At 46.2% G+C, this 51,957-nt stretch carries 49 protein-coding genes and 2 tRNA genes (1 of these 51 cut by a window edge); 9 read left to right on the top strand and 42 right to left on the bottom strand.

The genetic code is table 11. The features are described from left to right. Positions 1 to 205: 205 nt before the first annotated feature. On the top strand, positions 206 to 1,513 hold the full coding sequence (locus HNP76_RS07895; protein ID WP_184659234.1) for an HD domain-containing phosphohydrolase: 1,308 nt from the start codon (positions 206 to 208) through the stop codon (positions 1,511 to 1,513). A gap of 32 nt (positions 1,514 to 1,545) precedes the next feature. Here HNP76_RS07895 and HNP76_RS07890 read toward each other — a convergent pair whose 3' ends face one another. The 8 genes from HNP76_RS07890 to HNP76_RS07855 form a co-directional block, all read right to left on the bottom strand. Next, complete coding sequence (locus HNP76_RS07890; protein WP_184659232.1) at positions 1,546 to 2,028, bottom strand: DUF188 domain-containing protein; 483 nt, start codon at positions 2,026 to 2,028, stop codon at positions 1,546 to 1,548. Next, the gene (locus HNP76_RS07885; RefSeq protein WP_184659230.1) at positions 2,029 to 2,358 is read right to left on the bottom strand and encodes a cell division protein ZapA; all 330 of its coding nucleotides are present in this window, start codon (positions 2,356 to 2,358) and stop codon (positions 2,029 to 2,031) included. 3 nt (positions 2,359 to 2,361) lie between these two features. Next, positions 2,362 to 3,072, bottom strand: a complete 711-nt coding sequence (locus HNP76_RS07880; protein WP_184659227.1) for a cell division protein ZapB — start codon at positions 3,070 to 3,072, stop codon at positions 2,362 to 2,364. A gap of 56 nt (positions 3,073 to 3,128) precedes the next feature. Next, positions 3,129 to 3,488, bottom strand: a complete 360-nt coding sequence (gene rplT / locus HNP76_RS07875) for a 50S ribosomal protein L20 (RefSeq protein WP_184659225.1) — start codon at positions 3,486 to 3,488, stop codon at positions 3,129 to 3,131. A 25-nt stretch (positions 3,489 to 3,513) separates the two neighbouring features. After that, positions 3,514 to 3,717 (bottom strand): 50S ribosomal protein L35, encoded by a 204-nt coding sequence (gene rpmI / locus HNP76_RS07870; protein ID WP_184659223.1) that lies wholly within the window; start codon positions 3,715 to 3,717, stop codon positions 3,514 to 3,516. 57 nt (positions 3,718 to 3,774) lie between these two features. Beyond that, positions 3,775 to 4,296: a translation initiation factor IF-3 gene (infC, locus tag HNP76_RS07865; protein WP_184659259.1), complete on the bottom strand. Its 522-nt coding sequence runs from the start codon at positions 4,294 to 4,296 to the stop codon at positions 3,775 to 3,777. A gap of 75 nt (positions 4,297 to 4,371) precedes the next feature. Next, entirely contained in the window at positions 4,372 to 5,208 is an 837-nt protein-coding gene (locus HNP76_RS07860) for an SAM-dependent methyltransferase (RefSeq protein WP_184659221.1), read from the bottom strand. 36 nt (positions 5,209 to 5,244) lie between these two features. Further along, the gene (locus HNP76_RS07855; RefSeq protein WP_184659219.1) at positions 5,245 to 6,564 is read right to left on the bottom strand and encodes a glycoside hydrolase family 3 N-terminal domain-containing protein; all 1,320 of its coding nucleotides are present in this window, start codon (positions 6,562 to 6,564) and stop codon (positions 5,245 to 5,247) included. 138 nt (positions 6,565 to 6,702) lie between these two features. Between HNP76_RS07855 and HNP76_RS07850 the strand changes: the two genes are divergently transcribed. Together HNP76_RS07850 and HNP76_RS07845 are read left to right on the top strand one after the other, a co-directional pair. Then, a complete protein-coding gene (locus HNP76_RS07850) occupies positions 6,703 to 7,503 on the top strand; it encodes an SDR family NAD(P)-dependent oxidoreductase (RefSeq protein WP_184659217.1) in 801 nt (266 codons plus the stop codon). Between the two features lie 82 nt (positions 7,504 to 7,585). Continuing rightward, the gene (locus HNP76_RS07845; protein ID WP_184659258.1) at positions 7,586 to 9,025 is read left to right on the top strand and encodes a nicotinate phosphoribosyltransferase; all 1,440 of its coding nucleotides are present in this window, start codon (positions 7,586 to 7,588) and stop codon (positions 9,023 to 9,025) included. 68 nt (positions 9,026 to 9,093) lie between these two features. On the opposite strand, the gene HNP76_RS07840 is transcribed toward HNP76_RS07845, so the two are convergent. The 7 genes from HNP76_RS07840 to HNP76_RS07810 form a co-directional block, all read right to left on the bottom strand. Then, on the bottom strand, positions 9,094 to 9,549 hold the full coding sequence (locus HNP76_RS07840; RefSeq protein ID WP_184659215.1) for a helix-turn-helix domain-containing protein: 456 nt from the start codon (positions 9,547 to 9,549) through the stop codon (positions 9,094 to 9,096). A gap of 531 nt (positions 9,550 to 10,080) precedes the next feature. Continuing rightward, the gene (locus HNP76_RS07835; protein ID WP_184659213.1) at positions 10,081 to 13,371 is read right to left on the bottom strand and encodes an LPS-assembly protein LptD; all 3,291 of its coding nucleotides are present in this window, start codon (positions 13,369 to 13,371) and stop codon (positions 10,081 to 10,083) included. Between the two features lie 47 nt (positions 13,372 to 13,418). Next, positions 13,419 to 16,322, bottom strand: coding sequence for an excinuclease ABC subunit UvrA (uvrA, locus tag HNP76_RS07830; protein ID WP_371733675.1), 2,904 nt, complete (start codon positions 16,320 to 16,322; stop codon positions 13,419 to 13,421). A gap of 16 nt (positions 16,323 to 16,338) precedes the next feature. Continuing rightward, positions 16,339 to 16,653 (bottom strand): branched-chain amino acid transport AzlD family protein, encoded by a 315-nt coding sequence (locus tag HNP76_RS07825; RefSeq protein ID WP_184659211.1) that lies wholly within the window; start codon positions 16,651 to 16,653, stop codon positions 16,339 to 16,341. Positions 16,654 to 16,657: 4 nt separating this feature from the next. Beyond that, positions 16,658 to 17,362, bottom strand: a complete 705-nt coding sequence (locus HNP76_RS07820; protein ID WP_184659209.1) for an AzlC family ABC transporter permease — start codon at positions 17,360 to 17,362, stop codon at positions 16,658 to 16,660. A 153-nt stretch (positions 17,363 to 17,515) separates the two neighbouring features. Then, positions 17,516 to 17,588, bottom strand: a tRNA-Glu gene (locus tag HNP76_RS07815). Between the two features lie 45 nt (positions 17,589 to 17,633). Then, positions 17,634 to 17,704, bottom strand: a tRNA-Gln gene (locus tag HNP76_RS07810). A gap of 138 nt (positions 17,705 to 17,842) precedes the next feature. On the opposite strand from HNP76_RS07810, the gene rsgA reads away from it, so the two are divergent. Together rsgA and HNP76_RS07800 are read left to right on the top strand one after the other, a co-directional pair. Next, complete coding sequence (gene rsgA / locus HNP76_RS07805) at positions 17,843 to 18,832, top strand: ribosome small subunit-dependent GTPase A (protein ID WP_184659207.1); 990 nt, start codon at positions 17,843 to 17,845, stop codon at positions 18,830 to 18,832. A 32-nt stretch (positions 18,833 to 18,864) separates the two neighbouring features. Continuing rightward, positions 18,865 to 21,450, top strand: a complete 2,586-nt coding sequence (locus tag HNP76_RS07800) for an endonuclease MutS2 (protein WP_184659205.1) — start codon at positions 18,865 to 18,867, stop codon at positions 21,448 to 21,450. Here the strand turns inward: HNP76_RS07800 and HNP76_RS07795 are convergent. The 22 genes from HNP76_RS07795 to rpsD form a co-directional block, all read right to left on the bottom strand. Continuing rightward, on the bottom strand, positions 21,447 to 23,114 hold the full coding sequence (locus HNP76_RS07795) for a nucleoside kinase (RefSeq protein ID WP_184659203.1): 1,668 nt from the start codon (positions 23,112 to 23,114) through the stop codon (positions 21,447 to 21,449). The two genes, HNP76_RS07800 and HNP76_RS07795, sit on opposite strands and share 4 nt — an antisense overlap. A gap of 63 nt (positions 23,115 to 23,177) precedes the next feature. Beyond that, the gene (locus tag HNP76_RS07790; protein WP_184659201.1) at positions 23,178 to 23,654 is read right to left on the bottom strand and encodes an arginine repressor; all 477 of its coding nucleotides are present in this window, start codon (positions 23,652 to 23,654) and stop codon (positions 23,178 to 23,180) included. A gap of 54 nt (positions 23,655 to 23,708) precedes the next feature. Continuing rightward, positions 23,709 to 24,131 (bottom strand): flagellar export protein FliJ, encoded by a 423-nt coding sequence (gene fliJ / locus HNP76_RS07785; RefSeq protein WP_184659199.1) that lies wholly within the window; start codon positions 24,129 to 24,131, stop codon positions 23,709 to 23,711. A 3-nt stretch (positions 24,132 to 24,134) separates the two neighbouring features. Then, positions 24,135 to 25,625 (bottom strand): FliI/YscN family ATPase, encoded by a 1,491-nt coding sequence (locus tag HNP76_RS07780; protein ID WP_184659197.1) that lies wholly within the window; start codon positions 25,623 to 25,625, stop codon positions 24,135 to 24,137. 23 nt (positions 25,626 to 25,648) lie between these two features. Then, a complete protein-coding gene (gene fliH / locus HNP76_RS07775) occupies positions 25,649 to 26,602 on the bottom strand; it encodes a flagellar assembly protein FliH (RefSeq protein ID WP_184659195.1) in 954 nt (317 codons plus the stop codon). Positions 26,603 to 26,617: 15 nt separating this feature from the next. Continuing rightward, on the bottom strand, positions 26,618 to 27,673 hold the full coding sequence (gene fliG / locus HNP76_RS07770; protein WP_184659193.1) for a flagellar motor switch protein FliG: 1,056 nt from the start codon (positions 27,671 to 27,673) through the stop codon (positions 26,618 to 26,620). Between the two features lie 3 nt (positions 27,674 to 27,676). Then, positions 27,677 to 29,458 (bottom strand): flagellar basal-body MS-ring/collar protein FliF, encoded by a 1,782-nt coding sequence (gene fliF, locus HNP76_RS07765; protein ID WP_184659191.1) that lies wholly within the window; start codon positions 29,456 to 29,458, stop codon positions 27,677 to 27,679. Positions 29,459 to 29,568: 110 nt separating this feature from the next. Continuing rightward, positions 29,569 to 29,922: a flagellar hook-basal body complex protein FliE gene (gene fliE, locus HNP76_RS07760; protein WP_184659189.1), complete on the bottom strand. Its 354-nt coding sequence runs from the start codon at positions 29,920 to 29,922 to the stop codon at positions 29,569 to 29,571. 52 nt (positions 29,923 to 29,974) lie between these two features. After that, positions 29,975 to 30,436 (bottom strand): flagellar basal body rod protein FlgC, encoded by a 462-nt coding sequence (flgC, locus tag HNP76_RS07755; protein ID WP_184659188.1) that lies wholly within the window; start codon positions 30,434 to 30,436, stop codon positions 29,975 to 29,977. Positions 30,437 to 30,446: 10 nt separating this feature from the next. After that, positions 30,447 to 30,863: a flagellar basal body rod protein FlgB gene (gene flgB, locus HNP76_RS07750; RefSeq protein WP_184659186.1), complete on the bottom strand. Its 417-nt coding sequence runs from the start codon at positions 30,861 to 30,863 to the stop codon at positions 30,447 to 30,449. Between the two features lie 75 nt (positions 30,864 to 30,938). Further along, complete coding sequence (locus HNP76_RS07745; RefSeq protein WP_184659184.1) at positions 30,939 to 31,733, bottom strand: amino acid ABC transporter ATP-binding protein; 795 nt, start codon at positions 31,731 to 31,733, stop codon at positions 30,939 to 30,941. A 1-nt stretch (position 31,734) separates the two neighbouring features. Continuing rightward, a complete protein-coding gene (locus HNP76_RS07740; protein WP_184659182.1) occupies positions 31,735 to 32,370 on the bottom strand; it encodes an amino acid ABC transporter permease in 636 nt (211 codons plus the stop codon). Between the two features lie 30 nt (positions 32,371 to 32,400). After that, positions 32,401 to 33,174 (bottom strand): amino acid ABC transporter substrate-binding protein, encoded by a 774-nt coding sequence (locus tag HNP76_RS07735; RefSeq protein WP_184659180.1) that lies wholly within the window; start codon positions 33,172 to 33,174, stop codon positions 32,401 to 32,403. 36 nt (positions 33,175 to 33,210) lie between these two features. Then, positions 33,211 to 34,632, bottom strand: a complete 1,422-nt coding sequence (gene argH / locus HNP76_RS07730) for an argininosuccinate lyase (protein ID WP_184659178.1) — start codon at positions 34,630 to 34,632, stop codon at positions 33,211 to 33,213. Positions 34,633 to 34,855: 223 nt separating this feature from the next. Continuing rightward, entirely contained in the window at positions 34,856 to 36,289 is a 1,434-nt protein-coding gene (gene mtaB, locus HNP76_RS07725) for a tRNA (N(6)-L-threonylcarbamoyladenosine(37)-C(2))-methylthiotransferase MtaB (protein WP_246462626.1), read from the bottom strand. A 37-nt stretch (positions 36,290 to 36,326) separates the two neighbouring features. After that, a complete protein-coding gene (locus HNP76_RS07720; RefSeq protein WP_184659176.1) occupies positions 36,327 to 36,947 on the bottom strand; it encodes a tetratricopeptide repeat protein in 621 nt (206 codons plus the stop codon). 4 nt (positions 36,948 to 36,951) lie between these two features. Further along, the gene (locus HNP76_RS07715) at positions 36,952 to 37,314 is read right to left on the bottom strand and encodes a bactofilin family protein (RefSeq protein ID WP_184659174.1); all 363 of its coding nucleotides are present in this window, start codon (positions 37,312 to 37,314) and stop codon (positions 36,952 to 36,954) included. Between the two features lie 52 nt (positions 37,315 to 37,366). Further along, entirely contained in the window at positions 37,367 to 37,852 is a 486-nt protein-coding gene (locus HNP76_RS07710) for a hypothetical protein (protein WP_184659172.1), read from the bottom strand. Between the two features lie 59 nt (positions 37,853 to 37,911). Continuing rightward, the gene (locus tag HNP76_RS07705; RefSeq protein WP_184659170.1) at positions 37,912 to 38,445 is read right to left on the bottom strand and encodes a hypothetical protein; all 534 of its coding nucleotides are present in this window, start codon (positions 38,443 to 38,445) and stop codon (positions 37,912 to 37,914) included. 84 nt (positions 38,446 to 38,529) lie between these two features. Further along, on the bottom strand, positions 38,530 to 38,808 hold the full coding sequence (locus HNP76_RS07700) for a TRL domain-containing protein (protein WP_184659168.1): 279 nt from the start codon (positions 38,806 to 38,808) through the stop codon (positions 38,530 to 38,532). A gap of 83 nt (positions 38,809 to 38,891) precedes the next feature. After that, positions 38,892 to 41,486: an ATP-dependent chaperone ClpB gene (gene clpB, locus HNP76_RS07695; RefSeq protein WP_184659166.1), complete on the bottom strand. Its 2,595-nt coding sequence runs from the start codon at positions 41,484 to 41,486 to the stop codon at positions 38,892 to 38,894. A 150-nt stretch (positions 41,487 to 41,636) separates the two neighbouring features. Further along, positions 41,637 to 42,230 carry a 30S ribosomal protein S4 gene (gene rpsD / locus HNP76_RS07690; RefSeq protein ID WP_184659164.1) on the bottom strand — a complete coding sequence of 198 codons (594 nt, stop codon included), beginning with the start codon at positions 42,228 to 42,230 and terminating at the stop codon, positions 41,637 to 41,639. A gap of 270 nt (positions 42,231 to 42,500) precedes the next feature. Here rpsD and HNP76_RS07685 point away from each other — a divergent pair, with 270 nt between their 5' ends. Further along, positions 42,501 to 43,523: a TRAP transporter substrate-binding protein gene (locus HNP76_RS07685; RefSeq protein ID WP_184659162.1), complete on the top strand. Its 1,023-nt coding sequence runs from the start codon at positions 42,501 to 42,503 to the stop codon at positions 43,521 to 43,523. Here the strand turns inward: HNP76_RS07685 and HNP76_RS07680 are convergent, their stop codons facing one another. The 4 genes from HNP76_RS07680 to HNP76_RS07665 all read right to left on the bottom strand — a co-directional run bounded on the left by HNP76_RS07680 (position 43,524) and on the right by HNP76_RS07665 (position 49,062). Then, complete coding sequence (locus HNP76_RS07680) at positions 43,524 to 44,111, bottom strand: 3'-5' exonuclease (protein ID WP_184659160.1); 588 nt, start codon at positions 44,109 to 44,111, stop codon at positions 43,524 to 43,526. It abuts the gene before it with no gap. 281 nt (positions 44,112 to 44,392) lie between these two features. Then, a complete protein-coding gene (locus tag HNP76_RS07675) occupies positions 44,393 to 46,171 on the bottom strand; it encodes a phospho-sugar mutase (RefSeq protein WP_184659158.1) in 1,779 nt (592 codons plus the stop codon). A gap of 9 nt (positions 46,172 to 46,180) precedes the next feature. Then, complete coding sequence (locus HNP76_RS07670; RefSeq protein WP_246462628.1) at positions 46,181 to 48,013, bottom strand: phosphoglucomutase; 1,833 nt, start codon at positions 48,011 to 48,013, stop codon at positions 46,181 to 46,183. A 35-nt stretch (positions 48,014 to 48,048) separates the two neighbouring features. Next, complete coding sequence (locus tag HNP76_RS07665; RefSeq protein ID WP_184659156.1) at positions 48,049 to 49,062, bottom strand: AEC family transporter; 1,014 nt, start codon at positions 49,060 to 49,062, stop codon at positions 48,049 to 48,051. A 119-nt stretch (positions 49,063 to 49,181) separates the two neighbouring features. Here HNP76_RS07665 and argS point away from each other — a divergent pair, with 119 nt between their 5' ends. From argS to HNP76_RS07650, 3 genes are read left to right on the top strand one after another with little or no spacing between them, the layout of a single operon-like run. After that, on the top strand, positions 49,182 to 51,011 hold the full coding sequence (gene argS / locus HNP76_RS07660) for an arginine--tRNA ligase (protein WP_184659154.1): 1,830 nt from the start codon (positions 49,182 to 49,184) through the stop codon (positions 51,009 to 51,011). Between the two features lie 49 nt (positions 51,012 to 51,060). Further along, positions 51,061 to 51,651 (top strand): phosphodiesterase, encoded by a 591-nt coding sequence (gene yfcE / locus HNP76_RS07655; RefSeq protein WP_184659152.1) that lies wholly within the window; start codon positions 51,061 to 51,063, stop codon positions 51,649 to 51,651. A gap of 24 nt (positions 51,652 to 51,675) precedes the next feature. Further along, positions 51,676 to 51,816 (top strand): hypothetical protein, encoded by a 141-nt coding sequence (locus HNP76_RS07650; RefSeq protein ID WP_184659150.1) that lies wholly within the window; start codon positions 51,676 to 51,678, stop codon positions 51,814 to 51,816. Positions 51,817 to 51,944: 128 nt separating this feature from the next. Here HNP76_RS07650 and HNP76_RS07645 read toward each other — a convergent pair whose 3' ends face one another. Then, positions 51,945 to 51,957, bottom strand: the final stretch of a protein-coding gene (locus HNP76_RS07645) for a GTP pyrophosphokinase (protein WP_246462629.1). It continues 689 nt past the right edge of the window; the window shows 13 of its 702 coding nt (coding positions 690-702); its start codon lies beyond the right edge, outside the window — the gene reads right to left on this strand; it ends in the stop codon at positions 51,945 to 51,947.

Raw genomic sequence — 51,957 nt, 5'->3', positions numbered from 1 at the left:
CCGCTTGTTGTCAGCGGGTGAGAATGAATATATCACGCACTACTTTTTCTGTCAACACTTTTTTGAATTTTTTTTCACTTTTTTTTCTGTTTTTTCATCAATTTTTTTACCCCATGCAGCACCAGGATTTACGTCTTTAAAAGAATTGAATTTTCTAGACTAAATAGAACAATTCAACTATAATTCTCTATTAGGGTCTAAAAAGATGTCACTTGAATTAAATGCAGAAAAACTGAAAAAGGTTTTTGAAACTGAAAAACTCCTCAACGAGATTCGCGATACCGACGTTTTGTTGGAACGCATCCTGACAGAAGCGAGGGCAATCGCCAACGCAGACGCAGGTTCTATTTACGTAATTGAAGACAAACAGCCGTCTGGAGTACCGGCAACAAGCTACGCCGATGAAGAAAACGCATTTAAAGACAAACTTCTCCGAATTAAATATTCTCAGACTGATACACTTCAGAAAACAGAACACGCAAAAGCAAAATATCCATACGTCTACTTCACTGTACCTATAACAAAAACTTCAATTTCAGGTTATTGCGCCTGCACAGGTACAACACTCAATATCCCGGACGCCTACAATATCGATAAAAACACACCGTATAAATTCAACAGCGCTCCGGACATATCAACCGGCTACAAAACAGTTTCCATGCTCACAGTTCCACTGATTACGAGCAGCGGACACACTTTGGGCGTACTTCAGATTATCAACGCAAAGGATGAGAACGAAAAAGTAGTTCCTTTCAGCGAAGAATCAGTAGAATTCATAAAGCAGTTCGCTTCGAGCGTAACACAGGCTCTTGAGCACACATATCTCACCAGCAACATGATCAAACGCATGCAGCGAATGGCCGAATTCAGGGATCCGAAAGAGACCGGCACCCATGTAGAGCGGGTTTCAGACTTTTCTCTTGAAATTTACGACCAGTGGGCCGTCAATCACAATGTTCCAAAAGAAGAGCGCATGAAATATCGCGACGCCCTCAAAATCGCAGCAAAATGCCACGATCTGGGCAAAGTAGGTATTTCCGACGTAATTTTGAAAAAACCGGGTCCTGGAAGATTCACTCCGGAAGAGCGTTCAATCATGATGGGCCACACCTGCGTTGGCGCCCAGCTCTTCACAGAGCCAGAGTCAGAAATCGATGAAATGTCACGCGACGTAGCCCTTCATCATCACGAATGGTGGGACGGAAGCGAAAAAGGCTATCCTGGAAAAATTGATTACATCAGCTACGAAATCGGCAAGCCGATCGGCGAAATCACGCCAATAAAAGGCGAGGAAATTCCACTTTCAGCACGAATTGTCGCAATCGCAGACGTATTCGACGCACTTTCACACGCCCGCGTATACAAGGAAGCATGGTCAATCGACGACGCTTTCATCGAAATTCAGAACCTTTCGGGCAAACAGTTCGACCCTTCTCTAGTTCTGGCCTTCCTCGAGGTAAAAGACCGAATCATCTCGATTAACGCCGCATACGAAAGAATGGGTAAAAAATAAAAGTTTTCAGGATTTTAAAAGAGGTGCGTAAATCACCGGCGTTTTACATTGTAAATATCGGCGATTATGTGCTTTTGAAGTTCCGTCTCAAAAAGAGTGGCAAATTTCTTAAATTCCTTGTCTCCGTAATAGTTTCCCTTATTACCGCCAAGGCCAATCTGAGCCATATTCAGGCTGAATTCACGCTCACGGAGCTTATCTTCAATATTGTCTTTTGAAAAAAGCACTCCCCTGTCATTCATTACGGAAATATTTTTTTCAACAAGGCGGGCCGCAAAGAGAATATCCCGGGTTACGATAATGTCATTTTCAGCGGCGTTTTCAAAAATGTAATCGTCAGCAGCATTATGCTCTTTTTGACAGATTACCATTTTAACTCTTGGATCCGGGGATTTTATTTCGTGATTTGCGACAAAATTAACGGAGACTTCTTTGGAAAGAGCATGAGATACAAGAAAATCGCGGGCTTTGGCCGGAAAAGAATCTGCATCAACCCAGACGGAAAATTTTAACATCTAGGATTCCAGAGCCTTATCGATTCGCTCAATCATCATTTTGGCGAGACGTTCAGCTTCATTGCTTTCTTCGGAATCAGCAAGAAGACCGGAAGCATCCCCACCATCGCCTTTTGAAAGCTGGGCTTTTGATTTTTCTTTATAAAGCTCATCGCAAAGCATAATGCCTGCGAGTGCTGAAATTTGAACTGGATTTTTTAATGCACCGTTACGTTCGATGCGCTCAAGGATTTTTTTATAGTACCAGAGAAGTTTTTGGAGATACTCATCATCTTCGTTCACCTGAATTACAAAAGGCGAATTGAAGACGTCAATCTGAAGGGCTCCCATAGACTAGAAAATATCAAACATTGGCTGTGAAGGTGGATTCTGAGCCTCTAAAGGCTTCTGGAAAGCACCCTGATCTGCTGAGTTAAGCTGAGGCTCGGCAGAGGAATCTGTTTCACCGAATTCAAAACCGACTTCCGGAGTTATTGACTCTGGTACAGGAACTGGCTCTGAAAGCTGCTGAGACATAACCTGAGGTTGAACCTGAGGGCTCTGAGAAACAGGAACTTCGATTTCTTCTGGAATTGGAAGAGGATTTTCGACAGGTTCTTCTACCCTTTCAGAAAGAGGTTCTGAAGGCTTCATGCTGTCAAATGACGGCTCAGAATTTTGCACTTGAACCGAATTCTGCGGCTGAGCTGCCACAGGACTTTCTTCTACAGCTGCCGGGGCTGCTACAGGCGCTGCCTGCTGAACAGGAGCTGTCTCTGAAGAATTTTGTGATGAAGGCTGGGAAATACTTTGAGCCGCCCCGCTGGCCTGAAGAACGACATTCTCCACGGCATTGAGACGGCTCAAAGCCTTAAGGATTCCTTCTTCGATCTTGCTCTGGTCAGACTGGAAAGATGAGAACTGCTCCGATTTTGCGTTAAGCGCGTTTGAAAGCTCTGCAACTTTTGCCCGCAAAGCAGCGTTTTCCGCATTAAGCTGTTCGATTTTCTTAACAGCGCTCTCAACTCTTTCTTCTAACAACAGAACTTGATCGAATGAAATCATATTGTACTCCGATTAGATATGCCAAACTCAGGATATACCCAAATCCGGCATGTCATTTATGCTTCGAGAGCTTTTTTTGCAGCCTCTACGACTGCTTTGAAAGCTGCTGGGTCTTCGATAGCGAGGTTTGACAAAGCCTTGCGGTTGAGTGAAATACCTGCTTTTGTGAGACCGTTGATGAAGCGTGAGTATGAAAGACCTTCCTCACGAACTGCAGCGTTGATACGTGCAATCCACAACTGGCGGAAGTCGCCTTTGCGGTCGCGGCGGTCAACGTATGCATGGCGGAGAGCCTTTACAACTGCGTCTTTTGCTGCCTTATAGTTTGTTCCACGGCGTCCTGTGAAACCGCTTGCAAGCTTGAGGATTTTTGCACGGCGGTTATTGCGTTTTGTTCCATCTATTGCTCTAGACATTCTTTACTCCTTATAACCTTTAAAATTAATTACCGTACGGAAGCAGCTGGCTGCGGATAACTTTTGAAGAATCCTCAGAAAGGATACCTGCGTGGCGAAGATGCATCTTGCGTTTTGCTGATTTCTTAGTCAAAATATGACGAAGGTTCATCTTCTTGTACTTAACTTTGCCTGTTGCAGTAAAAGAGAATCTTTTAGCTGCGGCTTTCTTTGTCTTCATTTTTGGCATTTTTGCCACCTCTTTAATTAACTAAAGTACTCCACCTGGGAGATTTTGGACTTTAGGTTATTTGGCCTTGGCATTTAATGTCATTGACATAAATCGCCCTTCCATTGCGGCAGGCTTCTCGATGGTGTATGAACCTTCGGTCAACCTTTTCAATACTTCGTTCAGAACGTCATAGCCGAGTTCGGTATGGGCAAGCTCACGACCGCGGAAGCGGATTGTAACCTTAACCTTATCGCCTTCGTCCAAGAATTCCTGAACATGTTTTGCCTTAGTATCAAGATCGCCTGAACCAATTTTTGGCTGCATGCGGATTTCCTTGAGCTTAAGGGCTTTCTGGGCCTTGCGGGAATCTCGGAGCCTTTTTTCCTGCTCGAACCGATACTTACCGTAGTTAAGAATTTTACAAACCGGCGGATTTGCGTTTGGCGAAACTTCTACAAGGTCAAGATCGCGTTCTTTTGCAAGTTCAAGAGCCTCCCGAGTGGGAACAATCCCGTTCTTTCCGCCCTCTTCGTCAACAAGCCTGACCTCTCGTACACGAATCTGTTCGTTGATTCGTAAACCTTTTGTATCTGCCAACATTCCTCCTTGTGTTCATAAAAAACACTACTGCAAATATGTCTTTAGAGTATATCAAAATATTTAAGAGTATGTCTAGTGACTCAAAGGGATTTTCTGCAACAAAGAAAAATAGAGGGGACCGGCGCCAGCAGCCTTATCGGGAAGGACATGAGCTCCGAATTCTGTCTTTTCGTATTCAGGAAGATCAGATTCAGTGAAGTTCTTGTAGTTCAAGGAAATCTTCGGCTTCAGGACCTTAGCGTCATCAAATTTTTTCAGTAATTTTGCCACGACATTGTCGTTTTCGTCCGGGGAAAGGGCGCAGGTGGAATATAGAAGATAACCATTTGGTCTGAGCATGCGCCATGCAGAAGAAAGAAGGGCCCACTGAGCCATTGAAAGAGTTTTGATTCGGGAAGGAGACCATTCAGAAAGATACTTGGGGTCAGCAAGAACATGACGCTCAGAAGAACAGGGGGCATCGAGCAAAATCGCATCGAATTTTTCTTCGTTCTTGAGGCACATCTGGGCACCGTCCTTGCAGATTACGGTCACCCTCTCCTGAATTTCCAGGGGCAGGCAATCTTTTACGGTATTTGCCAGACGGTTTTTGCGTTCCGGAGAACGTTCGTTTGAAAGAAGATTCGCATCCGGGGACATGTTTGAGGCAAGGACAAGGGTTTTTCCGCCGGGAGCCGCACAGAGGTCAAGGATGTCCACGGCATTTTCCAAAGGAAGGGAAACTGCGGCCCGGACTGAACCTGAGTCGAGGAAGTAAGATTTTTCTCCGCCGGCCTTCCATTCGGCATAATCGCTTTCGAGGGCAAAGGCTTCCTTTATTGACTGCCAGCGCTGGCCGAAGAGATTTGAATAGTAGGCCTCAAAGCCCTCGCTGCCAGCAAGTTTTTTATTTCTGTCCTTCTGTTTCATATTTTCCTCATATTCTGATAAATCGCAGCGGATTCTTTACTGATTGTATGCATCCATACCGGCTTTGTAATCTTCGTCGAATTTCTTTAAGTCAAATTCCTTATAATCAGGATTTATTTTAACGGAGAAAGACGGAACTGTCATTTGGTCAGCCTCCACTGCCCCCTCATTTTCTTCCATGACAAGAATTCCGGCCTTGATTTTATAGCGGATTACGTTTTTTACGGCTCGGTCCAGTTCCCTTGCAAAATTTTCGTCTTCCTTTGACTTTTCCAGCAAGATTTCTGCGACATGACCGAATCGTTTTTCGGAAAGCATGATGACATCAACTCCGGCGGCAATTGCTTTTACGGCAGCTTCATGGGGCGGATAGCCGTTTTTTGCAAGGGCCCCCATGAAAATGTCATCTGAAAAGACCAGTCCCTTAAAAGCGAAGTCACCGCGGACACAGTCAGAAATCCAGTATTTTGAAAAGCAGGCCGGCATATCGTATTTTTCAGGATTTTCCGCATTTTTTTGCTTCATAATCGCATGGCTCATCAAAAGTGCAGACGAATCAACAAGGAGTTCCTCAAAAGGCTTGAAATAAGAGTCGCGCTCGCTTTGGTCGAAAGTGATTTTCGGAAGTCCGACATGGGGATCAACGCTTGAATTGCCCGGGAAATGCTTTAATACGACGGCAATTCCGTTTTTTTCGTAAGAATCGACCGCAATTCTTCCATATAAAAGGACATTTTCAAGATTTCCGAAAGTGCGGGTGTCCAGAAAATCCCTGTTTGATTCATTTTCGACTTCGACAACCGGAGCAAGATTCAAATGAAAGCCGAGGTTGCGCATCTGCCGGGCCTGGGCTGAATAAAGGGAAGCCGCTCCCTGCGGTGAAAAAGACTGGGCGACTTTTTTCTGCCCCCAGAGGACGCTTGTAAGGCCACGCAATCGGTTGACGTCCCCGCCCTCCTGATCAACGGCGACAAAAGGAGGAGGATTTTGGTTTTCAATGTAAAAATCCCGGATAGACTTGATGAATTCGTAAGTTTCCAGCGGATCTTTTGAAATGTTGTAAGAAAAAAGCAGGACTCCGCCCGGCACAAGGGCTTTTCCGCCTGAAGTTTTTTCGACTGAATGATATTTTTGATTTCCCTCGATATTCACAAGAAAAAGCTGGGAGATTTTAACGTCGTCAGAAAGGGATGAGGCATATTCTGAAAGGGCATTTTCCTTAGCCAGCTCGATTTTCTGGAGGCGCTGCTCTTCGGCAAGTTTTTTCTGAGCCTCAATCTCCTGAGGGCTGGGCTTTTTAGTGCAGGAAACAAGAAAAAGACAGATTACACAGATGACAGAGATTGATTTCTTCATAGCTTGATTTTAATAGAAAATTAACGCGCTGGATAGTAGCCGCGGCGAAGCCGTTCACCGGCAGTTATGACGGTGAATGAAACGGCGGATAGCCAGGAGTAAGTTGATTCGCGCAAAAATTATGTTATAATCTTTTTTATGCGAAAAATTACGATTATTACAGGGGCAAGTTCCGGAATGGGAGCAGAATTTGCCCGACAGATTGCAAATGACACAGAAAGCTCTGAAATCTGGCTTTTTGCACGAAATAAAGAAAAACTCGATTCCGTAAAGGAAGAAATTGATAAAAAGGCCGGGCTGCCGCAAATTAAATGCGTGCCCATGAACCTGTCCGGAAAAGAGGGAGTCGCACTTTTCAAGACTTTCCTTGCGACCGAAAAGATTTCCGGCGCATTTGAGATTGACCTGCTCGTAAACAACGCGGGCTTCGGCACTTACGGAGAATTTGCGACAACTCCGCTTGAAAAAGAACTTGAAATGATCGATCTCAACTGCACTTCCCTCACAGGCCTTTGCGGTGCGGCCCTGCCTTATCTGCACAAAAATTCTTCTATTATTAACGTGGCTTCTCTGGCGGCTTTTCTGCCTCTGGGAAATTTTGCGGTTTACGCTGCGACCAAGGCTTATGTACTTTCTTTCTCCGTGGCACTTGCGGCTGAACTCAAGGACAAAGGCATCAAGGTCAGCGCCCTCTGCCCGGGCTCGGTTTCCACGGATTTTGCAAACGTGGCATCAAACGGAGCCAGGAAAGAAGTCTTGCACGGAAAAGATCCTGTTGCGGTTGTAGCCCACTGCCTCAAAAAAGCAAAAAAGGGCAAGAGAATCATTTTGTGGGCAAAAAAATGGAAATTCACGGCCTTCATGTCCCGCTTTATCGGAAGATACCTCGGTGCAAGGTACACATACAAATACAACAAAAGGCCCAGCGAGTGGAGCTAGCAAATGGAGCTGGCCGCTGACAAGTGGAAGTAATTTATAAAATTCGTTACAATTTTAGTGGAGTTACGATATGAAAAATCCAATCATAAACAATGCACTTTTTACTGACTTTTATGAACTGACAATGGCTCAGGGCTACTGGAAGAACAACATGAATCACGCAGTCGTTTTCGACATGTTTTTCCGCAGACAGCCTTTTAACGGAGGATTTTCAGTTTTTGCAGGCCTTGAAAATCTTATTGACGCAATTACAGACTTCTCATTTGGAGAGGATGACATTGAATACCTTCGCTCACAGAAAATTTTTGAGGAAGGATTTTTGGAATTCCTCAAGGATTTCCGCTTTAACGGCGACATGTACGCTTTTGAGGAAGGCTCAATCATCTTCCCTCAGGAACCGATTGTAAGGATTCACGCAAACTTGATCGAGGCTCAGATTGTCGAGGCCCTTATCCTCAACATCATCAACTTCCAGAGCCTTATCGCCACAAAAACAGCCAGAGTCTGGCTGGCAAGCAAAAAAGGCGGAATCATGGAATTCGGCCTCAGGCGGGCACAGGGACCTGACGGCGGCATGAGCGCTACAAGGGCAAGCTTTATCGGCGGAGCAGCCGGAACGAGCAACACACTGGCCGGCAAAATCTACGGCATTCCCGTCATGGGAACTATGGCCCACTCATGGATCATGGCTTTTCCGAGCGAGCTTGAGGCTTTCCGGGCTTACGCAAAAATCTATCCGACCAACGCAGTCTTCCTGATTGACACTTACGACACCCTCAAATCAGGCGTCAAAAATGCCATTATCGCAGGACGTGAGCTTGTTGAAAAAGGCTATAACTTCGGAGTCAGGCTTGATTCAGGAGACATTTCTTATCTGACCCGCGAAGTCCGCAGGGAACTTGATAAGGCCGGCTTCCCCCAGGCAAAAATCTGCGTTTCAAACGAGCTCACCGAAGAAATCATCGAGACTCTGGTTCAGCAGAACACTCCGATTGACTCATGGGGCGTCGGAACCCACATGGTAACTGGCGGCAACGAGGCAAGCTTTACCGGCGTTTACAAGCTGGGAGCAAGACACGACGAAAAAACTGACCAGATGCAGCCTGCCATGAAGTTCAGCGACAATCCTGAAAAGAACACAAATCCTGGAATCAAAAACGTATTCCGCCTTTACGACGCAGAAGGCAACGCAAAGGCAGACATCATTGCCCGCAAAGATGAAGTCATCGAAGAAGGCAAGGAATACCGCTACTATCACCCGATGATTGATTACAGGCAGTTTGTTTTCAACGCGGCTAAAGTCGAGCCAATGCTCAAAAAAGTCGTCGAGGGCGGAAAGCGAATCGGCGAAAAGAAGAGCGAGGCTGAAACCTTGCGCAAGGCACGCGAGACAATGCAGAAGCAGCTGGAAAGTTTCGACGGCTCATACAAGCGAATCCTCAACCCCCACATCTACAAGGTCTCACTGACAGAGGCAATGAAAGAACTCAAGATGGAGTTCATCAAAGCCAGAATCAAGTAGGTTTCGGCTGCTAATCAAGAGGATGCCCTTTTATCAGAAGGGCATTTTTTTTTGAGCCCAGACTTTCCTCACTGCACGACCAGCTTATAGTAGCCCCTTCTCGTCCGGAGAACTTCAAGCGAACATCTTGGATTGCCGTCGATGCACTTTCTCAGCTTTGCTATATAAGCATAAACGGCATTTTTCCGTGACTTTTCATCACTGCCATTTATGTTCATATATCTTGCGATTTCATCGACAGAAACCTCATGGCAACGTCGCTTGAAGAGGAAAGCAAGAAGATTGTAAATTGACGGCGGTAAATTGGCGTCCTTTCTGAAAGGTTCCAGGACATTCTTTCTTGCCGTCTTTACGGGAGGTGATAATTCCATTGAAGGAATATCGCCGCTCTTTTCAGTTTCAAAAATCAACTTTTTAATTTCTGTACATTCCAGCGCTTCCGTAATTTTTTTGAATAAAGGTGTCATCAGGTGTAAAGTCTGAATGTCATACTGAAATTCATTAATGGCGAGCCAAAAATTCATTCTTTCCGAACATTTTCTTTTTGGATCGCCGATCAGAATTATCGGTATCTTCAGATTTTTTGATCTGAGGATATCATAAATGACATCCGTAAACCCTTTGTACAAGTCGTAGTCCATGAAAATTATAGAAATCTCATTCTTTTCGTTAAGGACCTCTCGAATAAGACTCAGACCATCTTCGAAGAAACTAAACTTGTCACCTCCGTTATAAACTCTCCGATATAACATTTCAAAAACTTTTTTACATTTACCAGAACATAGGAAATGCAATTTTTTTACTCCAATTTTTTTTAATAGGCTTAAATAACCGGTCCTTAAGATTATTTAAGGTATTTTTATAATCGGATTAAAAAACCGTCAACTTTATGCACTATACCGTCATTTTTATTAATTTTTAATTATCGTAATCATTTTTAGTGAACTTTAAATTTATTTCACTCATTTAAAAGAAGTGTCATTCAATGTAAAATTAAGGATTTAATTTCCATTCACCCGAACCGCCTGCGGCTCGTTAGTGAATGAAAACTGAACCTACGGGTTAAGTTTCCATTCTCCGTACTCATCGACGATCTGTGTCTTCATGCTGGCAAGAGGCCGCCATGCAACACTGATTGAAAAATATGGGCTGAAATCGTAGTAAGAAGTATTTCCGTCTCCGGCATAGCCTGTCGAGCTTGGAGTCAAGAGACGAGGCTTAATGCTGAATGAGCAGTTCAAATCCCAGTCATCCAGGTCGTGGGTTACATCAATTTTTAGAGTCTGCAATTTAAAGGCACTTTCCCTGCGCTTTTGCTCATCATCAAAGCGGAAGGAATCAAGAATATCCTGCATGATGCTGCGTTCACCGCGGCCGCCATAATATTTCTGGAAATCATCATCAGAACAGAAATAACGGTAAATAATGCTGTTTTTCGTCTCTGCGCTGAATTTAATATCAAGGAAATTATTAACCTTAAATGTGAGTGCCGGAGTAAATTTAAAATAGCTGTTGGTCGGACGAACGAAATCATAAACTGCGCTTGTCGACAGGGATGGAGACCAGGAAATACGGTCGCCCAGGTGCTTGAAGGTCTTTGAGCTGCTCGAATATGAAAGGGTAAACTGATAAGGCTGGAATTCCTTTTCGCCGTTATTATTTATAACCCAGCCCTTTCCGGACTTGAAATCATAGCCTGAGACATAGGAAGCCGTGTAGGCAGCCTGGGCCCCGAAACCAGACAGGGAGAATTTCAAGGATTCGCTCTCAGATTCCTCAAAATCATAGACATAGTTTTCTGAAAGCTTTAACTTGCTGGAAAATAAATCAAGGGTCAGGGACTGACTCAAATCATCTTTTACCCAAGTGTCATCATCCTTGCTTTTCTGCTTTACGCCGCTTCCAACCGTAAAAACCGTGTAAGGGAAGCCCAGAGTCAGGGTTCCGCTGTAAGAATCAACCTGGGGCGGCAGGGTCGTAGTCAGAGAAAGGGTCTGATAGACTCTCTTGTCCAGCTCCTTGGCACCAAGAACCAGATTCAGGTTATGAACAGTGAGACAGTCTTCATCAGTCAAATCAGCAGTCTTATAATCCCACTCAGGATCATCTGCAGTTCCGGTAAAATCCGTGCGGATCATTTTAATCGTCGTGTTCCAGGTAAGGGATGTGTCAGCAAAATGCTCCGTATAGCCAAAAGGACGGAAAGAAAGGGCATTCACATCAGTCAAATCCATTTTTCGCGCCGTATAGTCAGATTTTTCGACCGACTTTGCAGAATCACTGGTATAGCCGCCTTCCGAAGAAGTCTGCGTGATTTTCAAATATGGGTGCGACTGATAGACAGGGCTGAAGGTAAAGGTATCAGTAAGGGAAATAAAGTTGTCCCGGTAGCCGATTTTATTGGTAAGAACCGTCGGAGACTTTACCTGAATATAAGTCGACTGCATGTCATTCCAGTCAAAATCTTCCGGGGTCTTAAGAATTACGGAAGAATATGAAAACTGCGACGTAAAATCAGGAGAAATAGAATAGCCCAAAGAATAAGAGATTCCATTCATCGTTTTAACTGAAAAAGAAGGAACGTCAAGCGAAGGAAGATAGCTTTCAGAGAAAATCGTCTCTTCAGTTTCGCTCTCTTCGCTATTTTTGGCATCTTTGGAATCAGAAGACTCCTTTTCATCGGCCGTTTTTTCCGAGTCATCCAGTTCTCCTGGCGGAGTAAGGCTCACGGAAGCGGCCGTAGATTTTTTAGTTTTTGTATTGGGAACCTGAACAAGAGTTCCCGCCAGTCTTCCGCTGACTTTAAATGGAGTAATTTGCGACGGATAATAGAATTTTCGCTCAGGAGTGTAGCTTGTCCATGACGAATCTTTCTGGGCCCTCTCATCCTCCTTGAGCTTTTCATGAGCCTTTGACGAATAGACAATCGAAGAACTGAAACTTGAAAGGGAAAGCGTTGAAATATAAGGATTCAGCCAGTCAGGCACCTTTACTGAATAAGAGCCGTTGATGCCCCAGGTAAAGGACGAGGTCTCGCTGACTGTCAGTTCGTCTTTTGATGATGAAGCACCGCCGCCGCTCATGGCGAAGTCAATCCAGTCCATGGTCTCGGCCCGGGTGTTAAAATCGTAGTTAAAATAAGGATCCGAATAAATCGGCATGCTGAAAGTGAGTGAAAATGGCTTGGCAATCGTGAACTTCAAATTGGCCTGATAGCGGAAAGGAAATTCCTGGCCCATGAAATTTGATTTATCCTCGATGATTTCACCGCCAGCATTTTTGGGAAGATAAATCGAATTGTTCCTGAAAATTGTGTTCGAAAAACCGATTTCAAAATTGGTTGCAAGGCTTGTGACAACCGTGCCGGGAGCAAAAACGCCGTCAAAACCGACCATGGTACCCATATTTGCGTAATAGTCGGCCATAACTTTGAAATATTTTGACGTGTCTCCTGAATAATCATCATCAAGATTGTGAAGGACAAGACCTTCCCGCCTCTGCTCCTTCATGGCACCAGTATTCATGAAGCTGAAGAAGTTGATTTTATCGTCCTCAGAAGAAGAACTTGAAGAGGAAGAGTTGAGCTTGGAATTAATGTCGGCTGAACTGAGCACGTCAGAGCCCTTTCTTCCATAAAGGTAAGTCGTTGTATTGATGTAATAGCCTTCGCGCTGACGGAAGCCAAAAGTCGGGTTAAAAAGAAGCTCGTCCTTAGGGTAGTAAAAGGCCGGAAGATACAGAAGGGGGACATGACCGACGAAAAGCCTTGCATTGAGGAAGGCAAATTCACCGCCGGGCAAGAGCCAGATTCTGGTAGCCTTGATGCGCCAGTGAGGATTTTCGTCATCACAGAAAGTAAGTTCGCCTGATTTGAAGGAAATCGTTCCGCCCGAGTCACGGCCAAAAACTTCCGAAGCAACGATAAGGGTTGAGCCCGAAGGAAGGTTGATTGCATCGCTCGATGTCTGAACAGCCCGGCCGTTGTCAAAAACGCCCTCAAGAGTCGCCGTGTTAAAAAGCAGGCTGGAAGCGGTAATTGTCTCGCCGCCAGCAGAACCGCCGGTCTGAGCAAGGGAAACATCACCCTCCGCGAAAAGCATTTCGGTGACACGATTATAATTGATTTTTTCCGCGCTGATTGTTGTTTTCGTGCTGCCGCGTGTCACGGAAATTTTGACGTTTCCAGTAAGGACAATGCAGTCGTCACCGCTCACGGCATCTTTTGTATTCTCAACTTTCTGCGCCTGGTCAATTGAAATGACGGATTTTTCGCCGTCTGCCGCAAAAAGCGGTAATGAAGCAAAAAGTGAGAAAATCAAAACTGCAAGCAAAAAAACTTTTTTCATATATTAACTAACCACAGATGACACAGCTGTGAAATTCTGCGGTCTTATTATTCTTCCCTGTGACCGTGCTTCAAGGTGTCCTCGATGAACTTGCCTGTGTAGCTGCCGGTCTCCTGCCATCTCTTGGCAACTTCTTCCGGGGTGCCGGTGTCTACGATTGTGCCGCCCTTGTTTCCGCCGTCCGGGCCCAAGTCGATTATGTAGTCAGCCTGGGCAATAACGTCAAGGTTGTGCTCAATCATCACCACGCTGTTTCCTTTGTCTACGAGCCGCTGGATTACTTCCATGAGGACTTTAACGTCCGCAAAGTGAAGGCCGGTGGTCGGTTCATCCAAAATATAGAGAGTTTTGCCAGTTGAAGGACGGGCAAGTTCCGTCGCCAGTTTGACACGCTGAGCCTCGCCGCCAGAAAGCGTAAGGGCTGACTGGCCGAGCTGAATGTAGCCAAGACCTACGCTCTTTAAAGTCTCAAGCTTTCGTGAGATATGAGGAATCGCGTTGAAAAAGTCTGCCGCCTCTTCAATTGTCATGTTGAGTACGTCTGAAATGTTCTTTCCCTTGTAGCGAACGTCCAGGGTCTCCTGATTAAAGCGGTGTCCGTGACAGACATCACACTGAATGAAAACGTCCGGCAAAAAGTTCATTTCGATTGTGATTGTACCCGCACCCTGACAGTTTTCGCAGCGACCGCCCTTCACGTTAAAACTGAAGCGGCCTGACTTGTAGCCGCGAGCCTTTGAGTCTGGAAGAGAAGCATAAAGTTCCCGGATTGAGTCAAAAACGCCGACATAAGTGACCGGATTACTTCGCGGAGTGCGTCCGATCGGAGACTGGTCTATGTTGATTACCTTGTCGATATTTTCGATTCCTTCGATTGAATCATGCTCGCCTGCCTTATAGTCAGTTTTCATCAGGGTGTTTGAAACGACCGGATAGAAAACATCGCTGAGCAGGGTGGATTTTCCGCTGCCTGAAACGCCCGTGATACAGGTAAAGGTTCCGAGAGGAATGTCTACGCTCACGTTCTTTAAGTTATGCTCGCGGACACCCTTAATTGAAATGAATTTTCCGTTACCCTTCCGCCTTTCTTTCGGGATCGGCATGAAAAGAGTGCCCTTGAGGTACTGACCTGTAAGGCTTTCAGAAACTTCCATGACCTGAGCCGGAGTGCCAGAAGCGATTACGTTTCCGCCGTGAACGCCTGCCCCGGGACCGATGTCAACGAGCCAGTCGGCAGTCCGCAAAGTCTGCTCGTCATGCTCAACAACGATTACAGTGTTTTTAAGGTCGCGGAGGTATGTGAGTGTGTCGATGAGTCTTTCGTTATCCCTCTGATGAAGTCCGATTGAAGGCTCGTCAAGAATGTACATTACGCCGGTCAAGCCAGAGCCAATCTGTGTTGCAAGACGGATTCGCTGAGCCTCGCCGCCAGACAAAGTGCCGGCAGACCGCTCCAAAGTGAGGTAGTCAAGGCCGACATTCTTTAGGAAAGTGAGGCGGGCTTTAATTTCCTTTATAATCTGAACTGAAATGAGCTTTTCAGTTTCGGTAAGTTCAAGTTTTTCGATAAAATCAAGGCTTTCGATTACGCTGAGAGCGCAAAGGTCGATAATGTTCTTTCCACCGACAGTAACGCCGAGTGACTCAGGACGCAGCCTCTTTCCGTGACAGCAGGTACACTCAGAAACCGACATAAAACGCTCTTCCATACGGACCCGCTGGCTTTCGCCCCAGGCCTCGTTGTGACGTCTTTTCATGTCAGCCCAGATTCCAATCCAGGGTCTCTTGTACTCAGAAAAGCCCTCCCCGCTCTGCTTGCGGTAAATCCAGTGCATGATTTTTGTGTCGTCACCCTTCCACAAGAATTCGCGCTGACTTTCGCTCAAATCTTTAAGAGGAGTGTCGAGGGTAAATCCGCCTGTCTCGGCTACAGCGCCAAAAAGAGACTTATTCCACTCGCTGTCAGGATTGTAGAACGGCAGGGCACCTTCGTTAAAGGAAAGTGAGTCGTCAGGAAGGATTTTTTTTGCATCCCATTCCATTTTTTCGCCGATACCTGTACATTCAGGGCAGGCACCAAAGGGATTGTTGAAAGAAAAAAGACGAGGCTGAAGCTCTGGAACAGAAATTCCGCAGTCAGGGCAGGCATTTTTCTGGCTGAAAAATACTTCCTCTTCATGATAGCCCTTTTCAGAATCATCATTTACGCGGCGAAGGACAATAACGACGCCGTTTGCAGCCTGTAAAGCCGCCTCAACCGATTCAGCAAGTCGCTTTCGGGAATCATCTTTGATGGCGATTCGGTCGACTACGATTTCTATAGTATGTTTTTTCTGCTTGTCCAGCTTTATTGTATCATCCAGCTCTACCATGAGACCGTCGATGCGGGCGCGGACAAAGCCAGACTTCTGGGCATCCTCGATGATTTTCTGATGCTCGCCCTTTTTTCCGCGGATTACCGGAGCGAGAATCGTGAGACGAGTTCCCTCGCCCCAGCCCAGAATCGTGTCTATAATCTGATCTTCGCTCTGCTCCTTAATCTCGCGGCCGCAGTTTGGACAATGAGCGTGACCAATTCTTGCAAAAAGGAGCCTGTAATAGTCGTAAATTTCTGTGACCGTGCCCACAGTTGAGCGCGGATTGTTGTGAGTCGTTTTCTGTTCGATTGAAATTGCCGGAGAAAGGCCTTCGATTAAATCAACATCAGGCTTGTCCATGCTGCCCAAAAACTGCCGTGCATAGGAAGAAAGGCTTTCCATGTAGCGCCTCTGTCCTTCGGCAAAGAGAGTGTCGAAAGCAAGGCTGGATTTACCCGAGCCTGAAAGACCCGAAATGACGACAAGTTTGTGACGCGGAATCTCTACGCTGATATTTTTAAGGTTATGCTCGCGGGCACCCTGAATTACAATCTTTTCACCCTGGACAGAATGTATGGTTTTATTATCGATAATATTGCTCACAAAGACATTATAGCAAATTTACGGCGAATTCCGCAACAAAGGCCACTACGCAGCAGGCAATGGCAACCGGGAAAAGTCCGACTCCAAAGAAAGCAAGGAGAACGCCCACAATAAGAGAAGCCAGACCTGCAATCGGAGAAGAAGTTGCCTCGACAATGGCCGGGAAAGTCATTACGGCAAGAGTGACATAGGGAACGTAATATAGAAATGAGCGGATAAACTGATTTTTAATCTGCCTTCGGATAAGAGTAAGCGGAAGCACGCGAATCAAATAAGAAACTACGAAACCAGTTAAAATGTAAATCCAAATGTTTCCACGCATGATTTTACTCCTCAGTTTCCACAGGCTTCAAATAAGCCAGGACAGCCGAAATTGCAACAGTAAGGATGATAGTCCTGTTGCCGCCAGAAAGATTTTTGATGTAAGGAAGGACTGAAAAGGCCCAGCTCAAGACAAAGCTTACCGCAACAGCAGAGGCAATAGTCATGTTCTTTTTTGCAGGCGGAATGATTATTGCAAGGAACATGCCGTAAAGGGCGACGGAAAGGGCATTAACAACCGAAACCGGAAGAATGTTTCCCGCAATGATTCCACAGGCAGTACCTGCACTCCAAAGCGGAGCCGCAACAAGAAGGGCACCGTAAGTATAGAAGGGATTCAAAAAGCCCTTCTGAGCGATTGATATTCCGAAAATTTCGTCAGTAATTCCAAAAGCAACCAGAAAACGATGGATAAAAGGAGTATCTTCTGAAAAACGCTGGCTCAAAGCACAGCTCATGAGCATGTAGCGGGCATTTACCACGAAAATAATCAGAGCAACTTCGATATAAGTGGCCAGCTGCTCAGCCGCAGTGTAAAGGGCATATTCTCCTGCAGAAGCACGGTTCAAAAAACTTGAAATAAAGCCCTGAAATGGAGAAAGCCCCGCCCTGCGAGCCACAATTCCAAGTGAAAAAGCAACCGCAAAATAGCCCAGCCCGATCGGCACTCCAGCCGCCAAACCGTTTAAGAAAGATGATTTGTTGTTCATATTAAGCCACATTATAAAGAAACGAAATAAAAAATCCCTGCACAAAGAGCAGGGAAATCTTTTAACATCAAATATAACTGCCACACGGATGTGGCATAAAGCCAGTTGGCCGCAAGTTTTTGCTTACAAAAACTTGTCAAGACAGGATGTTGATAGCCACTACGGGAGTCGAACCCGTCTCTCCGCCTTGAGAGGGCGGCGAACTAAACCGATATTCGAAGCGGCCAAGCTTAAAGCTAGAAAAAAAAGCTGACTTTCAAGCCAGCCTTAGTTCCCCAAGGAGGATTCGAACCCCCACGATCAGAACCAGAATCTGAGGTGCTACCATTACACAATCGGGGAATGCATCGCGTTGCGATGTGAGAATAAATATATAGGGATTTCGAATTTGTGTCAATAGAAAATGAAAGATTTTTTAATTTTTTTTGCTTTTTTCATTTTCCTTGCAAATTCTTCCTTTCTCGCTTACAATATAAGAATATGGTTCAACTAGAAGGCACCGTTTTAAGCGGCAGCAATAACGTTTTTGAAATCGAATGTGACGATAAGGATGACGACGGCAATTCCATAATACGGAATTGTTCTTTTAAAAGCAAAAGGCTCAAGCTCGACACCCGCTATTACAATCCACTGGCTCCAGGCGACCGGGTACAAATCGAAATTGAAGATTCACAGGACGAAAAGGGACAGATTCTTTCTCTAGTTCCCCGCAGCAATGCTTTTATCCGCTGGAATGTAAAGGGGCGGGCACCTCAGCTTCTGGCAGCAAATTTGGACTATATCATTCTGGTCACAACCCCGGCCGAACCGGAATTCCGGCCCCGCTTCATCGACCGTGAGCTTGTTCAGGCAGAATATCAGAACCTCACGCCGATTATTCTTGTAAACAAATACGACCTTCCCGAAGCACAGGAACCCGATTTTCAGAACCGGCTTTCAATCTGGGAAGAACTCGGCTATAAAGTCCTGCGCATTTCAGCAAAGTCAGGCGAAGGACTCACGGAGCTGGCAGAACTAATCACCGGAAAGCTCAGCGCCCTTGTCGGTCAGTCGGGAGTTGGCAAATCTTCCCTCGTGAACGTACTGGACAACACCTGCGTCCTCAAAACAGGAAGCCTCAGCCGCAAATACGGAAAGGGCTCCCACACCACCACAAAAGGCACCCTCATGCATATTCATCTTAACGAGTCGATTGTGGGCGGAGTACAGAACGCATACGCTTCGATTATCGACACGCCGGGAGTCCGCCGCTTTGTCCTCAACGATATTGCCGCAGACGACCTTGCCCTTTATTTCCGCGAATTCGAACCTCTGATCGGCAAATGCAAATTCGGCACCAACTGCAAGCACGATTCCGAGCCAGGCTGCAAAATCCTGGAAGCCGTAGAAGCAGGCGTAATCACCGAAGAGCGTTTTGAAAGCTGGCAGCGAATCCGCGAAGAAATCCAGACAGGCAACTGGGACGACTAGATTCAGCGTACCCATCAGAATTTTTTATAATTATGCACAGAAAAACACTCGAACAGCTAGACTACTATAGAATCCGCGACACTATCGCAGGCTTTTGCGTCAGTGAGGAAGGAAAGGCTTCTCTTTTGAAGCGGGAACCACTCACTCAGGAAAAAGTTGACGAAATCAACTCTCTCAAAACGCTTTCCTCACAGTGGCAGAAGGCCCTTCTTTCAAAGAATCCTGTCCGCCTGCACTCATGGGGAGAAATCGCCTCTTTCATAAAGTTCTTGCAGGCTCAGGGAACGACTCTGGAGCAGGAGCAGCTTTATTCTCTCTGGCAGTTTGCTTCCTCGGCCCTGGATTTGTATTCCTCGGTCAAAACTTCTTCTTCGGAGCTGGGGCTTAAAAATCTTCTGGACACGGCAGAAACTCTTCCATATTCCACTCTTGAACAGACTCTTAACACAATCTCCAGAATCATCGACAAGGACGGAAATTTAAAGGATCTGCCTGTCCTCCGGGAAATCCGGGCCAAAATCGCTCAGATTAACGGCGAAATCAAGGCTGCCCTCAAAAAATACACCAGCGACACAACCCTCAATTCAGTCCTCGAAAGCAATGTTCCGGCCTTCCGCGCTGACAGACAAGTTCTTGCGGTAAAGGCAAACCAAAGGAACAGAATTTCCGGCATCGTTCACGAAGTTTCAGCTTCGGGCCAGACTCTTTTTATCGAGCCTGAGGAAGTCGTCCGCAAAAACAACGAACTTTTACAGGAAGAAGCTCATCTGGCCCAGGAAACACGGAAAATTTTCACCGAGACGACAGCCCTTCTCCACCCTCTTTACGACGACCTTAAGTCTGCCCTCAAAGTCATGACTCTCTTTGATGTGACTTACGCTTCTGCCCGCTGGGGTGCTGAAAATCTTTGCAACTACGCCCTCACCTGCGCCCAGAACGACAGCGAAAACCCGCCGCTTTTAATCCAGGCCCGCCATCCCCTTTTGGGTGACAAGGCCGTTCCGATTGACATCAAGTGGCTTTCCAACAAAAACATCCTCATCATCACAGGTCCGAACACAGGCGGAAAGACAGTAACGCTCAAGACTTTCGCCCTTCTTTCAATGCTCAACCAGTCAGGCTTTCCGATTCCAGCTGCGGACGGAACCCGGCTCCCGATTTTCAATGCGATTTTTGCAGACATAGGCGATGACCAGTCAATCGACAACTCGCTTTCAACTTTCTCAGCCCACATGAAGAACATCGCGGCTGCCGTAAAGCACGCTGACTCAAATTCCCTCGTTCTTCTCGATGAATTTGGCGGCGGAACTGACCCCCAGGAAGGAGGCGCGATTGCAATGGCCTGTCTCGACACCCTGATTGAAAAAAAAGCCTTTGTCCTCGTCACCACTCATCACGGAAGCCTAAAAAATTACGGCTACACCAACCAGTACTGCGTAAATGCCAGCGCTGAATTCGACTCAAATTCCCTGGCTCCGACATATCATCTCGTCATGGGTGTTCCGGGTGAAAGCCATGCCCTGGACATTGCAAAACGCTCAGGCCTGCCGGGCGCAATCGTCTCAAAGGCAAAATCCTACATCACGAATCAGCAGGCGGACGTTTCATCATTGATCCGCGGCCTCACCCAAAAGCACGCGGAACTTGACCGCCGCGAAAAGGAATTCGCATGCCTAGAAAACCGCCAGAAGGAAAAACTTCTCAAGCAGGAGCAGAAAGACCTCAAGCTCCGACAGAAGGAAAATGAACTTAAAGAACGTGAAAGCCGTGCTGAATCAAGATTTTTGCGCGAAACCAGGAAATCCCTTGAAAATCTTGTGCGCGAGCTTCGTGAGGGAGAAATCACCCGCGAAAAGACCCTCAAAATGCGCAAGTTCATCAATGATTTGACCGAAGACGTCGAGCTTCAGGAACTTGAGCTTGAGGAAGAAAAGGAAAGGCTCGAAGAAGAAGAAAAGCTTCTTACCGAAAGAATCGAAAACGAGACAAAAATCGCTGAAAACGGCATAAAAATCAGCTCTGCCGCAAGCCATTCAGCATCATCAAATAAAAAGACTAAAAAACGCCTCAGCAACAAGGAAGCACTGGCCACGGCAAAGGCAACCTACACAGACGAAGAAGTCTTCAATCTTGCCCCGCGCAAAAAGAATGCTCCGAAAATCAAATACGAATTTGCAGAAGGAGCGGAAGTTCTTGTCGGAAAAACCCGCAGCAGGGGAACTCTCTTGCATGAAGAGAAAAAGGGAGTCTGGCTGGTCCAGCTGGGCTCAATCCGCATGAACATAAAGCAAAAGGACATGGAACTGATTGCACCGGCAAATTTAACTTCAGCAGATTACAGCGTTGAACTCAGCAGCGACAGCGGAAACGGAAGCCCGGTATTTGAGCTTCGCCTGCTCGGAATGCGCGAAGAAGAAGCCGTACATGCGCTGCAAAAGCAACTGGACCTCTGCGCCATGACGAATTTCAAGAGTTTCAGCGTAATTCATGGAAAGGGAAACGGAATCCTCCAGCAGGCAGTTCAAGATTATCTCTCGAACTACCCGGGAGTAAAGTCTTTCTACTACGCCCGACCGGAAGACGGCGGCTTTGGAAAGACTTATGTGGAACTGAACTAGTATTTGAATGAACTTCCACCGATGAATTCACGGATTATTGACTGTTTTGGAACATAATCCGATGAAATCGCGTTGAAGTGCGAGAGGAAGTTTATCAGGCGGCAGGCCTCGGTGTACTCGCTCTGATCAGGACGAACTGCGCGCAGCTTAGGCTCAGCATAAATCTTGAGAACCGGAAGCTCATAGTCCAGGGCCGTATTCAAAACCGCATCGGCAGAGTTCTGGTATGGGAAGATATGAAGCTTTTCACCACGCTGAACGCTGTCCCACATGCTGATTGTAGCCGAAGCCGGCTTGCCGCGGAAATTTGCGTCACGAACGATTCGGCGGATAAGGCGGTTGTCGCTGGTTGGAATTCGGTTGTGCTCGTCAAAGTTTAGCTGAGTGAGGGCCGAAAGATAAATCTTGAACTTGTACTCAGGCTTGATGAGAGGGGTGAGCCTGTCATTGAGGCCGTGAATTCCTTCGAGAATGAGGATGTCGCTCGGTCCCAAAGTCATTTTATTGTTGCCTGTGTAATAACGCTGTCCCAAATCGAAGTTGTATGAAGGAATCTCAACTTCCTTGCCTGCGAATAAATCAAGAAGATTCTGGTTCAAAAGCTCAATGTCCAGGGCCTCAAGACACTCGTAATCATAGTTGCCGTTTTCGTCCTTTGGATTGCGGTCCCGGCCTACATAGTAGCAGTCCAGACTGATTGTCTTTGGAGTGTAGCCGATTGAACGCAGGTGAAGGGCCATTTTGAATGCGGAAGTTGTTTTACCCGAAGAAGAGGGACCTGCAATCAATACGACCTTTACATTGCCCCTATCAGCAATCTGCTGGGCAACTTTTGCATAGTTCTGAGCCTGATAAGTCTCACAGATGTCGATGAATTCATTGATTTTCTTGCGTGATACAATTTCGTTGAGGGAAGCGCTTGTCGAAACATTGACCAGCTTGCCCCACTTTTTGTAGCGCTTGAAAATTTCGAAAATTTTTGGCGAGTCTTCAAAAGGAGCCACGGTGTCAGGACTTTTTGCCTCCGGGAAGCGGAGAAGGAATCCCTCATCATAAGGCTGGAGTTCGAACACTTTGAGTATGCCCGTAGAATCAACGAGCGAACCAAAATAAACGTCGCAGAATTTGACAGTATCATCATCAAATGCGTTTACAAGAACACTGTCACGGCAGCGGTACTGAAGTTGCTTGGCAGTTTCCGGCATGCTGAGGCTGTTGAAAGCATCCATAGCCTCGGAAAAAGAAATGTGCCTTGTGTTGATAGGAATATCTTTTTCAATGATTCTGCGCATTTCGGCTTTGAGCGAATCAACTTCTTCTTTTGTAATCGGATTTTCACGGTCCAATGTGTAATAATAGCTGTAGCCCAAACTGTGGCCGATCAAAAGCCTTGTCTTGGGGAAAAGATTGTGAGCCGCTGCAGCGAGTACAAAAGATAACGAACGCCTGTAAACATAAGCTGCTTCTTTCGTGCCAAGGTAAACGCCTTCAATCCGGCTTGAAACACGAAGCGGACGGCACAAAGAGACGACCTTATAATTTACTTTGAGAGCGATAATAGTTCCCTCATGAGGAGGAAGCTTGTCTAAAATGTCTTTGCCACGAAGTCGGGCTGGAACATCGATTTTTCTACCATCAGTAAAAGTTAAAGTAATATTTCCCATACAAGAATTATACTCCAGCTTTTTCTATAAAGCGAGAAAAATTTAAAAATTTTAAGAATATTTCTATAAATCTTCTTCCAGATCCGGAATGTGCTTTTTGAGAGTCTTCATGAAGTCTTCACCGCTCACGCCAGCACGCAAAGCCGCAAAAACACAGCTGTCACCGGCTACAGTTCCAAGGATTTCATCGAGATTGAGGCAGTCAAGGGCATTTGCAACGGCATCAGCATGGCCGCCGAAAGTTTTGATTACGACAGTAGTTGCATTCCAGTCGATGCTCACATAGCCGCGCAAAAAGTCCTGAACAAAAATCTGCTCGCTCTCACCCCGGTCTTCATCACTCTGAAGGGTGTAAACATAGCCTGCATGACCGTCACTTACCTTGCCGACTTTTAAAAGCTTGAGGTCCCGGGAAAGGGTTGCCTGAGTTACGTCGAAGCCTTCTTTTGTAAGCTCACGCAAAAGTTCATCCTGGCTTTCGATACGGTTATTTTTGATTAATTTCTTTATTGCTTTAAGGCGTTCTGAGCGTTCTTTCATCTGTAAATCCTTAAAGAATTATAATTCAAAAGAGGGGAAAATTTCAAGAAAAGCCTAATTCCACTTTGCCGTAACGATATCGTCAATTTCGTTTTCTTCGGCCTTGAGGTTTTCCTTTTTCCATGCGGATTTTCTTTTGTCGCGGAGATTTTCCAGAACCTTGCAGTTTTTCATCGCCTCACGCATAGCCTCACGCTTTTCTTCGGTAATGACCTGGGCCTGGGCGAGATTCATCAGGGCTTCTTCTTTCTGCTGATTCAAAAGGCGGAAATAATTTTGTGCCGCCATCAGTCCGCCCACGTCTTTCGTTTCATCTGCCGTTCGAACAGTCGAAGCATGAGCCTGGGCAATCATATCAAGAGTATTCTGGATTTTCGTTTCTTCGGCTACGGCCTTTCCAAGCTCAGCCTCAGCCTGTTTTTTCTCAAACTCGCGAAAATCCAAAACTTTCTGCAAGGAAAAATTAAAGCGCTTCATAGGCTAGAGCTTGTCCGCAACATCAGAAATCGCGGAAATCTGCTCAGGAAGATTTGACTCGAATGCACCGCTGGCCTTTGCATTGGCGTCAGTGACGTTTTCTTCCTTATGCTCATGAACAAGCTGGGCTACGGTTTTTCGACCAAGAGCCGGCTGCTCGACATATTCCTCGTCCGGGATTTCGATTTCAGCAAGGGCAGAAAGTTTCTGCAAAGTGTCGTCGATTGAGCAGTGCTCGTCTTCTTCCTGACACAAGAATTCTTCGATGGCCTCGTGCTTGTCGATTGAAAGGTCGATTTCAGCGTTGGCTCCCTTCTGATAAACGCCGGCAGAAATCATGTCCCGGTTATCCTCGTAGATTGCAACAAGACGGCTGATTTTATTAACGGCTTTAAGGGTCTCACGCCCAGAGACACGGCGGGCAAGACGGCTGATTGACTTGAGCACGTCAATTGCCGGGTAATGCCTCTGCTGGGCCAAAGAGCGGCTTAAAACGATGTGTCCGTCCAAGGTACCGCGGACTTTATCTGTGATTGGCTCGTCCATGTCATCGCCGTCAACAAGAACATTATAGAAAGCAGTGATTGAACCCTTATCGTTTGTACCGGTTCTTTCGAGAAGCTTTGGAATCAAGTCAAAAACGCTAGGCGGATATCCCCGCTGGGCAGGAGCCTCACCTGTTGAAAGGCCGATTTCTCGCTGGGCATGGGCAAATCGGGTCATGTTGTCCATCATGAGCATGACGTCCTTACCCTGGTCACGGAAATATTCTGCGATTGCAGTTGTGACATAAGCAGCACGAAGTCGGCAGATTGAAGGAGTATCGCTTGTAGCAACGACGATTACCGACCGCTTCATGCCTTCCGGTCCCAAATCGCGCTCGATGAAGTCATTAACCTCACGGTTACGCTCACCAATCAGACCGATTACGTTGATGTCTGCGTTAGTATTTCGGGCAATCATTGAAAGCAAAGTAGATTTTCCGACACCAGAACCCGCAAAAATACCCAGACGCTGACCTTTTCCGCATGTAAGAAGAGAATCGATGCAGCGTACACCGGTTGAAATGCGTTTATTGATTGGAAGACGTGTAATCGGATCAGGCGGAGAAGCCAGAACCGGGTAATATTCAGTTACATCGAGGGAACCTTTTCCGTCGATTGGAGTTCCCGTAGCATCAAGAACGCGGCCCAGAAGATTCTTTCCGACCGGAACCTGAAGAATGTGGCCGCTTGCGATGATTTCACAGCCGATTTCGATTCCCGTCGTGTCGGAATAAGGCATGAGTTTTACAGTGTTTCCCTCAAAGCCCATTACCTCGGCAAGAACTTCTTTATTTCGGGAAGGAATTTTAATCGTACAGATTTCACCGATAACGGAACGAGGGCCGTTACTTTCAATAACGAGCCCCTTTACGGCAGTTACATGCCCTGTATAGAGAATGGTCTCAGTGTGTTTGACCGTGTTTAAGTATTTGTTGAAAAAAGACTCCATTTTCCCCCACCCAGTGAATCTTTTTAACCTTCAGAAACCGGCATCGGCTCGTTTTTAGTGATAGTCTTAACCGGAGAAATATCCAGGATTGCTGACTCAAGTTCGCTCAGCTGGCTCTGGATTCGGGCATCGATGGCACCGAAGTCAGTCTCAACGATACAGCCGCCCCTGTCAACTGTTGAATCCTCAAGCACTGTGATTCCCTTGACGTTCTCAACCTGCTTGATGAAGTCCTGGGTATGCTCGCTCGTAAGCTTGACGTCTGCAAGGTTTACGCGGATTGTAACGTCGCCACGCCCCTTAACCTTTTTGAGGGCCTGCAAAATATTTGCCATTACGACAGACTTCTGATTTTCTGAAATGATTTTAACAACCTTTCTGGTCATGAGGATTACAAGCTCAACAATCTGCTGCTCGGTCTCGCTCAAAATCTCTTCGCGGCGGCTCATTACGCCCTCAAGAATTTTGTGGGTGCGCTCAATCAGTCGCTCAACTTCGCCCTGACCTTCGCCAAAACCTTCTTCGCGGCCCTTGTTCAAGCCTTCTGAATATCCGCTCTTTTTGAGGGCTTCCTGCTCAGCCCTGGCCTCTTCGATAATCCGGCTTGCTTCTTCCTGAGCTTTTTTGATTATTTCAGCCGCATTCTGCTCGGCTTCATTTTTTACGATTTGTGCCTGATTTGTCTGTCTTTTGACCTCAGCAAATGCGGCATCTTCTGCCCTTTTGACGATTTCGTCAGCCTTTGCCTGAGCGTCTGCAAACATCTGCTGCTTTTCCTGCTCCCACTGAGCCTTAAATGCCTCAGCTTCACGGCGCAGGTCATCGGCTGTAGGACCTGTGTATTCAGGAACTACTTCCTCAACAACTTCTTCTACAGGCGGAGCAAATTCATGGACAAGCTGGAGCTTGAATTCGCCCTCTTTCGGCTTTAACTGACCAGGTTGGAATAATGTCTGCTGAAATAAATTTCTTGCCATGAATAAACCCCTTTATTAAACGACCAATTCGTCCTCACCGCTTCGTGCAATGACGATTTCACCCGCATCTTCGAGTCGGCGGATAGTAGAAACGATTTTCTGCTGTGCTTCTTCGACGTCCTTCAAGCGGACAGGTCCCATGAATTCCATGTCTTCCTTGAGCATTGAAGCCGCACGTTTTGACATGTTTCGGAAAATCTTGTCCTGAACTTCGGTATCGACTGATTTGAGAGCCTTTGAAAGCTCCTGAGTATCGACTTCGCGCAGTACCTTCTGAATAGCACGGTCGTCGAGCATAACGATATCTTCGAAGACGAACATTCGCTTTTTGATTTCCTCTGCCAAATCCGGATCTTCTTCTTCGAGGGATTCGATGATTGCCTTTTCAGAAGAACGGTCAACAAGGTTGAGGATTTCAACGATAGACTCAACACCACCAGCAGCAGTGTAGTCTTCGCTTGACAATGTAGAAAGTTTTTTCTCAAGAACTCGTTCAACCTCACGCAAAACGTCAGGAGATGTACGGTCCATTGTTGCAAGTCGTTTTGAAACTTCAGGCTGGATTTCCGGCGGAAGGTTCTGCAAAATAACGGCAGCCTTTCCAGGTTCCAGGTAAGCAAGAATCAAGGCAATTGTCTGCGGATATTCCTGCTGAATGAAGTTGAGCAAGTGGGCAGGGTCTGTACGGCGGATAAAGTCGAACGGACGAACCTGCAAAGAACTTGTAAGACGGTTGATGATGTCGATTGCCTTCTGGCTTCCCAAAGATTTTTCGAGCAATTCGCGGGCATAATCGATACCACCGGTGGTGATAAAGTTCTGAGCCGCCATGAGCTCCTGGAATTCTTCAAGAACCTGATCCTTAAAGTCAGAATCGACTGTCTCCAATCGAGCGATTTCAAATGTTAATGTTTCAACCTCATCCTCACGAAGGTGCTTCATGATTTCTGAGGAAACGTCAGAACCGAGCGAAACGAGGAAGATGGCAGCCTTCTGTCGGCCGGTGAGATTCTTATAATCTTTTGCCCCGCCCTTTTTACCAGGCTTGGCAGCTGCTTTTGAGTCAGACATTTTCTACTCCTCCATCATCCAAGTTCTGATGAGCATTGCGACATCCTCAGGATGCTCTTTTGCCATTGCAATTGCATTTTCCTGAAGTTCGGCACGCTTGCGCTCTTCGACAGACATAGTAACTTCCATGCCTTCCTGTTTTGCATCCCAGAGAGCCTTTTCGCGTTCTGCCTGCTGACGGCGCAAAAGTTCTTCTTCGCGAAGACGTCGGCGGCGTTCAAGCTCACGGCTGATCATTCTGAATACGATGAATGCAATGAGAATAACGACAACGCCAATCAATACGAGCATGATTGTCTTTCTAGTCTGCTGTGCGCGGATAATTGCGGCATCTTCAAGATCCTGCTCGTTCTGGCGGTTGAATTTAATGTTTGTTACTACGACGCGGTAATTTCGGCTGGCATCATATCCGATTGCACCCTGAAGGTAGTTTGCAGTCTGCTCAAGTTCATCAGAAGAAAGAGGACTGTAAATTCGAAGGATGTGACCGAGTGCGAAGCGGTATTTAACCTGATCTTCCCAGTCAGGATACTGTGACTTCAATGCGTCAAGATTTTTCTCTGTGACGAATACAGGATTTCCCGCACCGTCAGTGATTTTCTCCCAGTTACCGTCGATGTTGACAGAAACCGTGATTCGGTCAACGGCAGGCATGCGCTCTTCCGTGCGATGCTCAACGTTAACGACGTTGTTCTGAATTACGCCTGTTTCGGTTGACTTGCCGATTACGTTAGACATGTCGGAATAAACCGGAGGATTCTGGCCCTCAACGCCGGCAGGACCTTCCGGATTGTAGCCCGTACCAGTCCATTCTTTTGTTACAGTCTGAGTTGAAATAGGAAGATAATCGCGTTTTTCAGTTGTATCGTAAGGCTTTGACGGATCCTGCTCCGTAATCATGATTGGAGTGTGGATTGTCTTGTCGCTTGAAACCTTTGATGTATCCATGTCAACGTTTACGTCGAGGTCGCGGACTCGGTCTTCGCCGTAAATGCTCTGAAGTGAGCCGATTACCTTTGCACGCTTTTCACTAGCGAGCTTGAGCTTGAATTTTTCGGTGCGCTCAATGAGGCTGAGACGGTCAATTTCTGCCATGCCAGCAAAATCATTGAGGATGTCACCTGCTGTATTTGAAATTACGATATTGTCTTCTGTGAGGCCTGAAACCGAGCGGAGGATAAGGCGCTGAATGCCCTGAATGCGCTTGCGGTCATGCTCCATTACAGAACCGTTTTTGAATCTCAAAGTAACGGAAGCTGTCGCAGGAACCCGCTGGCTCTCATAAATTGAATTCTGCCCCGGAGTGATTACAACGTCTGCACTTGCAATATCGTCGAGGGATTCGATATGCTGCTTTACCTGATTTGTAACACGGCGCAAATCGTTCTTTTCACGCTCGAAATCAGTCGTAGACCAGTTTGTAACGTCAAGCATCTGGCTGAAAACGTCAACACGGTTAGGAATCAAATCCTCAGCAACAAGAATCGCCTTTGCACGGCGGGCAGTTACTTCGTCATCGACATAAATGAGACCGGTTGTTTCATTAAGAGTGTACTTGATGTTTTCCTGATCAAGACGATACGCGATATCTGCACGGGCATTTGAATCCGTGATAGGCGTATTAAAAAGCGGAATTGTTGTAGGTTTTGAAGAACCTTTGAAAACAAGCACTAAAACGACAATAACCGCGACAAGAATTCCCGCGGCGATTGCTTTTTGAACGGGCTTCCATGCAGCCCATAAACTTTTTAACTTGGCAGTCGTATTTTTAAGCCAGTCGTTCATCTACCCCTCCCGTGAACGAACAACAATATTTCAAGAAGATATTTATAAAATAAATATCTTCTTAGAATACCACACTTTTCAGAATCTGAAAAGAAGATTATAAATTCCAACTATCTGTTAGTTGAAAGCTCGTTCCAGCCTGTAACAAGACGGTCAATGACAGTCTGAGCCAGGCTCAAAGACATCTGAGCTTTTGCCATAGCAGTGGTTACATCATGAATATCGACAGAATCAGGATCAGTTATGAGTTTTTCCTGAACACGGCCGACGTCAAGCTGCTGGTTATTCATTGCAGAAACAGCATTTACGAGATAAGACTCGAAAGTGCCCATATTTTTTTCGTTCTGAATTGAATTTGAATTTTCTGAACCTGGAAGAATTGAAGAAAGCTTCGCAGAGCCGGCATGAGCCGGATTTGTTCTGATCATCTCAACCTGAGACAGACTTGGCATTGTAACATTCATAAATATCCACCCTCTAAAATTTTATACCAAAAATTCCATTATGACAAGGACTTTAGCCCCGTCCAATCTCCAGTGCGCTAGAGAACATGTCTTTTGCACCCTGAATTACGGTTGAGTTTGCCTCGTAAGCCCGGCTTGCCGAAATCAAGTCAACCATTTCATTTACGATATTTACGTTCGGATACTCAACATAGCCTTTATTTGGGCCAGACTGAATTGCATCCGGATTTGTCGGATCATATACAAGACGTCCCTGCTCAGTGCTCTTTACGATTTCACGGACGCGAACGCCTTTTCCAGGACCATTATCCTGATCAGCCGAAACAAAGGGGCTTCTCCAGGTCGGATGTGCAGATGCAATCGGCTCAATTACGACAGAAGATTTTTTGAAAGCACCGCCCTCAGGAGTTCGTGTAGTGCTTGCGTTGGCGATGTTGTTAGAAATGACATCAGTGCGGAGCCGTTCAACGCTCATGCCTGTAGCAGCTATATTAATAGAAGTAAACATTCCCATAACCTATCTCCTATCTCTTCATTGCAGTTTTAACCTGGCTGAACTCGAAATTTTCGAGCTGTGCCAGAAGACGGTAGTTGAGCTGAATTTTCATGATGTTCATAGCTTCGAATTCAGGGTCAACATTGTTTCCGTTTGCATTTGCAGTGCTTTCCCAGTCAGTCACACGGCGTGGTTCAACACTGCGAAAGTCTACAGGCATGTCAAGCTGGAAGTGTGCGTCATTGGTGCGGGTAAGCTGCATTTTGTGCTCAGTGTCTTTTTCTGAGTCAAAGGCACGCTTGAGTTCGCTTTCAAAATCAACAACCTGACGCTTGTAGTTAGGAACTTCTGCATTCGCAATGTTGTTTGCAGAAACCTGATAGCGGAGGCTGTTAACATCCATAGCACGAGATAATAAATCAACTGACCGTGTAAAACTATTCATACTATGAATATCGGCATGTAAAAAATGGAAGTTAAGGTATATTACGGAAAAATCACAGATTTTTCCGAGACTCGACTAAAAACTTGTCTCACAAGTTTTTTCGCCTCCGGCGACCGTCTCCCTATGATTGAATCTCTTCAAGAAATCTCGGAGTCTGTCTGTCTGGGGATTTGAGATGAGGGATTTTGGCTCGCCCTGCTCTACGATTACTCCGTCCGCCATAAAAATGATTTTGTCGGAAATATCGCGGGCAAATGACATTTCGTGAGTTACGACAATCATGGTCATTTTCTCGTCGGCGAGTTTTTTGATGACTGCAAGGATTTCACCGGTAAGCTCAGGGTCGAGGGCACTGGTCGGCTCGTCAAAAAGAAGAACTTTCGGCTTTAGGGCAAGGCTTCGGGCAATCGAAACCCGCTGCTGCTGACCGCCTGAAAGCTCGCAGGGATAGGCATTTTCCTTTTCTGAAAGGCCCACGTCGGCAAGGAGTTTTCGGGCAACGGCAATAGCCTCGTCTTTCGGAGTTTTAAGGACATGCACCTGGGCATCAACGATATTCTGCAAGACGCTCATGTGAGGGAAAAGATTGAAATTCTGGAAGACAAAGCCCAGATTCAATCCGATTTTGCGCAATTCTTTTTTATCAGCGTATTTACCGTTCTGGACAATCGGCTGGCCGCAGACGAAAATCGAGCCGTCATCAACGCTTTCAAGCTGGGCGATGCAGCGGAGCATGGTAGACTTTCCGCTTCCGCTCGGCCCGATGATTCCCAAGATTTCTCCCTGCTCAACGTCGAATGAAATATCCTTGAGAACAGGAACATTGTCAGAGAAAGTTTTTTTGATGTTTTTTACGCTGATGATTGCCATTTTACTTATAATAATCCAGTTTTTTTTCAATAACGATGAAGCCGGCTGAAACAACCCAGTTCATGATGAAGTAGAAAACGCCTGCGATAAGAATCGGCGTAGTTGAAAAAAGACGGCTTGAAGTCGTCTGTGCAGTTCGGAAAAGTTCTGCAATTCCAAGGACAGAAACAAGGGCCGTGTCCTTTACGAGAGTGATTACCTCGTTTCCCATTGCAGGAACAATTCTTTTTACGACCTGTGGAAGAACGATGCGGAAGAAAGTCTGCATTTTTGTGTAGCCCAGGACTTTTGCCGCCTCATACTGACCTTTTGCAATCGACTGAATGCCGCCACGGTAAATTTCCGCAAAATAGCAGGCATAGTTGACTGAAAGGGCAATTATTGCAGCCACAAAACGGTCGTAAGAAAGCTTAAAAAGATAAGCCGGAAAGAAATAGACCGCAATCAGCTGTAAAATGAGCGGAGTGCCGCGGATAACAAGCAGAAAAGCGTTCACAAGATATGAAAGCGGCTTGAAATGCGACATTCGGCCGGCCGCAAGAGGAAAACCAAGCGGCACGGAAAAAAGGAGCGTAAGGAAAAACACCTCAATCGAGACAACAGATGCTCCAAGCATGGGAAGGATAATTTTAGTCATTTCAAAACGCTCCAGAAAAGTGAGGAATTTTTATTTTCCGATAATCGAGATGTCAGAACCGAACCATTTTTCGCTGATTTTAGCTACTGTACCGTCGGCTGCCATGTCTTCGAGGGCTTTCTGAACCTTGTCGCGCAATTCAGTGTTGTCTTTTTTGAATGCGATTCCGTACTGCTCAGGAGCAAGGCTGTCAGCAAGGATTGTGAAAGGCTTGCCGGTAACCTTAAGGCTGTATTCTGCAACAACGCTGTCCATTGCAACGCCGTCAAGACCGCCGATTTCGAGGTCGTTCAAAGCCATGATGTTGTCGTTGAAGTCAACGATTGCCTTGAGGCTTGATTTGAAAGCAGGATTTTCGTCGATTGCGTCAGCTGCAGAGCTTCCTGCCTGAACGCCGAGAACTTTTCCGCTCAAATCAGCAAGATTTTTGATTCCGCCATCTGCGCGAACGATTACAACCTGCGCATTGTTGAGGTAAGGCTTTGTGAAAGCGAGTGCTTCAAGACGCTCCGGAGTGATTGAAAGACCGTTCCAGATACAGTCGATTTTTCCAGTGTTAAGTTCCTGCTCTTTTGCAGACCATGAAATTGGCTGAGCACGGAATTTGAGTCCGAGACGGTTTGCAACTTCTTTTGCAAGGTCGATGTCGTAGCCTACGATTTCATTGCTGTCATCGCGGAATCCCATCGGTGGGAAAGAATCATCAAGACCAAGAACGAATTCATTGCTGGATTTTGAACAAGAAGCCATTCCAACTACCATAAGTGCAGCCAAAGCACCCATCAAAACTTTTGTAATTTTCATAATTTACCTCTTTATTTTTAACCACTCGTGGTTTATTTAAAATTTTCCGCAGAAAGACTTCAAGACTTCAATCTGCCTGTCGATTGCACCAGGACCGCCTATTGTTTTTCGGCCTTCCATGCAGGCACGTGGCGTGATGCAGTCAAAAATATCCTCTTCGATTAAGTCAGAAATCTTTTTCATGTCCTCAAGCTTCAAATCCTCGATTGCAGAAAGACCAGAATCAATAGCAAGACGAACGCATTTTGCAGAAACACCGTGAGCCACTCGGAAAGGCATGCCCTTTCGCACCAGGTAGTCTGCCACATCAGTAGCATTGGCAAAACCGCCGAAGCAACTTTCTTCCATTTTTGGAAGGTTCCACTCAGCCGAAGCAATCATGGCCTCAAAAACGATTACGTTTCCCTGAACGCAGTCCAGAGCCTCAAAAAGAGGAGCCTTGTCTTCCTGCATGTCGCGGTCGTAAGCGAGAGGAAGCCCTTTCATCATTACAAGAAGATTGATTAAATCGCCGTAAACCTTACCGGTGCGGCCGCGGATCAATTCAGCAAAGTCAGGATTCTTTTTCTGCGGCATGATTGAAGAGCCGGTAGACCATTTTTCGCTAAGATTGATGAAGCCAAATTCAGTAGTAGACCACAGGACAACTTCCTCGCACATGCGGCTCAAATGCTGCTGCAAAATCGCAAAATCCGAAGTGAACTCAATGCAGTAGTCGCGGTCAGAAACAGAATCAAGGGAATTGTATGTCGCCCCCTCAAAACCAAGTTCCTTTGCAACAGCCTCGCGGTCAAGAGGCAGAGTACTTCCCATCAAAGCCCCGCTACCGAGCGGAGAAAGAGAAACGCGCTTCAATGAATCCGAAAGACGCTCAACGTCACGCATGAGCATGAAGGCCCAGGCGCACAAATGCTGGGCAAGAGAACCCGGCTGAGCGTGCTGCATGTGGGTGTAGCCGGTCAAAAGCGAAGATTTATGATTTTCTGCGATATTCGTAAGAGTTTTAATGAGCGAGACGATAGCCTTCTGCAAGTCAGGAATTACACGACGAAGGTAAAGCCTCTCGTCAAGAGCAATCTGGTCATTGCGGCTTCGGCCAGTGTGAAGCTTACGACCAGGGTCGCCGATTCTGTCAGTCAAAGTTGCCTCAACAAAGGAGTGGATGTCCTCGGCAGAATAGTCGATTGAAAGAGCTCCCGAAGACAAATCCTTTTCTATAGAAGAAAGACCTTCCTGAATCGCCCTGTTCTCCTCCACGCTGATGATACCCTGCTTTGCAAGCATTGCGGCGTGGGCCTGAGAACCGTGAATGTCGTCCAAAGCCATGCGCTCATCAACATGAATAGAAGTTTCAAATTCAACGGCGGCAGCATCCGGTCCCTCTGCAAAACGCCCGTGCCAAAGAGCCGCGTGATTGTTATCAGTGATTGTTCCGTGAGGAGAATTTTTTGTTTCCATACATAGTAATTATATCAGATTGCAAAAAAATAGAAAATAGAGGGGGCGTGCCTCGACATTCATGTCGTTACGACAACTCTTCGAGTTGTTACGGATTTTTCCTGCTTTTTACAACGCGCCATCCCTGGCGCACTATAAAAAAACAATTAATCTGTCTTTTCGTCGAGTCGGGCTATCCGCGGTTTCATTGCCTTACGGCAACGCTTCGCGCCGCTACTATCCCTCACGCGAAGACAGCAAGCGTGTCACTTTCTCCAGTTTTTTCGGCTTCCTGGAGGGGTCTCAGGATTTTTACGCTGATTTCACTTCCCGCAGCAGGCAGGTTGGAGTCTTTTGTCGAAAAATTTAGCTGACAGTGGAGAAAATTTTCGGTCACGGCATGGATAATCACCCGGTCCTTGAAGATTTTCGCCCGGTGGACTGTCTCGCACACGGCAGGAAGACTCTGGCCGACAAAGGAATTGATGTATTCAGTCTTTGAGTTTTTGTTGAATTCTTCGAGGGCAGCAATCCTTTTGTCAGTAATATAGTTTGGAACCATCGGGCGCATTTTAAAGGCTTCTGTTCCAGGACGGGGACTGAAGGGAAAGGCGTGGACAAAGGTAAAGCCACATTCTTTAAGCATCTTGAGGGTCAGGTCAAAATCTTCGTCACTTTCACCAGGGAAGCCGGCGATAATGTCACAGGCGATGAAAGGATTCTTCTTTGCTTTTCGCAAAAGTTCCGTGGCACGGTAAACAGCTTCGATTTTATAAGGGCGTTTCATGCGCGCAAGGACTGAATCACTACCGCTCTGAACGGAAATATGGAAATAAGGCCGCACTCTCGGATTTTCAAGAATTGAAGCCAGTTTTTCATCGACGATTTCCGGGTAAAGGCTTGAAATGCGGACACCGATTTTCTGCGTATTCTGCAGGATGAGCTCCAAAAGCTCGGCAAAACGCACTTTTCTTCCATTATATTCACTTGAATACTGGGAAATGTTTACGGTCGTAATGACCACCTCACTCTGCCCCGCCCCTTCAAGCTTCTGCACCCTCTCAATGACTTCCTTTGCATCGAGGGAAACGGATTTTCCGCGGGCAAGACGAATTCGGCAGTAAGTGCAGACGCAGTTGCAGCCGTCCTGAATTTTGAGCGAGGAACGCGAATGATTTATGAAAGTTTCTGTTGCAAGGCGGAAAGGCGAAGTAATCACGTTCTGCTCAGAAGAATTGTTTTCCTTGTCGAAGATTTTCTGGATTTTCTGAGAGATTTCAAGTCCTGTGATGGATGGATTTTCCTCGAGGATTTTTTTGAGGAAGGACGGCAAATCAGCAAGGCTTCCCTTGTGCTGGCCTCCGAGAACGCAGACCCTTTCGTCAATCGCCATGATTTCTTTTTGATCAAGCTGGGCGTAACAGCCAGTGACGGCGACGGCAGAATTCGGACAGCATTTTAAAAGCATTCGGATGATTCTTCTTGCCTTCTGCTCGGCTTTGGCTGTGACAGTGCAGGTGTTTACCACGCAAAGGACAACGCTCTCATCAAAAGACCTGGCCGTAAAGGGCTCCATGGTGACGGAAAAATCTGAGTCTGTAAAAAAGCGGGCTGCACCTTCGCTCTCAACCTGATTGAGACGGCAGCCCAATGTTTCAAAATGAATTGTTTTGTTCATAATTTTAAGATTATCGGACTGCCCCGATAATGACATCTTAGCGCAGGCGGGCAGCTACACGCTCTTTGCCACGAGCAGCGTCAGCCTGTGAAGCGTTGAGTTCGATTGCCTTTGAATATGCGTCGAGGGCTGAGGCATAGCTTCCTGCCATTTCACGCGCATATCCGCAGCGGGTCCACCACAAATCAACAAGCGGCTCTGTGTAAACTGCGGTTGTCATTGAAATGTCGGCATGCTGATATTTGCCCTGACGGATGTAAATTTCACCCATATAATAGTAAGCATTTCCGATTCGGGCTGCATTTGAAGGAGCGCTCGCAATGTATGTGCGGAACATTTCAAGAGCCTCGCCGTTTTTGCCCTGATAGTACTTGGCCTCACCCAAAACTTCCATGAGTCGGACGTCACCCGGAGCGATTTTGCGGGCTTCGGTGGCACGGACTTCAGCTTCGGCATACTGGCGGTTTCGAACCAGAGACCAGCAGAGGACACAATAAGAATCGATATTGCGGGGATTGATTAAGATTTCCTGCTCACAGATTTTGATTGACTCCGGATAATTGCCGTTGCGGTACAAGACAAGGGCATCTGGCTTTGACTGGGCAGAAATAGCCGCAAAAGAAAAAACAAATGCTAAAAGAAAGATGAACTTTTTCATAAAATTACTCTCCTGTCATCGTGCACTTTCCGCTGAAATGAGCGCCAGGCTCAAGCACGACTTCTTTTGAGATAATATCGCCGCTGACAGAACCAGTGGCTGTAACAAAAACAAGGTCTTTTGCAGTAATGTCGCCCTCGACCTTGCCTCGGACAAGCACTCGTGAAGCATTGATTCCGGCTGTTACCACGGCATTTGTGTCAACAACCAAATCACTTGTGGCATCAATTGCACCTGTGACAGTACCGCGAATCATAAAAGGCTTGGTAAATCGAATTGTGCCGCGAAAATTTATATCGGAAGCAAGGATTGTGTCAAAATCCTCTTCTTCTACATCAAAAAAATCAGAATCCTTTACATCGAACATATTCTATTATTTTACAATCAATGGAGTTTTTTTTCAATAATACAAATTCTGATTAAAACCAAAGCCTGAGACCAGCCGTGCATGGGAAATTCACCGGTCTGAAAAGGAGCGAACAGGAGCCATCTTCCTTTGAAGCCCCGAAATATGGATTCCAGACAGCCTGACCAAAAAATTCAAGCCGCCTGTTAAAGAAAAACATGTCAAATCCGGCACCAAAACGGCAGCCCATCGCAAAAACAGTCTTGTCGGCTTCAAAAGTGGCCCCGTAACTCATTCCCCAGAGGACAAAATAATCCAGATGCCGGGCAAGTCTTTCATTTATAAACCAGTCGTCCAGAAAAAGCGTGATTGTGTTTTCTTTGAGCTGGGAATTAAAAAAAAGGCACCAGGGAGACTCGTCACTTCTTGCAGAAAAAGAGACCATTTCGTGAGAATCAGCGGAAAGGCTGTAAGAAAATGCTCCGCCAAGCCCCACCCGGGCAAAGGAAAGCGAAGAAAAACCGGCAAAAATAAAAAAAGCCAGGAAGAATTTTTTCATTTGTGATTAGAAAATATAGAAAAAAGATTATCGGGTCAAGCCCGAAGGTCACGGCAATCTTATTCCTTTCTTTCGATTTTTTTAAATTTTACGCCGTTCAAAATAAGGTCGCCATCCTTCATTTCGTAATTTTCGCAGTAGTTATCAGCGCCAATCGACGGATCTTTCGCAAAATATTCATCGTAGCTGACGACTTCTTCTCCGGTGCTCTGAACTTTTGAAACTTCAAAAACTATGATGGAACTTTTCTGCTCATATTCACCGCTAAAAACAAGATCCTTGTTGCAGTATCTGGAAAAATATTCCTTGGCGGCCTCGACATCTTCGGAAGAGCTGATGAACTCAACCCGGTCAACTTCCTGCAGGACCTTTTTGCTGAAACGGCCGCGCTCTGAAAAAGTGAGGACAATATTCTGTTTTGTATACAAAAATGCCTTGACAATATCGCCGGTGGTTGATGGTTCGGCAAGATCTGATTTGAGCATAATGTCTGCTTCCCATGTTCCAGAAATATCCGGCTTTTTCCCTGATTTACAGGAAAGAAGCGAAATCATAAGGAGAAGTGAAGCAAATAAAACAAAAAACTTTCTCATAGGTTCTGAAAAATTCAAAAAAGTTTAAATAAAAAAGCCTACTCAGGTTTCCCTTTTCGGCCTTTTGGAAATTCCCGGATGGACTTACTCTCCGGAAACGATTGTTGTGTTTCTAATGTAAATACCGCCCATAATGTTTGTTGTACGGATATCTACAGTAGAGACGTGTGTGATTCCACCGTTCTTAGCAGCGTCCAAAATATCGCCCTGTCCAATGAAAATCAGACCGCAGATAATATGGCCGGTGCTTTCGCCTCTCTTGGAACCGATGTCACCATTAATGGCGACAGGATGAAATGTTGTACAGCTGACAGCGAGCATCAATGTAAGAGTTCCAATAAGAGCAGCTAAAAATCTTTTCATAATTTCCTCCTATGAAAACCTAAATATCTTAAATCTATTTTAAGAACAAGAGGCTCTCATGTCAAGGAAATTTTAATGTTTAATTAAGAAAATTTTAACAGTCCTGATTCAGCTTTTACCAAGATTTTTGAGTCCTCGCCGAATTTTCCGGCCAGTATTTCCTTCGCCAGAGGATTTTCAACGTAAGTCTGAACGGCACGCTTAACCGGTCGGGCACCGAATGCCGGGTCATAGCCTGCCTCGCTCAAAAAGTCGATTGCGCTCTGGTCAAATTCAAGGCTGATTCTTCGGTCAGCCAGGCGGGCTTTTACTCGCTCCAGCTGATTCTTAACGATTCCGCCGATGCAGTCTTTTGAAAGACGAGCGAACATTACGATTTCGTCGATTCGGTTCAAGAACTCAGGACGGAAAGTCTTTTTCAAAAGAGAATCTACCGCCGGACGAAGGGCTGCCATCTTTTCAGCAGAGTCAGCATCAAGAATCAAATCGCTTGCAAGGTTGCTGGTCATGATGATGATTGTGTTCTTGAAGTCAACCACCCTGCCCTGTCCGTCAGTCAGTCGGCCGTCATCAAGCACCTGCAGGAGCACGTTGAATACATCCGGGTGAGCCTTTTCGACTTCATCAAAGAGGATTACGCTGTAAGGCCTTCGGCGAACTGCTTCTGTAAGCTGACCGCCCTCGTCATAGCCCACATATCCCGGTGGAGCTCCAATCAGGCGGGTCACGCTGAATTTTTCCATGTATTCAGACATATCGATTCGGGTGAGGGCCTTTTCGTCGTTAAAGAGGAAGTCGGCAAGAGTTTTTGCAAGCTCAGTCTTTCCAACGCCTGTAGGTCCGATGAACATAAAGCTTCCCAGTGGTCTGTTGGGGTCGTTGAGGCCAGCCCGGTTTCGCCTGATTGCATCGCTTACGACAGAAACGGCTTCGTCCTGACCGATTACCCTCTTATGAAGGACTGATTCAAGCTGGACGTATTTCTGCTTTTCGCTCGTGAGCATTTTTGCAATCGGAATTCCAGTCCATGTGCTTACAACGCGGGCAATGTCTTCTTCAGTGACTTCCTGCCTCAAAAGTGAATCCGAAACGCCGTTGTCTTCTTTTGAATGGCGGGCCTCGTCTGCTTTCTGAGCCTCTGCAAGTTCCTTTTCAAGAGCCGGGATTTTTCCGTATTTAAGCTCGGCGGCCTTGTTGAAGTCTCCCTCTCGGGTGTATTTTTCTTCCTCAAAGCGGGCGGCTTCAAGCTGCTCCTTAAGCTCGCGGCTCCGGTTGATTTCTGCCTTTTCGTTCTGCCACTGTAACCTCATTGAATCGCGGCTGGCTGTCACTTCGGCAAGTTCCTTTTCAAGTTTCTGCAAGCGCTCTTTGGATGCGGCATCGTCTTCCTTGGAAAGAGACTGCTTTTCAATCTGAAGCTGGAGGATTTTTCTTTCAAGCTGGTCAAGCTCAGTCGGCTCGCTCTCAATTTCCATCTTTAATCGGCTTGCGGCTTCGTCAACAAGGTCAATCGCCTTATCCGGCAAAAATCTGTTAGTGATGTAGCGGTTGCTCAGCGTTGCGGCTGCGACCAGGGCTTCGTCATTGATTTTAACTCCGTGATGAATCTCGTATTTGTCACGCAGGCCACGCAAAATCGCAATCGTGTCCTCGACGTTAGGCTCTGCACAATAGACCTGCTGGAAACGACGTTCCAGTGCGGCATCTTTTTCGATGTATTTTCTGTATTCGTTTAAGGTTGTAGCTCCGATTGCCTTGAGTTCACCACGGGCAAGGGCCGGCTTGAGCAGATTGCTTGCATCCATGCTGCCCTCACTTGCTCCGGCTCCCACAATCGTGTGAAGTTCATCGATAAAGAGAATTATCTGTCCTTCTGATTTTGTAACTTCTGTGATTACAGCCTTAAGTCTTTCCTCAAACTCACCCCGGAATTTTGCTCCGGCGACAAGGCTTCCCATATCAAGTGAAAGAAGACGCTTGTTTTTGAGGGATTCAGGAACGTCTCCCTGGGCGATTCGGCGGGCAAGTCCTTCGACGATTGCCGTCTTACCGACACCAGGCTCACCAATCAAAACCGGATTGTTCTTTGTTCGTCGCACAAGAACCTGCATTACCCGGCGGATTTCTTCGTCACGGCCGATTACAGGGTCAATTTTGTCCTGGCGGGCGCGGGCTGTCAAATCGGTGCAGTATTTTTCAAGGGCCTGCATTTTGCTTTCAGGGTCGTTTGAGTCAACTTTCTGATTTCCCCGGACTGATTTTAAAGCCTCAAGAATTGTCTGGCGTGTAACTCCGTACTGATTAAGAAGCTGGCCTGTCCTGCCGTCGCTCTGAGCCATTGCAAGAAGGATATGCTCAACCGAAAGGAACTGGTCTTTTAAGGCAGACATTTCCTTTTCAGCCTTTGCAAGAACTTTCTGAGCCTCGCCTGAAAGCTGCATCTGGACATTGCCTGTGACGCGAGGATATGTATTCAGCAGATTTTTTGCCGCTTCAAGAAGGTTTTCTTTCTGAACTCCGATTCTTTCTACAATCGGGGAAGTGATTCCATCTTTTTGCTCCAGCATGGCGACAAGAAGATGAGGAAGGCCGATTTCTGAATGGTCATTCTGCTGGGCAAGGGCCGAAGCCGCCTGCAAAGCGTCCTGTGTCTTTAAGGTAAACTGCTCGTAATTCATAAAACATTACCTCCATTTTTAACTATCAATTTCAAAATAAGGAAAAAAAGTGAAATCGGCAAGAAAAAATTCTGTGTAAATCCGTGGAAACTGTGCTTTAAAAACAAAAAACCGCCCCGATTGGAGCGGCTTCGTACCATTCAGAAACTACTATTTGCTGTAGTATTCGACAACCATCTGGTCGTTGATCTGAACTGGGATTTCTGAGCGGAGTGGGAGGCGAGCCAACTTACCTGAGAAGTTGTCGTCGTCACGCTCGAGGTAGTCAAGTTTAGCCTTGTTGTTTGCAAGGTATGTAGCCTTGAACTGCTCGCTCTTGCGCATTTTCTCAACCAAAGAAATTGTTGAGCCTACTTTTACTGCGTAAGAAGGGATGTTGATTACTTTTCCGTCAACTTCAATGTGTTTGTGGCTTACCATCTGGCGAGCCATGCGGATTGAAGAAGCGAATCCCAAGCGGTAAACGAGGTTGTCGAGGCGAGTCTCGAGAGAAACCAAGAGAGCAACACCTGTCATTTCCTTTGATTTAGCAGCTTTTTCGAAATATCGGCGAAGCTGTTTTTCGAGGATGTTGTAGTAAGCCTTTACTTTCTGTTTTTCGATCAAGTGCAAAGCGTAGTCAGAAGATTTCTTTGTCTTCTTGAATGCTGGTGCACCAGCCCTGTCCATTGCCTTTGGGTGTCCGCAAACGTTAACACCAAGTCGTCGACATTCCTTAAAACGAGGATTGCGTCGTGTAGCCATTTTAATGCTCCTAAAAATTTTTTAATCAAGGCAGATTCTAAGTTAGCCGCGAAGAATAAGTTGCTTGATTTTTCAAAGTCACTATTTAGAGGGTACCTAAACAGTGAAGAATATATTAGCAAAAGTATCAATCTGAATCAAGGTGCTAAGCCGAATTTCTCCCCTATTTTTAAAGAAAAATAATTAAAACAGGATTGAAAAATAAGGAAAATGAGGTCATAATATAAAGGTTGATAATTTTCTTTTTTATAAGAAGGAATAGGAGAGCCCATGCTTAAAAAAATCGGCTTTTGTCTTTTAACGACCACATTAATTTTCTCAGCCCTTTCATGCAATAAAAAAACTGCGGATTCCGCAAATGAAAAAGAAGTTACCCTCGTTATGGCCGAAGTCAACCCGGCCGGGACAATCGCAGGCCAAACAGACCAGGCTTTCAAAGAAAAAGTTGAGGAACTTTCTGGAGGCAAAATCAAAATTGACCTGCACTGCTCAGGCATTCTGGGCGACGTTGATTCAGTCATGGCACTCATGCTCAAGCCTAATTCTACAATTCATATCCATCGAATGTCCGCCGTTAACATGGCAATGTACGGCTGCAAAAAATCTTCTCTTCTTTCAGTTCCGTTCACATTTTCAAGCAAGGAGCATTTCTGGCGTTTCGTAAATTCCGATTCAGCTCAAAAAATTCTCGATGAACCACTTGAAATTGGTCTTGGTCTCAAAGGTCTTTTCTTTGGCGAAGAGGGGTTCAGGCATTTTTTCTCAACCAAAAAGATTTCTGGGGTGGAAGATTTCAAAAATCTTAAAGTACGTGGCACAAATGACAAAGCAATGCAGGGAATGTTAGAGGGATTGGGCGCAACTTCTGTTCCTGTAAACTACGCCGACTTGCTTCCGGCACTTCAAACAGGCGTAATCGATGCGGCCGAGCAACCAATCGCAAATTATCTGGCAAATCATTTTTATGCCGTAGCCCCCTACATGATTCTTGACGGACACACCCTCGGCGTCATGGAAACAATCATCACACAGGAATGCTGGGATTCACTTTCAGAAAATCAGCAGAAGATTTTAATTGAGGCAGGAAAATATGCATCAGAATTCTGCCGTAAACTCTCACAAACCGAAGAAAAGCGTGTAGAAGATGCCCTGCTCAAAGAAGGCGTAACCCTCACAAACGTAAGCGATATTACCCCATGGCAAGAAGCCTGTTCACAAGTCATCAAAGAAGGTTCCATGGTTGATTACGACCTCTACCGCGAAATCCTAAATAAAGCCAGGGCAAAGAAATAGCTAAATGCTCTTCTGCCTGTCCAGGCTGCCCTCGATGCACTTAAAAAACACTTCCATGCATACGCGGGCATCATCCGTAGCCCGGTGAGCGGACTTCACTTCAATTCCAAACTGAGATGCAAGATGCTGCAAAGTCCAGTGCCCATTTTCCGGGAAAGCCCAGCGTGAAAATCTCAGGGTATCAATTGCTTTGTTCAAAAGGGGGGCATGATTCATTCGTTCCAGCTCTGCATTCACGAACCGCAAATCAAACTGAGCATTATGAGCCACGATAATTGAGTCCTCGCCCAAAAAAGAAAGAAAATCGCCCGCAAGCTCATGAAATTCCTTCTGGCCATAGACCATTTTGTTCGTGATTCCAGTAAGTTCCTGACAAAAATGCGGAATTAAAATCCGGGGATTAACAAGAGCGGAAAAAGTTCCGAGCACGCCAGACTTATCAAATTTAACGGCTCCAATCTCAATAATTCTGTCTTCAGCAGGCTTAAGTCCGGTAGTTTCTGTATCAAGCGCGCAAAAAACCGCCCCGCTATTCAAAAGCCGGTTCATCCGCCGGTAATCATTAAGTAAATGTAAGTGTGATTTCATATAAATTGGAAGTTGAAAGTTGAAAGTTGAGAACGCGTAATCTCAGTTTCTTTAAAACATCAGATAAAACTAAAAAAATGGGTGGAGTCGGGGTTGCGGCACGAACTCGCCCCTACGAGCACAGCTCTTCGGGAGACTCGCTAAAAACTCACCTCGTGAGTTTTTGCCCTGCAATGCAGGGCCGCTCACTATGAGCTTGCTCACTGCGGTGTTTGATGACGCGTTCCCGACGGGAACCCATTTTTTTTGCTTATCCAGCTAGTCTAATAGAAGCAATTTGATTATGCGTTTTCAAGAACTGATTTGATGTCAGCTTCGATTGCGTTGCATACAGCTGCGCTCTCAGCCTTTGCCTTGTCAAGACCTGCAGAAACGTCTGTGCGGGCGTTGATGTAGAACTTGATTTTTGGCTCTGTTCCAGAAGGACGTGCAGAAACGATTGTGCCGCCTTCAAGCAGGAACTGGAGAACGTTTGACTTCGGAAGCTTGATTGCAGTTTTTGCAGAAGGATTTTCAGGATTGTAAGAAACTGAATTTCCGATGTCTTTGATTTCAAGAACTTTCTTGCCGCCCAAAGTTTTGAGGCCCTCTGTGCGGAGTTTTGTCATGATGCCAGCCATAACTTCTTTTCCGGCACTTCCCGGAAAGTACTGAGAAATAGCGCGGTCCTCGAAGTAACCGTATTCGCAGAACATATCGTCCAGGTGCTCAAGGATTGACTTGCCTTTTGAAGCCCAGTACAAAGTCATTTCAGCACACATTGCAGCGGCAGAAACACCGTCTTTGTCCATAACTTCTTTTTCAACTTTGTAGCCGTAGCTCTCTTCAAGACCGTAAACGTAAGTCTCGCTTCCGTCTTTCTCAAATTCGTCCTCGACAGCGGCAATCCATTTGAAGCCGGTCAAGCATTCGTGCATTTTTACGCCGTATTTTTTACAGATGTAGTCACAGAATGGAGATGTAACGATTGAGCGGATAGCGGCACCGTTTGCAGGCAATTTTCCCAATTCTTTGCGTGAAAGAAGAACGTACTCACAGAGAAGGGCGCCCATCTGGTTTCCAGAAACGAGAACGAATTTTCCGTCTTTGCCTGGGAATGCTGTACCGAAGCGGTCTGCATCCGGGTCAGTTGCCATTACACAGTCAGCCTTTTCTTTTTCGCCAAGAGCGACTGCCATTTTGAGTGCAGGAGCTTCCTCTGGGTTTGGTTTTTCAACTGTTGGGAATGCGCCGTTTGGATCACGCTGCTCTGGAACTGTGATAACTTTGAGCCCGAGCTCACCGAGAACCTTTTCAACGTGCATTGCACCTGTTCCGTGGAGAGGTGTGTAAACGATTTTAACAGAAGAAGCCTTTTCTTTGATAAGCTCCGGGCGGAAGAGCTGAGCCTTACACATAGCCCAGAATTTCTCGTCGATTTCTTTGTCGATGAGGACGAGCTTGCCTGATTTGATTGCATCTTCTTTAGAGATTGTCTTTACTTCTTTTACGGCATTTACTTCATTGATGATGCCGACGTCATGAGGCTCGATAACCTGAGCACCGTTGTCCCAGTAAGCCTTGTAGCCGTTGTACTGTGGCGGGTTGTGAGAAGCTGTTACTACAACACCAGTCTGAGCTTTGAGAGTGCGGATTGCGAAAGAAAGCTCTGGAGTTGGTCGGAGACCTGTGAAGAGGTAAGCTTTGATTCCGTTTGCAGCGAGAATGAGGGCTGTTGCCTCAGCGAATATGTCTGAGTTTTTGCGTGAGTCATATGCTACAACTGCGCTCAAAGTGCCGTCTTTTGCCTTCTCAGGGAAAGCTTTAAGAACGTAGTTTGCAAGGCCCTGAGTTGCGAGGTTGATTTCGAGAGTGTTCATGCGGTTTGTTCCGCCGCCCATTACACCACGAAGACCACCTGTACCGAATTCAAGTGTCTGATAGAATCGGTCTTCGAGCTCAGCAAGAGCATCTTTGTCATCAGCCTTAGCGACAAGCTCTTCTACTTCTTTTCTGAATCGCTCGTCTTTTTCTTCTGCAATGTACTTTTTAGCACGTTCAAGAATTTCTGCTTTTTCCATGATTTTCTCCTATAAATTATCTGCCTTTAGAATCATGCTTCGCTCCCAATCGAGAAGTTCATGTTCCTCAGCCGAATTGTTGCCTTTTACATCACACAGAACCCGGAATACAGGCTCGGTGCCACTGCCCCTCATCCAAATGTAGGCGAGAGGTAATTTATCTTTGCCGGTAAAGAGGATTTTTAAGCCGCCTTTGCCGTTTTTTGAATAGTCAGTAAGCTTACGGTTTTCTTCGGTGCCGTTTGTACCGATTGCTTCGTAAGCTTCAATTCCATATTTTGAAGAAAGTTGAGATTTTTTGCAATTCCATTCCTCTTCAAAAATCTTCTGGAAATTTGCCTTTAAGACTGAATGGTCAGTCGTTTTGATTTTGAGGATTGCCCTCTCTTCTGCAACGCCGGTTGTCGTGTAAACAGGAAGGGTTTCAATCACATCAAGAAGAGTGAAATCGTTGTTATATGGGAGATTCTGAGAATCACACCAGATGTGGAAGAGACCCTTGATTTTTTTGCCGCCCTCTTCTGAATCACGAAGAACCAGAAGCTTGACCAGGGCAAAGATTGTGTTGAGCGGGTCACGGACAGCTGCCGGATGAGTGATGTTGCCGCCGTTGCTTCCTTCGCCAAGAATGCGAACCGTGAATCCTTCATCCCGCTTTTTGCGGGCCAGATTTACGACGTTTGCCTCGCCTACTTCCGCACGGAAAAGACTTGCTCCGAAAGCCTTAGTAACTTCGTCAATGCGCATTGATGTAGGACAGTTTGCCGCAACCGCAAGATTTTTGCCATAGTTGCTGCCAGAAACCTCATCAAGATATTTCATGTAAGAAAGCTCTGAGAGGACTGAAAGGGCGAAAACTTCCTGTGCCTTGAGGACTTCAGCCTTGCCGGTCTTTTCGTTCCAGAAAACGATGTTTCCGCGGTCTCCGTCACAGTCAGGCATATAGCCCAGCTTGACTTCTGAATGACCTTCTTTTTGAAGCCTCTCCATTTCGGAAGCAGCCCAGACAAGATTTTCCGGCTCAGGGATAATCGCATGTACGATTCTCCCAGGCTCGTCATTGATTCCGTAATAAGAAATTCCTGCATCCTTGAAGACAGTCTTGTCAATTGAAAGGGTGCGGGCAGAACCGTTCATGTCGGCAATGATTCCCAGCGGATTTTCGGAAATGCTCTGCTTTATTTTTGAGAAAAGCACTTCCTGACCGGCTTTGTCGCCTGTAGCAGAAATAACTTCTTTTGAAAAAGCCATGTAAGCCGACTTTGCATCAACCTTTGACTTTTGACTTCTAGCAATTACTTCGTTTGCCTGGTCGCGGGCTTCTTCCGGGGAATTTGCATTTTTGGCAGACTTGTGCTCGCTCAAAATTGCCTTGATCCGCTCGATTTCTGAAGGAGAAGCACATTTTTCATTGAGGGCCTTTACCAGTTTGGCATTTTCAGTGCCGTTCAAAACTCCGCCGTCATCAAGACCAAATTTGATTCCGTTGTGACCGATGGGGTTGTGGCTTGCCGAAATGTAGATGAAACCAGAAGCCGACTTGCCGTAAGCCATAATCTCAGGAGCCGCAATGATTCCCGGATAATTGACGCGGATATTTTTGGCAACGAGGACTTTGAGCATGGCCTGACAGATTGCCCTGCCGGTTGGCCTTGTGTCCTGGCCCAAAATTACGACCGGGGAAGCTTTTTTTTCTATTATATAGTCTGCAAAAACTTCGGCTGCAATCCCGGAAAGGATAGAGTCGTTTTCGCTGATTTGTGATGTATTGTCATTTTCATCGCCCGAAATTGCGAAAACCTTTCGCCATCCCGAAGCTGATGTAATCATATTATGTTCCATAATTTTTGTATTTTAGCACGGAATTAAGTGTAGTTTCAATTAGGGAGAAGGCCCAGCTGAGCGCAGGTAAAGATGATTGCAAAAAGAGAAAATGCGCTGACCAGAGTAGTCCAGACAACAAGCTGACCGGCAAGTTCCGCATCACTTCCCATTTCGGCAGTCATTGGAACCGTTGAAACAGCAAGAGGCGTGCCGAATAGGGCTATCAGGGCCGGAAATTCAAGGGAACGGAAGCCAAGTGCATAGGCCGCTGAAAGACAGACCAGGGGACAGATGACGGTTCTTGCAATAACACCGGCAATAATTTTGTATTTGAGCCGGGCAACCGCACTGAAAGTGAAATTACCGCCCAAAGCCAGAAGAGCGACGGGACTTGCGGACTGAGCCAACATGGAAATGGTCTTGTAAATAAAAGGAAGATTCTGTTTGATTGTAAAATATTTGCTTCCGTCCGGTGCCACAGGAATGATGTAGCGGACAGAAAGGCAGACGATACCAGAAAAAACGCCAAGAATCAGGGGATTTGTAGCGATTTTTTTGAGAACGGAAAGCAGACTGACTTTTTTGCCATTTTCGCTGACAAAAAGTGAAAGGGCAATTATCGCAAGCACGTTGAAAGTCGGAATTGAGACCGAAGAAAGGATTGAAGCCGCAACCACAGGTCTTGCATCCCCGGAAGAAATGGACATGGCCAGAGAAATTCCGATAATCGCATAATTTGAGCGGAAAGTACACTGAACCATAACGGCCTTCTGCCTGTCATCACGAACCGTAAGCCTGACAATAAAAACAGACAGAAAAAAGAAAAGCAAAGTTGAAAGAATTGCAAAGAGACTGATGGCACCGTACTGGGTGATTTCAAAAAGATTCTCCACATTGTAAACGTTGAAAAACAAAAGACATGGAAGACAGCAGCGGAAGCAAAGTTTGTTGAGCAGAGGGAAAAATTTCTCGTCAAGAAGACGGATTCTCTTCAAAAAATAACCGACCGCAATTATAAGTACAATCGGCAAAACCGCATTCAAAGTAAAAAACAGATTCGAGAGCAAAGTAAAACTCCTTGGCAGGGATTGTAAAGGAAAATCAGAAAAAAATCAGCATGGGAAAGAAAATAAGGACATGAGAATTCGTCTTGCTAGCCCTCACTTTTTTCTATAAAATAGACCTCATGGCAGACACAAAATCACAATTCAAATCACTTATCGCAGACGCAGTTAACGAAATCATAAAAGAAAAGAATCTCGAAGCAGAAGCTGTCGCAGCAGAAAAAATCGTCGTTCAGCCTTCTCCAAATCCTGAAATGGGCGACATCGGATCCCCAATGTTCATGTTCGCAAAAGCCCTCCGAATCGCTCCGCCTCAGATTGCACAGGAAGTTCTTGCAAAAATCGGAAGCAAGGCAGCTGAATTGGGCGAAGTTCTTGCAGTAGGCCCTTATGTAAACCTCAAAATGGACAAGGCCGGAGCTGTAAAATCAATCCTCTCAAAAATCGAAAGCGAAGGCGAATCTTTCGGAACTCTCGACAACGACGGAAAGCCACACCTGGCCGGAAGCAAAATCATGATTGAGTTCTCTTCCCCAAACACAAACAAGCCTCTTCACCTGGGACACATGCGAAACGATGCCCTCGGTGAATCAGTTTCACGCATTCTCAAAAAAGCAGGTGCCGAAGTCTGCAAGGTTGACCTCATCAATAACCGCGGAATCCACATCTGTAAGTCAATGCTGGCATACAAGCTCTTCCACGAGGCAAAGGGCGACACACCGGAAAACCTGGGAATGAAGGGAGACCACTTTGTAGGTCAGTGCTATGTTGAGTTCGACCGCTACTTGAAGGGCGAAAAGGACAAACCTGAGACAGCTCACCCTGAGGCACAGGAAATGGCCGAAGAAATGCTTCGAAAATGGGAAGCAGGCGATGAGGAAACCCGAAAGCTCTGGCAGACAATGAACGACTGGACTTTCAACGGCGTAAAAGAAACTTACGACCGCACGGGAGTCAGCTTCGACAAATTCTACTTTGAAAGCGAAACCTATCTCAAAGGAAAGGACGAAATTCAGAAAGGATTGGAAAAAGGCGTATTCTTCAAGGCAGAGGACGGAAGCGTTCGCGTTGACGTAACAGAGGTTGTCGGAAAAGGCAGAGACGGCGAAGACCACGAAAAGGTTTTGCTTAGAAAAGACGGAACATCAGTTTACATCACACAGGATATCGGAACTGCAATCAGCCGCCACGACGACTGGGCTTTCAACGAGCTGGTTTATGTCGTTGCAACCGAGCAGAACTTCCACTTCAAAGTCCTCTTCTACATCCTCAAAAAACTCGGCTTCGACTGGTCGAATAAGCTCTATCACCTCGCTTACGGCCTGGTAAACCTTCCGAACGGCCGAATGAAGAGCCGCGAAGGCACAGTCGTTGACGCAGACGATTTGATTGACTCGCTCCACGCAGACGCACTCAAAGCAATCAAAGAAAAAGGCCGCGAAGAAGAAGTAGGAAACGCAGACGAGGTGGCAGAAAAAGTCGCACTCGCCGCCCTCCACTACTATCTCCTTCAGGTCAGCCCGATAAAAGACATGGTTTTCAATCCGGAAGAATCATTGAGCTTCAACGGAAACACAGGCCCATATTTGCAGTACATGGGAGCACGAATCGCTTCAATCCTGCGAAAGGCCGCAGACGAAGGAACAAGCCCGGCAAGTCCTGAGAACGCAGCAAAACTTCTCAAAGCAGGCGAAGAATGGGATCTGGTAAAACGCCTTGGCGAGTACCCGGAGACCATAGCAAGAGCCGCAACAGCCAAAGACTCGTCAATCATGGCAAACTACATCTACGACATCGCAAAACTCTTCTCAAAATTCTACCAGCAGTGCCCGATTATGAGCGCAGAGACAAAAGAGCTCAAAGAAGCCCGCCTCGCACTCGCAAAGGCAACGCTCAGAGTGCTCAAAGAAGCAATGGGTCTGGTTCTCGTTCCATATTTGGACCGCATGTAGCGTAAAAAAGTCATAATGCCCCAGCAGGGGCATTTTTTTTGGAGTAGATATGAAATTCTTGATTTTATCAGACATTCACGGAAGCGCGCTCTGCCTGCAAACGGCCCTCGACACTTTTGAAAAAGACTGTGATGCAATCATCCTCTGCGGTGACTACCTCAATCACGGCCCCAGGAATCCCCTTCCCGAAGGCTGGGACACAAAAAAAACAGCAGAGCTTTTAAACGCACGCAAGGAAAAAATCATCTGCGTGCGCGGAAACTGCGACTCAGAAGTAGACCAGATGATGCTGAACTTCCCCTGCCTGAACGCCTACACAAGTCTAGCCCTTCCCGCCCCAAACGGAATCCGCCGGATTTTCATCCATCACGGCCACCTCTACACACGCGAAGAACTTTCCTCATGGCTCCCCAAAGGCACAATAGTCCTCTCAGGCCACACCCATGTCACACTAATGGAAGAAGAAAACGGCCTCTACTACTTCAACCCCGGTTCAATCTCCCTCCCCAAATGCGAAGAAGGTAAGACATGCGGCATACTGGAAATTGAGGGAGAAAAGGTGAAAATTGAACTTTATACGATTGAAGGGAAATTGCTGAAAAGCCACGAAATTACAGCAGGCGTTGCGGGCGGCGTCTGAGCCCGCAGAAAGGGGTGCGGCACAATGACTTCAGAGCACAGCTCTTCGGAGACTCACTCAAAACCTGTCTCACAGGTTTTGCCGGCTAACGCCGTCGTTCCCTATGTGACGCAGGGGAAAGACCTTTCCCCTTTTTCCTACCCAGACCTTCAGAACCTGAATTAAATCAAGCCGATAAATCCAAAAAGCGGCCGGAAGCGAGGTTGCGACAAAAACACGCTTGAACTTGTTCACCGCGTGTTTTGTGGCGCGTTCTCGCTGGAAGACCGCTTTTTGTTTTATCACGTTAATCCTTAATCCAGATTC

Source organism: Treponema ruminis (genome assembly GCF_014201975.1).
Taxonomy (GTDB): domain Bacteria; phylum Spirochaetota; class Spirochaetia; order Treponematales; family Treponemataceae; genus Treponema_D; species Treponema_D ruminis.
This window is presented reverse-complemented; position numbering and strand designations above follow the sequence as displayed.

Excerpts from the sequence above, each read along its gene's own strand:
- HNP76_RS07890 (WP_184659232.1), bottom strand. The coding sequence starts at position 2,028 with ATGTTAAAATTTTCCGTCTGGGTTGATGCAGATTCTTTTCCGGCCAAA.
- yfcE (WP_184659152.1), top strand. The coding sequence starts at position 51,061 with ATGAAATTCTTGATTTTATCAGACATTCACGGAAGCGCGCTCTGCCTG.
- fliF (WP_184659191.1), bottom strand. The coding sequence starts at position 29,458 with ATGAACGACTGGCTTAAAAATACGACTGCCAAGTTAAAAAGTTTATGG.
- rpmI (WP_184659223.1), bottom strand. The coding sequence starts at position 3,717 with ATGCCAAAAATGAAGACAAAGAAAGCCGCAGCTAAAAGATTCTCTTTT.
- rpsD (WP_184659164.1), bottom strand. The coding sequence starts at position 42,230 with ATGGCTACACGACGCAATCCTCGTTTTAAGGAATGTCGACGACTTGGT.
- HNP76_RS07715 (WP_184659174.1), bottom strand. The coding sequence starts at position 37,314 with ATGTTCGATGTAAAGGATTCTGATTTTTTTGATGTAGAAGAAGAGGAT.
- HNP76_RS07820 (WP_184659209.1), bottom strand. The coding sequence starts at position 17,362 with ATGAACAACAAATCATCTTTCTTAAACGGTTTGGCGGCTGGAGTGCCG.
- HNP76_RS07800 (WP_184659205.1), top strand. The coding sequence starts at position 18,865 with ATGCACAGAAAAACACTCGAACAGCTAGACTACTATAGAATCCGCGAC.
- clpB (WP_184659166.1), bottom strand. The coding sequence starts at position 41,486 with ATGAATTACGAGCAGTTTACCTTAAAGACACAGGACGCTTTGCAGGCG.
- HNP76_RS07685 (WP_184659162.1), top strand. The coding sequence starts at position 42,501 with ATGCTTAAAAAAATCGGCTTTTGTCTTTTAACGACCACATTAATTTTC.
- HNP76_RS07860 (WP_184659221.1), bottom strand. The coding sequence starts at position 5,208 with ATGAAACAGAAGGACAGAAATAAAAAACTTGCTGGCAGCGAGGGCTTT.
- HNP76_RS07840 (WP_184659215.1), bottom strand. The coding sequence starts at position 9,549 with ATGAATTTTTGGCTCGCCATTAATGAATTTCAGTATGACATTCAGACT.
- HNP76_RS07705 (WP_184659170.1), bottom strand. The coding sequence starts at position 38,445 with ATGAGAAAGTTTTTTGTTTTATTTGCTTCACTTCTCCTTATGATTTCG.
- HNP76_RS07885 (WP_184659230.1), bottom strand. The coding sequence starts at position 2,358 with ATGGGAGCCCTTCAGATTGACGTCTTCAATTCGCCTTTTGTAATTCAG.
- HNP76_RS07675 (WP_184659158.1), bottom strand. The coding sequence starts at position 46,171 with ATGGAAAAAGCAGAAATTCTTGAACGTGCTAAAAAGTACATTGCAGAA.
- HNP76_RS07650 (WP_184659150.1), top strand. The coding sequence starts at position 51,676 with ATGACTTCAGAGCACAGCTCTTCGGAGACTCACTCAAAACCTGTCTCA.
- HNP76_RS07780 (WP_184659197.1), bottom strand. The coding sequence starts at position 25,625 with ATGGAGTCTTTTTTCAACAAATACTTAAACACGGTCAAACACACTGAG.
- flgB (WP_184659186.1), bottom strand. The coding sequence starts at position 30,863 with ATGAATAGTTTTACACGGTCAGTTGATTTATTATCTCGTGCTATGGAT.
- fliH (WP_184659195.1), bottom strand. The coding sequence starts at position 26,602 with ATGGCAAGAAATTTATTTCAGCAGACATTATTCCAACCTGGTCAGTTA.
- HNP76_RS07700 (WP_184659168.1), bottom strand. The coding sequence starts at position 38,808 with ATGAAAAGATTTTTAGCTGCTCTTATTGGAACTCTTACATTGATGCTC.
- fliE (WP_184659189.1), bottom strand. The coding sequence starts at position 29,922 with ATGAATGTTACAATGCCAAGTCTGTCTCAGGTTGAGATGATCAGAACA.
- rplT (WP_184659225.1), bottom strand. The coding sequence starts at position 3,488 with ATGTCTAGAGCAATAGATGGAACAAAACGCAATAACCGCCGTGCAAAA.
- HNP76_RS07710 (WP_184659172.1), bottom strand. The coding sequence starts at position 37,852 with ATGAAAAAATTCTTCCTGGCTTTTTTTATTTTTGCCGGTTTTTCTTCG.
- HNP76_RS07835 (WP_184659213.1), bottom strand. The coding sequence starts at position 13,371 with ATGAAAAAAGTTTTTTTGCTTGCAGTTTTGATTTTCTCACTTTTTGCT.
- argS (WP_184659154.1), top strand. The coding sequence starts at position 49,182 with ATGGCAGACACAAAATCACAATTCAAATCACTTATCGCAGACGCAGTT.
- HNP76_RS07790 (WP_184659201.1), bottom strand. The coding sequence starts at position 23,654 with ATGAAAGAACGCTCAGAACGCCTTAAAGCAATAAAGAAATTAATCAAA.
- flgC (WP_184659188.1), bottom strand. The coding sequence starts at position 30,436 with ATGGGAATGTTTACTTCTATTAATATAGCTGCTACAGGCATGAGCGTT.
- HNP76_RS07740 (WP_184659182.1), bottom strand. The coding sequence starts at position 32,370 with ATGACTAAAATTATCCTTCCCATGCTTGGAGCATCTGTTGTCTCGATT.
- mtaB (WP_246462626.1), bottom strand. The coding sequence starts at position 36,289 with ATGAACAAAACAATTCATTTTGAAACATTGGGCTGCCGTCTCAATCAG.
- HNP76_RS07745 (WP_184659184.1), bottom strand. The coding sequence starts at position 31,733 with ATGGCAATCATCAGCGTAAAAAACATCAAAAAAACTTTCTCTGACAAT.
- HNP76_RS07825 (WP_184659211.1), bottom strand. The coding sequence starts at position 16,653 with ATGCGTGGAAACATTTGGATTTACATTTTAACTGGTTTCGTAGTTTCT.
- HNP76_RS07795 (WP_184659203.1), bottom strand. The coding sequence starts at position 23,114 with ATGGGAAATATTACTTTAACTTTTACTGATGGTAGAAAAATCGATGTT.
- HNP76_RS07735 (WP_184659180.1), bottom strand. The coding sequence starts at position 33,174 with ATGAAAATTACAAAAGTTTTGATGGGTGCTTTGGCTGCACTTATGGTA.
- fliJ (WP_184659199.1), bottom strand. The coding sequence starts at position 24,131 with ATGAAGCGCTTTAATTTTTCCTTGCAGAAAGTTTTGGATTTTCGCGAG.
- HNP76_RS07880 (WP_184659227.1), bottom strand. The coding sequence starts at position 3,072 with ATGATTTCATTCGATCAAGTTCTGTTGTTAGAAGAAAGAGTTGAGAGC.
- argH (WP_184659178.1), bottom strand. The coding sequence starts at position 34,632 with ATGGAAACAAAAAATTCTCCTCACGGAACAATCACTGATAACAATCAC.
- HNP76_RS07850 (WP_184659217.1), top strand. The coding sequence starts at position 6,703 with ATGCGAAAAATTACGATTATTACAGGGGCAAGTTCCGGAATGGGAGCA.
- rsgA (WP_184659207.1), top strand. The coding sequence starts at position 17,843 with ATGGTTCAACTAGAAGGCACCGTTTTAAGCGGCAGCAATAACGTTTTT.
- HNP76_RS07855 (WP_184659219.1), bottom strand. The coding sequence starts at position 6,564 with ATGAAGAAATCAATCTCTGTCATCTGTGTAATCTGTCTTTTTCTTGTT.
- fliG (WP_184659193.1), bottom strand. The coding sequence starts at position 27,673 with ATGTCTGACTCAAAAGCAGCTGCCAAGCCTGGTAAAAAGGGCGGGGCA.
- HNP76_RS07680 (WP_184659160.1), bottom strand. The coding sequence starts at position 44,111 with ATGAAATCACACTTACATTTACTTAATGATTACCGGCGGATGAACCGG.
- HNP76_RS07720 (WP_184659176.1), bottom strand. The coding sequence starts at position 36,947 with ATGAAAAAGTTCATCTTTCTTTTAGCATTTGTTTTTTCTTTTGCGGCT.
- HNP76_RS07670 (WP_246462628.1), bottom strand. The coding sequence starts at position 48,013 with ATGGAACATAATATGATTACATCAGCTTCGGGATGGCGAAAGGTTTTC.
- HNP76_RS07895 (WP_184659234.1), top strand. The coding sequence starts at position 206 with ATGTCACTTGAATTAAATGCAGAAAAACTGAAAAAGGTTTTTGAAACT.